This window comes from Pseudomonas sp. ICMP 460 (genome assembly GCF_002723595.1).
Classification (GTDB): domain Bacteria; phylum Pseudomonadota; class Gammaproteobacteria; order Pseudomonadales; family Pseudomonadaceae; genus Aquipseudomonas; species Aquipseudomonas kitaguniensis.
Genome location: NZ_LKBR01000005.1, coordinates 57,158 through 112,215 on the forward strand (window position 1 = coordinate 57,158; position 55,058 = coordinate 112,215).

Genomic DNA, 55,058 nt, shown 5'->3' on the forward strand with positions numbered 1-55,058 from the left:
TTGCGCGCCCCGTCGATTGGTAAAGGTTGAAACTTAGATCGCTTTGAGCGTGCCTTTTGGCAGCGTGGCAGCGATGGCGCCCTTCTGGAACTTCATTTCTACGGTGTCGGAGACTTCCAGAACCACGAAAGCATCGGCAACCTTGGTGATCTTGCCGGCGATGCCGCCAGTGGTCACAACTTCGTCGCCTTTCTGCAAGCTGCCCAGCAGGTTCTTCTGCTCTTTGGCGCGCTTGGCCTGTGGACGCCAGATCATCAGGTAGAAGATGACCAGGAAGCCGACCAGGAAAATCCACTCAAAACCGCCGCCCATAGGGCCAGCAGCGGCAGGCGCAGCGGCATCAGCCATGGCGTTAGAGATAAAAAAGCTCATTTAGCACTCCAGTTGCAAATAGTGAATCTTAGGGTCGGAAAACTCAGGCCAAGGGCGGCACAGGCAGCCCGCGCTTGGCATAGAAGGTATCGACGAAGGCGGCCAATGTACCCTGTTGAATAGCCTCGCGCAAACCAGCCATCAGGACTTGGTAGTGACGCAAATTGTGGATGGTATTCAACATGCTACCCAGCATTTCGCCGCACTTGTCCAGATGGTGCAGATAAGCACGCGAGAAGTTCTGGCAGGTGTAGCAGTCGCAGGTTGGATCCAGCGACGAATCATCATGGCGATGGAACGCGTTACGGATCTTCAGCACGCCGGTATCGATGAACAGATGCCCATTGCGGGCATTACGGGTTGGCATCACGCAATCGAACATGTCCACACCGCGGCGAACACCCTCTACGAGATCTTCCGGTTTGCCAACGCCCATTAGGTAACGAGGTTTTTCAGCAGGCATCAGGCCCGGCAGGTAATCGAGCACCTTGATCATCTCGTGCTTGGGCTCGCCCACCGACAAACCGCCGATGGCCAGGCCGTCAAAGCCGATCTTGTCGAGGCCTTCCAGCGAGCGCTTGCGCAAGCTTTCATGCATGCCGCCCTGCACGATGCCGAACAACGCCGCGGTGTTCTCGCCATGCGCGTTCTTCGAGCGTTGTGCCCAACGCAGCGACAGCTCCATGGAAACGCGCGCCACGTCTTCGTCCGCCGGGTACGGCGTGCATTCGTCAAAAATCATCACGATGTCGGAGCCCAGGTCGCGCTGCACCTGCATCGATTCCTCCGGGCCCATGAACACTTTGGAACCGTCGACCGGCGAGGCGAAGGTCACGCCCTCCTCCTTGATCTTGCGCATCGCGCCCAGGCTGAACACCTGGAAGCCACCGGAGTCGGTGAGGATCGGGCCTTGCCACTTCATGAAGTCATGCAAGTCGCCATGCTTCTTGATCACTTCCGTGCCGGGGCGCAGCCACAGGTGGAAGGTGTTGCCGAGGATGATCTCGGCGCCGGTGGCGATAATGTCACGCGGCAGCATGCCTTTTACCGTGCCATAGGTGCCCACCGGCATGAACGCCGGGGTCTCGACGGTGCCGCGCGGGAACGTGAGGCGACCACGACGAGCCTTGCCATCCGTGGCCAACAATTCAAACGACATACGACTCATAGTTGTTCCTCATGGCCCGTCTCTACAGGAGCAGTCGGCGCAGGGTTACGGGTGATGAACATCGCATCACCGTAGCTGAAAAAACGGTACCCATTGTCGATGGCGGCCTGGTAGGCGGCCATCGTTTCCGGGTAACCGGCAAATGCCGACACCAGCATCAACAGCGTGGATTCCGGCAAATGGAAATTGGTGACCAGGCAATCGACCACATGAAACGGCCGGCCAGGGAAAATAAAAATATCGGTGTCGCCGCTGAACGGCTTGAGCACGCCATCGCGCGCCGCACTCTCCAGCGAACGTACGCTGGTGGTGCCCACCGCCACCACCCGCCCGCCGCGCGCCTTGCACGCAGCCACGGCATCCACCACTTCCTGGCTGACCTCCAGCCATTCGCTGTGCATGTGATGGTCTTCGATGTTATCCACACGCACCGGCTGAAACGTGCCGGCCCCCACGTGCAGGGTCACATAGGCAGACTCGACGCTTTTGGCGGCAATCGCATCCAGCAGCGGCTGGTCGAAATGCAGGCCGGCAGTCGGCGCAGCCACCGCACCCAAGCGCTGCGAGTACACCGTTTGATAACGCTCGCGGTCCGAGTCTTCGTCGGGGCGGTCTATATAAGGAGGCAACGGCATATGGCCGACACGCTCCAGCAGCGGCAACACTTCTTCGGCAAACTTGAGTTCGAACAAGGCGTCATGGCGCGCGACCATCTCGGCTTCGCCACCGCCGTCAATCAGGATGCTCGAACCCGGTTTGGGCGACTTGCTGGAGCGCACATGGGCCAGCACGCGATGGCTGTCGAGCACCCGCTCCACCAGAATTTCCAGCTTGCCACCGGACGCCTTCTGGCCAAACAGCCGCGCCGGAATCACCCGGGTATTGTTGAAAACCATCAAATCGCCTGGGCGCAAATGCTCAAGCAAATCAGTGAATTGACGGTGTGCAAGGGCACCACTGACCCCGTCCAGGGTCAGCAGTCGACTGGCGCGACGCTCGGCCAAAGGGTGGCGAGCGATCAGCGAATCAGGGAGCTCAAAGGTAAAGTCAGCAACGCGCATGATGGGGTTCGTCTAGCAGGGGCGGGAAGTCTAGCGGAAATAGTGAAAATAGACCATGAAACGTGATTGACCAACGGTAATCTCATCTCTATACTTCGCCGCCATTGAGCCCTGATGGCGGAATTGGTAGACGCGGCGGATTCAAAATCCGTTTTCGAAAGAAGTGGGAGTTCGATTCTCCCTCGGGGCACCACCTTAAAGAAAGACCTTGAAATTCAAGGTCTTTTTTTTCGCCTGTAGAAAAGTCACCGGCCAGCGACACCGCTACGCGCTGTCGTGATGACAGCGGGTTAACCCAATAACGCCCGGTAGACAAAAGGCCTCTCAGAGGCCTTTTTCTTCATTCGAACCCGCTATTTTTTCCTGCACACCTCGACGTCTTCTTGAGTGTTTAACGTGGTGTCGATGCCAAGCCGATACCAGCAGTAATCAATGATCCAACGCCGCTCCTCCTGCGTAAGCTGTTCGACTTGCCGGATTTCGCCATCGTTGGCGTGGATGTTGTAAAACTTCATCTGAAACGCTGGATGCTTCTTGATGAACAGGATGGTTTCAACGTCTGCGTCCTCCAGCGCTTCGTAGTACCCAACGTAGAGCACGGCCACCAAAGCCAACACAATCAGGGCAATCAGCTTCTTCATTCTTGCGGTGCCGGAGGGGGAAGTAAGTGTGTTTGGGTTCTGAGGTTCCTGACCAACTCCCTGCCTGCCTGGCATTGGGCATCGGGTCGAGTCGGTTAAACCCGCGACTGGTTTTGCCACAACTGACGCCTTGTCATGATCATCCATGAAACCGACCTTATCAGAAGTCGAGAAGCGCAGTCCCACCTGGACTGGACTCTGGCAGCTAGCCAGCAGCATGGATCCCTTCCGGTTCAACAAAGTCAGCGTTCGGCTATGAGCATCTTTGCGCCGCGCATTTAAAACGTCTACTACTGGCGAACTCGGTGAGTGATTACTAGAATTTAATGCTCTGGAACTGCTCGCGTGTATCGCTTGGCTGGGTGCACGACTCACAGCAAGTTCCATGAAGACTATGGAGCGCCCATCCAAAAATCGACGATATTTGTTGAATATAAACGGAGCAACGACCATGGAATACGACGAAAAACTGATTGAAGACGCCGTGCTTGCGCTGTTGGCCACCTTCAGTTTCGACCACGGCCATGCTTGGAAAGGGTTCGACTTCGAGGTCATGAATCGATTGCATGAATAGGGATTCATCAGTAATCCGGTGAACAGGAACAAATCGATTTGGCTGACGGAGGAAGGTATTGAGCGAGGCAGGCAGATAGCCGACCGGTTGTTTGGGGTGAAAGGTAAATCGGAGCATCTACCCGGCTCGGATAGCTGACTGATGCAGCAAGCGCGTGCATGTGCTCTCCAGACGCCTTGCCGGCTTTGACTTAGGGTGCGCACGAATCTCCCTGATGCGCTGATTACCCTTCTAGAATTACCTCAAAGATACTTAGCGAGTCACCAATCAACATCCCGGCCAGGTACACCATCAACACAGCAACGCCAACGTCCAAACATCGCCAGACCACGGCGGAGCGAAACAGCCCGGTCAAGCGCTGACAGCCCAGCGTAAGTACCACGAACCATATCAACGAAGCCGTCATTGCACCGGTCGCGAACAAGGCTTGTTGGCCGGCAGGTTTGGCTGCGCCGATGGAGCCAATCAGTACAACGGTATCGAGCCAGGCGTAGGGGTTGGCGAAACCAAGCACCATTGCTGTGCGCAGCAGCCCGCGTTGCGAGTTGCCGCCTTGAGTGTCCGGCATGGATTGGTTGCGGATGCTGGCCAATAAGCGATGGGCACCGAACCACAGCAGATAGGCTGCGCCTGAGAGTAACAAGAGCGCCATCACCTGTGGCCGACTGCCCAACAGCGAACCTAACCCGGTGACGCCGAAAGCGATCAGCACAATGTCGGCCAGCACGCAGATAGCGACCACGCCCCAGACAGGGCCACGGCTGACACCCTGGCGGATGACCAAGGTGTCTTTTGGGCCTGGGGCGGCAAAAAGCCCAAGGCCAAGTATCAACCCCTCGATAAAGTATGGCGTCACGGCTACCTTTCAAATCTGGCGTAAAGGAATGCAACAAACGCCAGATCCCAAGGGGTAGCGCGAGGTGTAGTGTGCATAACTCACTTAACGCAGCGGCGAGCAGTGTGTCTTTTTTGGCGTACAACGGTGGGGCATGACTATCAGAACGCGGGACACCCTAAGGGCACTGATCACCCGACGCGGCAGGGAACTGGGCAAATCCATGACCACCTTGGCCAAGGAAGCCTGCATTTCCAGAACCTATCTCTACGGTTTGGCGCGCGGTGCCTCTCAAGACCCTTCGGTGCGCACGCTGATTAAACTGGCCAAGGCGCTGCAGGTTTCACCGCTGCTGCTGTTCCGTTACTTCGCCGACCTGGCGGGCGCGCCGGTCGATGCCCACGCAATGGCTGGCACCAACCGCGCGATTGGCCTGCAGGACCCGAGTGACATTGCCGTGTTCAACGCAGATGTCACCACACCCGACCAAGCCGTGGTGCTGCCGGGTGAAATCTTTCAGAAAACCTGGGAAATCCAGAACCTCGGCGCCCGCCCCTGGCGCGCGCGCAAGCTGGTGCGGGTGGACGGCGAATACGTCATCGCTCGGCGCGCCGCTGCGGGGGCGGCGCTGGAAGTGGTGATGGACACACACTTGCGCAGCCTGAATAACGAAATTCCCATCGCCGAAACACTGTCCGGTCAACCGGTGCATATCACCGTGGAATTCGCCGCGCCCAAGGAAACCTGTACCGTCACGTCCATCTGGCGGATAGAGGATGAACACGGGCAACCCTGCTATGGGCCTGCCTTCATCCTGCATGTGATCGTCAACGTCATGGCACGCTGAACCCGTTACGTGTCGCGCTGACTGCCCCATCGTCAATGGCTTGCACATTAAAATCAACGGCGCGGTCAGCACTTACCCAAGCAACCTTTACCGGGCAGGCGGCTGAGCCTTGAGCAAGTCGAACGTCGGCCGCCCTTGCCGAATGGCCGTTAGCGCCAGTTCACTAAGCCCACCAACGTCACACTGTTCGCTGCACAAGGTCTTTTTTTTCATGCACAGAACAGTGATCATCGCGCTCCGCCCCGAACGCTGAGGAACCGAGACCATGGAATTGACGCTGGAAGCTGTTGCGCTCTTTGCACTCAAACTGGTGCACGAGACAGTCGGCGGCAGCCCAATTTTAAGGGACGACCTGGTCATGGACGGGTACGAGCGCGAAGTGTTTGGGTTGTTGGTGCGCCAGCGCGAGTTGGCGGTTATTCAATGCAAAATTGATGAATGTGTGGCGCAGGCGCTGGCGGCACTCGGCGGTGCCGACACGGTACTAGGGCGCGAATTGCAGCGGCTGGCGACGGACGTGCAAAACGTCGATCAACTCGATGACCTGCCCGCGCCGCTCAGCGTGCTCATGGACTACTTGAAAGCTATCCAGTGAACCGGTGAAACGTCATGGCGCGCTGAACCTAGCGCCGCCCTTCCACCGCCATGCGCACCGCCAAGCCCATCAACACGGTGCCCATCAGCCAGCGCTGCACCACCTGCCAACCCGGCCGGGTGACGAAGAACACCGCGATAGAACCCGCCATGACCGCAATCATCGAATTGACGCTAACGCTGATAAAAATCTGCGTAAAGCCCAATACCAAAGATTGCGTCAACACACTGCCGTGGCCGTTCGGGTCGATGAACTGCGGCAACAACGACACATACATCACCGCCACTTTGGGGTTCAGCAGGTTGGTTACCAAACCCATCATGAACAGCTTGCGCGGGCTGTCCGGCGGCAGCTGCTGAACCTGAAAAGGCGAACGGCCACCCGGCTTGACCGCCTGCCAGGCCAGATAAACCAAATACACCGCGCCGCCAAGCCGCAGCGCGTCGTACGCTAACGGAACCGCCATCACCAACGCAGTAATACCCAATGCCGCGCACAGCATGTACACCACAAAACCCAGCGCCACGCCGCCCAGCGAAATCAAACCGGCCGTGCGCCCCTGGCAAATCGACCGCGAAATGAGGTAAATCATATTCGGCCCCGGCGTCAGCACCATACCGAGTGAAATAAGCCCATAGGCAAGCAAGCTGGACATATCGGGCATTGTTTGGCTCCTGGATTTTTGTTGCGTCGGCGTGAAACCCTTGGCCAACGTTGCAGTGTTGGGCGTCATGGTAGGGCGTTCAAAAAGAGCGCGTTAGACACAGATCCGCGAGTAAAACGTCATACACACGCGCAGGCGTTCACCGCACCACTCACCCAAGGACAGGCACATGATCGACTTCAACAACAAAGGCTTCTTCAAGCTCAAACAAAACAACGAATACGCCGAACGCGTCACCGCCCTGCTGCTCGACGGCGAAGAGGTGATAGACGCCTACAAAGCCATGCGCGACGGCGTGGTGTTCACCACCAAACGCATCATCGCCGTGAACGTGCAAGGGATCACCGGCAGCAAAAGAGACTTCACCTCGCTGCCGTACAAAAACATCGTCGCGTACTCAGTGGAAACCTCCGGAACGTTTGACCTGGATTCGGAACTGGAGATTTACTTCTCGTCGCTGGGCAAAGTGAAATTCGAATTCACCGGCAAAACCTCGATTGTCGAAATCTCACGGATCATTTCCAAACACCTGCTGAGCTGATCAACAGACAAAAAAAGACCTTGGCATGCCAAGGTCTTTTTTATTGCCTACCCGGTTTAAGCGGGCGTACCCCACTCAAACTGTGGGCGCTGGCTTGCCTGCGATGACGCCAGCCCGAACACCCTCAAACTACCCGCCTACACAGCAACTGCCTCACCCTCCTCCGTTGCCCCATTCGGCAACATCCCGTTCGCCAAATCATCCACCACCGCCTTGGCCATCTCCCCCAAATAATGCGCCGCCCAAGCATAACGGTCCGCGCTTGTGTCCATGGCCGCGTCCAAGGCGAGCATTTTTGAACAGTGAAGCAGCTCGGAAGCATGCTCAAGAGCATCACGAATGGGTACGCCTGCATTGACGCGGAATAGACGGTGAAGGTTGGGCTGCCTGCCGCAAGTGGAGAAGGTGATGACGCCGAGGGTTTTGTTGAGGGGTGGGTTGATCATTGGGCACCTCCGGCATGTGCGGGGATACGGGTTGCGGAGTTGCTAGGGTAAGTCCTTTCAGAAAAGCTCATTGGTGTAACTCCCGTTTTTCGATGAGAGCTGCACCATTCGTTTCCAGGCGAATGGTGGCAGCTGTGCGCAGGCTGGAAACCGGGGCAAAAGGGCAAACCCGGCAGACTCGAAAGTCTCCCACGCACAGCCGCCATAACACGCATATGCTGGCACAAAAATAGCACCAGCAGTCGTGATAAATGGTGGCGCCTGTGCGCCCTTTATTCCGCGGGTTTCCAGGCCCGGTCGCTGGGTTGGCAGCGACCGGCGAAAGTTAGCCCAAACAACATTCAGAATGAAGCTTCGGTGTGTGACGGAACGTTGCCAATCATGACCGGTGTGAAAAAACAGGTAACTAACCGAGTGCCTGGCCCTTTGTGCCTGTGGTTCGGATGCTTAGAGAAAGCCAAAATATACCCGCTTCAGTCTTAGCCGATTCGCCTCCACGCCACTATTTCAATATCATGCACACCGTTAATCAAACAGCGCCAGGCTGCTCCCTGGTCATTCATGAAAGTATGAAATGCGGATAATTATTGCAGCGTTGCTGATGTTCAGTGCCAATGCCTATGCGGGTTGCCTCAGCATCAATGACATGGACCAGCGCAACTACTGCCAAGCCAAGGAGACCGGAAGCGGCTGTAACTCAATAAACAACATGGATCTGCGTAACGCCTGCCTTGCGGAAACCAACAACGCCAGTTGCGGCAGCATCAATGACATGGACCAGCGTAACTATTGCGACGCCAAGAAGAAGGGCAGCGGCTGTAACTCAATAAACAACATGGACTTGCGTAACACCTGCCTGGCAGAAACGAGTAGCGACGGCAGTTGCGGCAGCATCAATAATATGGATCAACGTAACTACTGCATCGCCAAAAAACCGGCAGTGGCTGTAACTCCATAAATGATATGAACCTGCGAAACGCGTGCGAATCGGAAACCAGCCATTAATCGGTAGCATAACTTCTGAAGTATTGTTTTAAGCATTATGCAGAAAAGGCGTACGGATCTATCTACGTGAGCACGCTGCGCTTCCATTCCTCATGAATCTGGCTAGTCCACCGCGCCCGATACCCCCGGACAAACCCAGCCAAATCAGTAAATCCCGGAGCGCGGCCGGGTATGCAACACACGCATCGTACGCCGCACTAAAAGTGCGAACACCTCATACGTCATAGCCCATCCTCAGCTTTTGGGCTTGTTGCGCCAGTGCGTCCATTGCCTCTTGGCTTTCCTCATCGCGCCGCTGTTTGAACGCGATCAAATCCGAAAACCGAATTCGCCGATGCCGGCCGTTTTTTGTAAACGAAAGTGCGCCCTCCTCCAGCATCTTGGCCAAGTGCGGGCGTGAAACGTTAAGCCGGTCGGCGGCCTGCTGCGAGTTCAGTTCGCGCTGGCCTTGCACGGCAGCTTCGACGTCCTCTCCCAGCACAAGGGTCGTTTTGGGAAGGTGATTGATGGTCATGAGGCGGCTCCGGCGTTACGCAATTCAGTTGACGCCCAAGCTAAACGAAACAAACACACTAAAATCCCAATATTCGAAATAAGTCCGCCAGATCAGGCATCCGTCGACTTTTCCCACGCCCACCATCGAACAAAGCCGACATCGGCGTCTGATTCCCCCTCGTAGGCTCACTCCTTCGCACAAGGAAGTGAGCCCGTCATGTCAGAACGCTCTTACCCCATCACCGAAGAAGAACAACTCAAACGGCGCATCCTGACCCCGCAGCCGAAGCGGGCGGCCTATTCGCCGCCGATAGCGGTATTCGACGCGCCACCGATGCCAGCGCCAACACTGGCCAAGCCTTGTGGCTGCACGTTCACCAAACCCTGCCAACTGCCCGACGGCATCATTCGCTACAACGATCCCACCGGTCATGTGCCGCTGGAGCTGATCAAGGACTACGGCCATTTCAGCCTGTTGGGTGGGCGCGAGGTGGACAGCCAGGGCGCGGTTGCGCTGCGCAGGATCAGCGGCAGCGCACTGCCCGTTGGTTTGGGGCAGTTGGCGTTGCGCTCGGTGGTATTGGAGTCGGCTGCCAGCACCGTTGGCACTATGGCCGGTGGCTTATTGGCGGGTTTGGTGGCGCTGGCGTGGCCATCCGAGCTGGGCGACAGCGCACTCTACAGCGAGGAGCAATTGCGCTCGATGCAGCGGGCGCGGTCGCAGATGCGTTTGCATGTCGAGCAGCGCGAAGACGGCACGCTCAAAGGGTATGGGTTTTACACAGGCAATAATGCCGATTGGCAGATGATCGACGTGGTGCAGTTCCAAAACCGTGGCGATCAGTTTGTGGCGGATTTGGGTAAGGACGTTGAGCTGATATGGACGCCCGCGGTTGATCCAGGCGATACGTTGGGTATTCCGGCACTGGAGGCCGCGCCACAAGCACCGGTGATATGGATTTATCCGCCGACCGAGAAAGCTGCGCAGATTCTGGTAAACCCGATTTATCCACCGCAGTACCGGGACTTTATTCTGGTGTTCCCGGCGGAGTCGGGTGTTCGGCCGCTGTATGTAGTGGTGAGTGTTCGGGCTGGGGACCACAAGTACCACAAAGCTCCAAATATCGGGCAGATAACCGGCTTTGAAAACCTGACGAAAGTGAAGCCCATGACTCCGAGGCAGGGTGGCGCCGGGCTGAGAGAGCGCTGGATAGATGAAAAGGGGCGGACAATCTATGAATGGGACTCGCAACACGGCGAGCTGGAAGCATACCTAGCTAGCGATGGCAGCCACCTTGGCGCGTTCAGCCATACAACCGGTGAGCAGCTGAAACCGGCGAAGAAAAAACGGAACATCAAAAAATACTTGTGAGGGTACATGGGACTTAAAGTCAGACTGGAATGGTTCGACAGGACCACGCAATTGATACTAGGAGCCGAGTCCTCAGCGGACCAAGGAGACGACTATTCCGCCGTTACAACGCTGGGGCTATCAATAGAGGAGGATGTCAATAACGGCATATTCGAACTCCGCCAGGATTGGTTATCGAATGTACAACCGCTCTTCTCTCATGAAATTGCGCTTTCAGAAAGCGACTACTTCGTCGCATTCGATTACGAAGATGCACACGAGTAACCCAACCCAAGAGCATTCAATTTCATGCGCAGACTTTCACTCACAGACAAAAAACTCCGCAACATCCCCAGGCACCTCAGAGCCCTGAGCCGCTGGGCCAACAGCTTCGAAGGCTACTTCTACGAAGAGCTACCGTCAAAACCCGACTACGTAAACGAAAGAATTCCCGTCATCGAAAATCTTGTTGAGGGCAAACAAACCACGCCGGAAATTCTGGCGCACTGTGCTCAACAGTTAATCAATGTCTCAGGCCACCTGCTTGCCGCACGACAAGAGCAAGCGCTTGATTGCTGGGTTGTCGCCTGCGTAATGGTTCCGGATATGTTCTCAAGCCGAGTCTGTGTCTACACCGACAAAGCCCGCCACCTCGGTCACACCCAACCTTTCAACTACGACCACTTTCGCCAAACCCGAATCACTGGCCGGAGCCTCGCCCATGAATGGCACCTGACTCTCCCACCTGGGCTTCACGAAGTAGGTTTTCACTTTACCCACGAGGATGAAGACGGAGATATTTTCGAGTCAGAGCGTTGGTACTTCGGCGAAGTCACCGCAACGGATCAAGACCCAGGCGGTGAACGCTGGAAATACCAAACGTTTAAATCGTTCCAAGCACAGAACCCGCATTTGTTCGGTGCATTTGCACCACTGCGTTAACAGCCCGGTTTGAACCCCGGCAACCCATTAGCTTTCCGCCATTCCTTAACCGTGCGGGTAATTCCTTGCGCCGAAGTATCAGCACCCGGCTCTGGGTGGTAGATCAGATCCGCACCACTAGGGTGCCCAATAATGTTCCTGAAGTGGAATAAAAGCGCATCAGCGCGGGCCTCGCTCGGCGAAACATCCGCCTTAAACAGCGCTTCCAGGAACCTTATAAATTCGTGTTCTGTGTAGTCCGAGAGGCTATTTTTGATGAGCGGATCGATCATGCGCGCCCCTTACATCTGATGACAATTTGGCCGCAGGCTACGATAGACCGGCACGCACTTAATGCAGGGTGCTTCCTGATCCTGAGTCAGATGTTTCCTCAAAATTCCGGCACCCTTTTTATGCAGATTATTTCCCTGCCTATCCCACCGATTTCTCTTCAAACACCAACCGCGCACACAACCCACCCGTCGCCAGATTCTGCAACGTCAACCGCGTGCCGATCTTCCCTACAATCATCTCCACAATCGCCAGGCCCAACCCCGCGCCATTCGCGTTCCCCCGGCTGTAAAACCGCTCAAACAACCGCCCCAATTCCGCCTCATCAATCCCCGGCCCTTGGTCTTCCACGCTCAAACAATTAGCACCAATCACCACGCGCACCTCGCTGCCGGCCGGTGAGAAGTTAAGCGCGTTGGTCACCAGGTTTTGCAGCGCAATCGCCAATGCCACCGGTTCGGTTTGCACCCAGCATTCTTCTTGCCCTTCGAGCACCAGTTCCACGCCTTTTTCCATGGCCAGCGGTGTCAGTTCAGCGAGTTCTTCGCGCACCAGTTCGGTGAGTTGCACGCGTTTGCACACGGGGTTGCTGAGGTGCGGTTCGATGCGCGCCATGGTCAGTAATTGGCTGCCGATGCGGGTGGCGCGGTCGACGCCGTTGACGAGGAAGTCCAGTGCTTCGCGCCGCTGTTCTTCGGTGGCGGCGCTTTGCGCGTTTTGCGCGTGGATGCGCAGTATCGCCAGTGGCGTGCGCAGTTCGTGGGCGGCGTCGGCGATGAAGCGGCGTTCGCGGTCGAGCAGCTCATCCACTTGCACCAACAGCCGGTTCAGCGCGGTTTGCATGGGTTCCAGGTCGGTTGGCAGAGGCTTTAAGTGCAGCGGTTGCAGGGTGTCGGTGTTGCGCCCGCGAATGGATAGCACCATGGCGCGCAGCGGTTTGAGGCCCCAGCCGATGGCCAGCCAGATCAACAGGGTCAGCAGTGGCACGCCGATCAGCGTGGGCCACAGGGTGTGGCGCACGATGCGTTCGATCAGGTCCTGGCGAATGTCATCGCGCTCGCCCACCCAAATCAGCAGGCCCTGTTGCGGGTCGGCGAGGAGGAAGGCGCACCAGTCGTTGCCGTTGTCGATCAGGTCGTGGGAGCCGAGGGTGGTGGGCGGCGCAGCCAGCACTGGCGCCTCGGCAGAGCGCACCAACAATTCACCATCAGTGCGCCATACCTGGAAGGTCAGGCGGGTTTCGTAGGGGTGGGCGACGCCCTCTTCGCCGACGCGGCTCATGGCGTGGTCGAAGGCTTGGTAGAGGCGGTTCCAGTCGGCCTCGCCGGGGTCGCGTTGGCGCAGCACGCCTTGCAACAGGCGGGCGCTTTGGGCGAGTTGGGCGTCGTAGACTTCTTCGATTTCGTGGTGGCTGTCACGCAGTACCAGCCAACTGATCAGGGCGTCACCGAGCAGTATCAGCACCAGCACCGGGATGAGAATACGCGCGCGAACCGAGGTCATGGTTTGAGCGCCAGCACGTAGCCGACACCGCGCACGGTGCGGATCAGCTCGGTGGAGAGTTTTTTGCGCAGGTTGTGGATAAGTACTTCGAGGGTGTTGCTCTCCACGCGGTCTTGCCAGCCGTACAGCGCGCGGGACAAGCGCTCGCGGGTCACGACTTTGCCGGGGCGCACCATCAGTTGGTGCAGCAGTTGGTATTCCATCGGGGTGACGATGATGTCTTCATCTTGGTAGCGCACGTGTTGGGTGGCCGGGTCGAGGCTGACGCCGGCGTGTTCCAGCAGCGGTTGCGCGCGGCCCTGGCTGCGGCGCAACAGGGCACGCACGCGGGCTTTGAGCTCTTCGACGTCGAAGGGTTTGATCAGGTAGTCGTCGGCGCCCGCGTCGAGCCCGGCGATGCGTTCGGCGGTGCCGTCGCGTGCGGTCAGAATCAGCACCGGCAAGTCGTGCTGTTCGGCGCGCAGTTGCTGCAACAGGTCGAGGCCATCGAGGCGCGGCAGGCCGAGGTCGAGCAGCAGCAAATCAAAGCTTTCGGTGCGCAGGGCATGCAAGGCGCTGAGGCCATCCTGCAGCCAGTCGAGGGTGTAGCCTTCGGCGCCTAATGCCACGCGAATGCCTTGGCCGAGGGCGCGATCATCTTCGACGAGGAGTAGGCGCATAACGGAATCTCTGTAGGAATCGGCGGCATCATGCCGGGTTCTGGCGCGGGCTATTCCGGGAAAGATGTTACGGCTCATTGCCAACTAAGGTTGCGCTAAGGTTGGTTTTGCACTGTGCAATCTCCCACATCTGCTGAGAGCTTTTCCATGCGCAAAATTCTCTTGTTGTCCCTGATTATCGCCAGCCCCTTGGCCGTCGCCGGCCCGCAGTGCACCACCGCCGAGCGCTCGCAATGGCAAGACCAAAAGGTGTTTCAGGACAAGCTCAAGGCCGAAGGCTATGAGATCAGCAAATTCAAGGTCACCGACGGCAATTGCTATGAGATCTACGGCTTTGACAAGGACAAGCGCAAAGTCGAAATCTACCACGACCCGGTCACCGGCAAAGCCGTGAAGACTGAGATCAAGGGCTGATGCCAGGCGATTCCCTGCGCCTGTGGGACCCTTTGGTGAGGCTGTTTCATGTGTCTATCGCCGGGGTCTTTGTCGCCAATTTCTTCTTTAACGAAGCAGGCGACGACTGGCACGTTTGGCTGGGCTACTACGCCATGGCCTGGCTGCTGGTGCGCAGCGTGTGGGGGTTCGTTGGGCCGCGCAGTGCGCGTTGGTCAGATTTCTGGCCAACGCCTGCACGGCTCGCCGCCCATGCGCGTAGTTTGGTCAACGGGCGACCGCTGCATCGGCTCGGCCATTCGCCGATTGGCGCACTGGTGATGCTGTTGATGTTGCTGGCATTGCTGACCATCGGCACCAGCGGTTTCCTGATGCAGGAAGTCGACGCCTTGTGGGGCGCCGATTGGCCGCTGCAGGTGCACGAGACCGCCGCCAATGTGTTGCTCGGTTTGGTCTGCGTGCATGTACTGGCAGCGGTGTTCGAAAGCGTCCAGGTGCGGGACAACCTGCCGTTATCCATGCTCACCGGTCGCAGGAAGCGCCTGCCGGATGAACGTGCGCAGTAATCCTCTTTCCGACAGGTTCTTTATGCGCTCCGCTTTACTGATCTGCAGCCTGCTGGGCGTATTCATTGCCGCCTGGCTGAGCCATCCGCCCCACGTACTGGCACCCTTTGCCCAGGCGAGCCCGAACACCTCGAAGGTGGCGGCAGCGCCGCAATACACCAGCCGTTTTGTGTCTTCAGAGCTCACCGACTTTGTGCATGCCTCGTCCGTCACCGCGCTGCCCGGCGGCGATTTGATGGCGGTGTGGTTTGCAGGCTCGCGCGAAGGCGCCGCCGATGTGCAGGTGCGCACCGCGCGGTTTGATGCAAGCAGTGCCGAATGGGGCGCCGAACAGGTGCTGGCCACGCGCGAAAGTACCCGCGACGGCACCCAGCGCTACATTCGCAAACTCGGTAACCCGGTGATTGCGCTGGGGCCGGATAAACGCCTGTGGCTGTTTTATGTGTCGGTGTCGGTCGGTGGCTGGGCCACCAGCGCGATCAACGTGATGGTCTCCGAGGACCTCGGCGCGAACTGGACGGCGCCGAGGCAATTGGTGACGTCACCGTTCTTTAATATCAGCACGTTGGTGCGCGCCGCGCCGGTGTTCCATGCTGACGGCTCGATCGGCTTGCCGGTGTACCACGAGTTGATGGGCAAGTTTGCCGAGTACCTGTACTTGAGCCCCGACGGTGCGGTGATCGACAAATTCCGCATCAGCCGCGGTAAAAACTCGCTGCAACCGACCATCGTGCCGCTGGACGGCCAACGCGCGGTGGCGATGTTGCGCTACGCCGGCGAGACCCATCACCGCGTGCTTGCCAGCCGCACCGAAGATGCCGGGCAAACCTGGAGCGAGCCCTACCCGCTGGAACCGGCCAACCCCAACTCATCGCTGGCCGCGGTGGCCACCCAGGATGACGGTTTGCTGGTGGCCCTCAACGACCTGCAAGACGGCCGTTTCAAGCTCAGCCTTTATGGCACCGACGCCCGGTTCAGCCAGTGGCGCACGGTGGTGGAGCTGGACCAATCGCCCGACCCGCTAGGCCAGCCGTTTTCGCCCGAGGCCTACAAGGAAATTATCGGCGAAGGTTTTCGCGCCTCCAGTGGCGCCAAACGCTTGCCGCTGGAGCAGCGTTTTCTGAGCAACCTGGACTACCGCGTATGCAAACCGCGTGGCTGCGATTTCGAGTACGAGTACCCGTACTTCAGCCGCAGCCCGGACGGCATGTATCACTTGGTGTACTCGTGGAATAACACCTTTATCAAACATGTCAGCTTCAACGAAGCCTGGCTGGAGGAGCGCTTGTGATGACGGCCTTCTGGCAAGCCCATTTGAGTTTTGTACTGCTCGGGTTTGTGCTCTTAAGCCTGTTTCGATTTACCGCACCGTGGCGGCCGTGGTTGTTGCCGATGTTGGTGGTGGTGAGTTTTATCCCGGTCAATGAGCTGCCCGTGGCGGCGTTTGTGCGCAGCTTTACCGATGACCTGGCCATCAGCACGTTGGTGTTGCTGGCGTGGGTGACGCTGTGCAGGTTAGGCGTGGTGCAGCCGCTTGGGCGCACACATCAAGTGCAAATGTTGCTGCTGTTTGGCGTGCTAAGCCTTGTGCTGTACCCGGCCACGATGGGGCTGACGTATGTCGACCCTTACCGTTGGGGCTTCAACCCAAGGCCAATGATTGTGCTGGTGGGCGCAGTGGCGTTGCTGATGCTGTGGCTGCGTAACGCGCTGGCGGTGTGGATGTTGGCCATCGGCACATTGGCGTTCGCGCTGCGGCTCAAGGCCTCGGAAAACTACTGGGACTACCTGGTCGATCCGCTGCTAGTGGTTTACTGCGTCATCGCCGGCCTAATGCAATTCAACCTGTGGCAGCGGGCTTGCTCGCGATGGCGGTCTACCCGCAAAAAAATGCACTACTGACCCACCGCAATCACAGGTGTCTCGTGGGATTTATGAAATTGAACAGAGGTTAATAATGGGTGCGTTGCAATCGCGTCGCCTGCGCTACGGCGTCGGGGCCATCGGGCTGGTGTTTGTGTTACTCGCGGCGTTGCGGCTGGTGTTTGTGCTGGCTTTTTCCGGCCTCGACTTAAACACCCCGGCACTCCTGGAAACCGTGGGCATCGGCCTGCGTTTCGACCTGCGACTGGCGGTGTTGATCCTGCTGCCGCTGGCCGTACTCGCGTGGCTGCCGCGCTGGAACCTGACCACCCTGCCCGCGCTGCGTTGGCTGGCACGCGGCTATTTGGTGCTGGCATTGGCCGTGGTCGGCCTGGTGTACATCATCGACTTCGGCCATTACGCCTACCTCGGCGTGCGCCTCAACGCGACGGTGTTGCGCTACCTGCAAGACGCGCAGATTTCTCAACAGATGGTCTGGGAAACCTACCCGGTGCTGTGGATAACCGCCTGTTGGCTGGCGGCGGTGGCGCTGTGGGTGTGGGCGTTGGTGTGCCTGGAGCGCTTGACCCTAGACCGTGAACCCACCGCGAGCAGCAAATGGGCGCTGGCCTCGGTGGCCGTGGTGGGCGTGGTCGCCGTGCTGCTGGCGTTGCTCGGTCGCGTCGCTAACCTGAACCTGGAAAACCCGGTGCCGCTGCGCTGGAGCGATGCGTTCTTTTCCGGCAATAACCAAGTCGCCGCGGTGGGCCTGAACCCGGTGCTGTTTTTGTATGACACGTTCAAGGTCGGCCAATCGCAGTTCGATGAAACCCAGGTGCGCGCACACTACCCGCAAGTGGCGCACTACTTGGGCGTCGACCAGCCCGACCCTCAGCAACTCAACTTTACCCGTGAACAAGGTGTGCAGCCTTATCGTCTGCCGGGTGATCGCCCGCCCAATGTGATCTTCGTGATGCTTGAATCGCTCGGCACCAGCGCCGTCGGCGCCTACGGCAACCCGCTGAACCCTACGCCGAACCTGGACCAACTGGCGACGCAAAGCTGGTTCTTCAAACACTTTTATGTGCCCGTCACCGGCACCGCCAAAACCGTATGGGCCAGCCTAACCGGCGTGCCCGATGTGACGCGTCACGAGACCGCCACGCGCAACCCGCTGATCACGCGGCAACACACGCTGGTGAACGCGTTCGAGGGCTACCAGAAGTTGTACATGATCAACGGCAACGCCGGCTGGGCGAATATCAACGCCTTGATCCGCCAGAGCATCGACGGCGTGCAACTGTTTGAGGAAAGCTACTGGCGCTCGCCGCGGGTCGATGTGTGGGGCATTTCTGACCTGGACCTGTTCAAGGAAGGTGATCAACTGCTGCGCGCCGTGCCCAAAAACCAGCCGTTCTTCGCGTACCTGCAAACCTCCGGCAACCATCGCCCGTTCACTATCCCCAAGCAAAACGATGGTTTTGAGGTGCGCAACGTGACCCTGGAACAAGCGCAGGAAGCTGGCTCGCGCAGCGTCGAGCAATACAACGCGGTGCGCCTGCTGGACTTCAACATCGGCCGTTTAATGGAAATCGCCAAGGCCGGCGGCTATTACGACAACACTATTTTTGTGTTTTTCGGCGACCACAACACGCGCATCAGCCAGATCCCGCACATGCTGCCCGCCTTTGAACAACTGGGCCTGGAAAGCAACAACGTGCCGCTGCTGATCCATGCCCCTGGCCTGCAACCTCGGGTGATTGAAGAAGCCGTGGGCCTGGCGGACTTGCTGCCAACGGTAGCGGGCATGGCCGGCGTGCCGTTTCGCAATGGCGCGATGGGCCGCGACATTCAGCAACCGGCGCCGGAAGGCGAGCGCATGGTGCCGTTGGTGTTGCACGAAGGCACGTTCCCGATAATCGGCGGCGTGACCCAAGACTTTTTGCTGCAGATGCAGCACGACGGCAGTTCGCCGACCCTGCATGACCTGGCCTCGCAAACGCCGCGCGAGGATGTGGCCGAGCAGCATCCACAGGAATTTCAGCGCCTGCAGGGGCTGACGCGCGGGCTGCATGAGAGTGCGCGGTTGATGCTGTTCAAGAATGTGCGCGAATGATTATTTGGGCTGGAAGGTTTCGAGGTACGCCAGGATGTTTTCGATCTTTTCCGGGTCGCTGATGCCCCAGAAGATCATGCGCGTGCCGCTGACCACTTTTTTCGGCGCCTCGATATAGGCGGCGAGCTTGTCGCGCGTCCAGACCACGCCGGAGTTTTTCATCGCGTCGGAGTATTGATAGTCGGGCGCGGTGCCGGCGGGTCGGCCGATAATGCCGTTGAGCTCGGGGCCAAAGCCGCCGCGCGCGCCTTCGCCAACGCTGTGGCAACCGCCGCAGGTCTTGGTAAACAACTTGCCGCCCGCCTCGGCATCGCCTGCCGCGATAGCCGTGGCGCAGTTGAGGCTGATGTTGAAGATGACGGCGAGGCTCAGTAAAGCGTATTTCATGGGGGACTCCACAGCGGGTGTTACTGACGATTATGCCTGTTTGTCAGGGCTGCATGCGCCGTGACGATGCACTAACCAAACCCTCTAAATGACCACCCATCGCCTGGAACACATCCAATCGAACCTAACCCCGCACGCCCCACTCCACCTAACTGAACCCTGATGGTGGAGAAGGATCATGGCTCAGCCATCGATTTTAGTGTTGGAAGACGACGAGATCATTCGCTCGTTAATGGTAAATGTGCTGGAAGAGTTGGGTGCGCAGGTCACGTCTTTTCCCTCGGCGGATGAAGGCATGATCTATCTGGAGCGCGGCGATGACCCGGTTGACCTGATTGTCAGTGATATTCAGATGCCGGGGCTGCTCAACGGCTATGATTTGAGCAGAGTAGTGGCGCATCGCTGGCCATCGATGCCGGTGGTGCTGACCTCGGGCAATGCCAAGCTCGCGGCGCAACTGGGCAGTTCCGTGCGTTTTTTGCCCAAGCCGTGGAGTACCGAACACCTGGTTGAGTGCGTACAAACAGCCCTGACCCAACAGGGCGCGTGGCTGCATTGATGTCGTCGCGACATCACTTAAACCGAACGTGTGGACCTGCTTTGTGGTCATTAAGTACGCCAGGTGCGACTTTTCTGATTCGCAGGTCAGCCTTTTCGCCTAATGCGTACAGTCGGCGGCAATCAGTTGTGTAGAATCGGCGCCTGTTTACTCGCGTCATTCATGGCCGAAAGGCCCACAGTTCGAGCTTATTGAATGCATCCACAGGCCCTTGAGGTTGCTGCGCCGTCATTGCTGGAAGCGTTGCGCTCAGGCACGGGCCTGCTGCATGTCGCGCTGGAAAAACGCCTGCCGTTTTTTTCCGAGCAATTGGATGCCGATTGGTACCAGCGCCTGCTCCAGGCGTATTACGGTTTTTATCGGCCGATGGAAGCGGCGCTGTTTGACGGTGGCTTGATCCCGGATGGATTTGACAGCGCTTTACGTGTGAAAACCCCCACATTGGTCAACGACCTGCACGCCCTTGGCCTGAGTGACATGGCTGTCGGCGCCCTGCCGCGTTGCTGCGAACTGCCGACCCTGGCCACTCCCGCCGCCTGCCTTGGCGCCCTGTATGTGCTGGAAGGCGCGACATTGGGTGGCCAGGTGCTGCGCCGCGAAATGGCCCGACGCCTGGACCTCGACGCGAACAACGGCGGCGCATTTCTCAACGTGTACGGCGCCGAGACCGGTCGACGCTGGAAAGACTTTCTCGATTACCTGGGCCGCCAGCCACTGAGCACGGCCGCCAAGCAGCACGCGGTGATGGCGGCGTGTGCAACGTTTAGTTGCTTTGAGCAATGGCTCGCCAGCCAGGAGGTACTGCTATGAAACCCGACGATTTTGAACAACTGCTTGCCAACTGTGCCGACGAACCCATTCGCTTCCCGGGGGCGATTCAGCCTCACGGTGTGTTGCTGACGTTGTCGGAGCCCGACCTGAACATCATCCAGGTCAGTGCCAATGTGGGCAGCTTGTTCAACCACGCGCCAGAGGCGCTGTTGGGCCAGCCGCTGCACACGTTGATTGGCGCAGAACAGGCCGAGGCCGTGCGCGCCATGGCTGAAGACAACACGTTTTCCGACGCGCCGCCGCTGTATGTCACGCTCAACGGTGCGCCATTCGAAGGCCTGCTGCATCGCCATCAACACGTGCTGGTGCTGGAGTTCGAACCCAGGCTCGAAAATTTCAAGCCGCGCGCGCTGAATGGCCGTATCAGTGACTTGGGCAAAATGCTGCAACGTTTGCAGTCGGCGAAAACCCTGCAAGCACTCTACGAAATCAGCGTGAATGAAATTCAGGCCATCACCGGTTACGACCGCGTGCTGATCTATCGCTTTGAAGATGAAGGCCATGGCCAGGTAATTGCCGAAGCCTCGGCGCCGTCGATGGAGCTGTTCAACGGGCTGTTTTTTCCCGCGTCCGACATCCCCGAGCAGGCCCGCGAGCTGTATCGCACCAACTGGCTGCGCATTATCCCGAATGCCGCTTACGAGCCGGTGCCGCTGTTGCCCACGTTGCGCCCGGACACCGGCCAGCCGCTGGATCTAAGCTTCGCGACGCTGCGCAGTGTGTCGCCGATTCACTGCCAGTACATGCAGAACATGGGCGTGCTGTCGTCCATGAGCATCTCGTTGATGAAGGGCGACAAACTCTGGGGCTTGATCAGTTGCGGCAACCGCGAGCCGTTGCTGGTGCCCAATGACCTGCGCACCGTGTGCCAAACCATCGGCCAGGTGCTGTCGTTGCAGATCAGCGCCATGGAGGCACTGGACATCAGCCGTCAGCGCGAAGAAAAAGTCGAGGCGCTGGCGCTGCTTGACCAGGCGATGAAAGCCTCTGAGCAAGGCGTGTTCGAGAGCCTGGCCCAGCAGCCGCAAAGGTTGATGGAGCTGACCCATTCGAGCGGCGTGGCGATCATCGAAGACAAGCAACTGCACGTTTACGGCGATTGCCCACCGCCGGCGCAGATTCGCGCGCTGCACACGTGGCTGCAAGCGCGCGGCACACCAGTGTTTGCAAGCCACAACCTGGTCTCGGTGTACCCGCCCGCGCTCGACTATCAGCAGGTGGCCAGTGGCGTATTGGCGATGAGTTTGCCCAAGCCGGTGGACAACGGCGTGCTGTGGTTTCGCCCGGAAGTGAAAGAGAACATCAACTGGAGCGGTAACCCGGACAAACCGCTGGACCTGGACAATTCCGACGCCGGTATGCGCCTGCGCCCACGGACCTCGTTTGAAATCTGGAAAGTGGAAATGGCCGGCATCTCCACCCGGTGGAGCCATGGCGACCTGTTTGCCGCCAACGACCTGCGCCGCTCGGCGCTCGAAAACGACTTGGCGCGCCAGGTACTGCGCGAGCAGCAAGCGGTGCGTGCGCGTGATGAGCTGGTGGCGGTGGTGTCCCACGACCTGCGTAACCCGATGACGGTTATTTCGATGCTCTGCGGCATGATGCAAAAGACCTTCAGCTCTGAAGGCCCGCACACTTCGCGGCGTATTTCGTCGGCCATCGACACCATGCAACAGGCTGCCGGGCGCATGAATGTGCTGCTGGAAGACTTGCTCGACACCTCAAAAATCGAGGCCGGGCGTTATGTGGTCAAGCCGGTGGCACTCGACGTCAGCCATATGTTTGAAGAGGCCTATTCGTTGCTCGCGCCGCTGGCGATGGAGAAAGGCATCGAACTGTCGTTCAACACAGCACCCGGCCTGCACATCAATGCCGACCCGGAGCGTTTGTTCCAGGTGCTGTCGAACCTGGTCGGCAATGCAATCAAATTTACCCCGCGCCTGGGCAGCATCGACATCAACGCCGTAAGCGACGGCGACGATGTGTTGTTTTCGGTGCGCGACTCCGGCGAAGGCATCGCGCCTGAGCAATTGCCGCATGTGTTTGAACGCTACTGGACACAGACCGAAAACAACCCCAACGGCAGCGGCTTGGGGCTCTACATCACCCAAGGCATCATCCAGGCGCACGGCGGCATGATCGTTGCTGAAAGTGAGCTGGGCAAAGGCAGTGAATTCCGCTTTACCGTGCCCAAGGCGGTTGACGGGTTGTTTACCTGATAGATGCTGGGCGCCTATGGCGAGCGGGCTCCTGTGACAAGCGGGCTGTTGTGGCGAGCGGGCTTGCTCGCGTTGGGCTGCGTAGCGGCCCCAAAACCAAACAACTCGGTTTATCCGGGAGACCGCGGTGGATTTATGGGGCCGCTGCGCAGCCCAACGCGAGCAAGCCCGCTCGCCACAACAGCCCGCTCGCCACACAAGCCCGCTTGCCACAGAGGCCGCTCGCCACAGGGCCCGCTTGCCACAGAAGCCCGGTTGCCACGGGAGTGTTGCGCAGCTTTTAGAGCCAGGCTGCATCCCACAGTGGGTAGTCCCCGATGTGCTCAACTAATCCGGCACGAAGCGGGTTGGCAATCACATAACGTGCGATTTTTCTAAGGTCGTCTTCTGCGCGTACTGCGCGGTCGTGGTAACCACGTTGCCAGAATGGCCCCGTGCTGCCGCGCGCACGGTTTATGCACAGCGTACTGCGTGATTTGATACGGCACATAACGTCGGCTAAATCCGTCTCTTGCAACTCCAGCAACCAGTGAAAATGATCCGGCATGATCACCCATGCAAGCGAGTTGACCCGCCCTGATTCATCAGCCTGCTTAAGCTCTTCGACCAATAACCGGCCCAGGTAAAAATCGCTGAATAACGGCCTTCGCTCATGCACTACGGCGGTGATCAGGTAAGCGCGGCCGGGCTCGGAATAACGGCCGCGGCGCAGTAGATGAGAGTTTGGTTGAAGATGCATTCCTTTGCCCTGTCGAAAAATAAACACTTGCACAGGCTAGCAACGGATATCAGCAGCCGACGGCTGGATAGGCGAGCGGATGTGTGTTTGTGGCGAGCGGGCTTGCCACAGGGCCCGCTTGCCACAGGTTAGACCGGCAACACGACTACCGCCGTCAGGCCGCCGCCTTGGCGATCTGCCAGGGTCAGCGTGCCGCCGTGCTCCAGCACAATCGCGCGGGCGGTAGACAGGCCAAGCCCTACGCCGCCGGTGCTTTTGTTGCGTGAGCCTTCCAGACGATAGAACGGCATGAATACCTGTTCTCGATGCTCGGCAGGAATGCCAGGCCCGCGGTCCAGCACGTGTATCACTACCTCGCCGGGTCGCTGCAGCAGTTCTATTTCCGGCGTCCGGCCGTAGTGGACGGCGTTGTCCACCAAGTTGGTCATTACGCGTTTAAGGCCCAGGGGCCGACCGAAATACACCAGCCGGGGGGGCCCGCGAAAGCTGATGTCGATGGCCTGGTCGCGGTAGTCGTCGATCAGGGTTTGCAGCAGTTCGGCCAAATCCAGCTGGGTGGCTTGCTCCAGGCGCGCGTCGTCGCGGAAGAATGCCAAGGCGGTGTTGATCATCGCCTGCATTTCATCCACGTCGCGAAACAGTTTCTGTTGCTGGTCGACGTCTTCGATGAATTCGCCGCGTAAACGCAGGCGCGTGAGGGGCGCGCGCAGGTCGTGGGAAATGGCTGCGAGCATTTGCGTGCGGTCCTGGATGAAGTGCTGTAGCTGAGCCTGCATGCTGTTGAAAGCGAGGATAGCCTGGCGAATTTCGTGAGGGCCGACCGGCTCGATCGGCGGCGCGCGAAAGTCGGCGCCGAAGCGCCGTGCGCCCTGAGTGAAGTGCTGCAGCGGTCGCGCCAAGTGTCGCGTGGCCACCAGCGTCACCAAGGCGGTCGAGATCAATACCAGCAACACCACGATGACGCTGCGTTGGCCGTCCGTCAGGCCCCACGTACGCGCCGTTGCGCTGAACATCAGCCAGGAATGGTCGAGCAGTTGCACCAACAGCACGTAGTGGCCCTCGTCGCCCGGCCAATCCGACGGTTCATAGGCTTCCATCAGTCGGGGCGGCCCCAGGAGCAGTTGCTTGAAGGTCTCGTCGCCTGAATGGAAACCCGGGTCTCGCAACGCGGGCAGATTAAAGCCCTCGCGCGCGGTGGCCCACGCCACGCTGAACTGTGCATCGCCAACCGCCTGCGCGAGATGCGGTCGCTGTGCCGGCGCGGACGCTTCGACCACCCGCACGACCACCGCGATTTTTTCCAGCAGCCCGGTTTCAGTCAACGGTGGCCGCGCCCAAACGCCGGCCAATTGCACAAACACTGCGTTGAACGCGAGTGCGGTGAACATCGCAATCAGAATGGTCAGCGCGATCCAGCGAGCTACCGTGTCGCCGGGCAGGCGCCTCATGAACGTGTCACGCTGGCGGTGAATTGGTAGCCGCCGTTACGCACCGTGCGAATCATTGCCGGGCGCTTGGTATCAAACTCCAGCTTGCGCCGCAGGCGGCTCACCTGCACATCGATGCTGCGGTCGAACGCGTCGTGGCTGTGGCCGCGCGCCAGGTTCAGCAATTGTTCGCGGGTCAGCACGCGTTGCGGGTGCTCGGTAAACACCAACAGCAAATCAAACTCACCGGAGGACAGCGGGATCATCACTTCGTCGGGCGAGCGTAATTCACGCCGCGTGAGGTCCAGTTGCCAGCCGGCAAATCGAATCAACGGGCGGGATGCCTCACCCATCGGTGGCCGACTTTCACCCGCCCGGCGCAACACGGCACGCACGCGGGCCAGCAATTCGCGGGCATCGAAAGGTTTGCTCAGGTAATCGTCGGCGCCCATTTCCAGGCCCACCACGCGGTCACTCAGTTCGCCCATGGCCGTCAGCATGATGACGGGTGTGGCGTGCTGCTGGCGCAAGCGCTGGCACAACAGCAAGCCGTTGTCCCCGGGCAACATCAGGTCGAGGATTATCAAGTCGGCCGGCTGGCGCTCAATGGCCGCCCACAGCTCAACGCCACTGGCCGCAGTCTCGACCGCATAGCCGTGTTGCAGGAAAAATTTCTTCAGCAGTGCGAGGACTTCGAGGTCATCGTCCACGATTAAAAGGTTGCTCACCGGCGGGCATCACTTGGCTGGGTCGAGGTGCCATCTAAAACCATTCGACGCGGCCCGTCATATATTTCAACCGTGCAACAAAGCGTCAACCGCGCAATAAACCAGACATCTTTGCGCAAGGCATGGCTGCCAGTATCGGCCTCCCTTTTGCGGAGACTGTGCCCATGCGTTCGTTGACGTACCCCCAACATCTGACTCGCCAGGCAGTGCTGCTGTTGAGTGTTGCTTACCTGACGGGCTGTGCAACCCCGGCCGATGTGGCGCCCACCACGCGCTGCGCGCCAGTGACCGGCCCTGTGTATGACCCGGCGGAGCCGGTCAACCGTGGAGTTTTCGCGTTTAACCAAGCGGTAGATAACTACGCCTTGGCGCCCGTGGCGCGTGGTTACCGCCAACTGCCGGACTTTTTCCAGCAGGGTGTGCATAACTTTTCGAGTAACTTCAGCGAGCCGAAGGTGTTTATCAATGATGTGCTGCAAGGTAACGCTCGCCGCTCGGTCAATACCCTCGGGCGGTTTGCAGTGAATACCACGGTGGGCGTGCTGGGGTTGATTGATGTTTCCGACCGCCTTGGCATCCCGCGCCACAGCGCCGACTTCGGCCAAACGTTCGGCGTATGGGGCATGGGCAACGGCCCAATCGTCGAGTTGCCGCTGCTGGGCACCGGCAACAGCCGCGATGCCGCCGGCAAGGTCTTGAGCTTCCTGGTGGCCCCACTGGGCGACAGCGACGCCGTGCAAACCCTAGGCACCGTCAGCCTGGTGGGCGGCACGCTGGACACGCGAGCATCACTGTTGCCACTGACCGACAGCCTGCAGAAGCTGCCGGATTATTACAGCGCATTGCGTAATGTGGTGGCAGAAAATCGGGCAGCCTTTGTTGAACAGGGCAAGGAAGGCGCAACCACACCACGGGAGAACACCTGCGGGGCGGGCGCGGGGGATGATTTTTGAACCGCGGTTGTTTTTGACACCATGCGTGGCAGTCAAAAAGTGCCAGGCATGGTGTCTACACAGATTAAATTGGAATTAACCCGGTTTTTTTATCGCCAAACAAATGAAGACGTAGCGCCCCCGCTTTCGATTCAGGCAATAGCGCATAGCCATTCGACTAAAGCATCCCCCTCAATCTATCCAATCCGATGTACAGTAAAGTTAGCCCCGGAGTCTCGGCGTCAATAATGACTGGCCTGCGCGCCAGCCAACGCAGGAAACCGTGCAAAATGGACGATGCTCCGGGCAACAGGAATGATTTTTCCGAACTGAACGCCGACATGTTGCATGCCGTCATGGAACTGGTCAGCGATGGCATATGGGACTGGAACGCCAACAGCGGTTTCGTTTATCGCAACCCCGGCTGGTACGACATGCTTGGCTACGCCCGTCATTCCCTGGAGAACAGCGTGTTCACCTGGGAAAGCGTGATCCACCCCGATGACTATCTTCAGGTCATGGCGGAGTTTGATGAATACATCCATCGTCGCGCCACGCATTACCAAGTCGAATACCGTTGCCTCAAGGAAGACGGCACGTATATGTGGGTGGAGGACCATGGCTACGTGATTTCGCGTAACGCCGACGGTTCAGTCGCGCGCATGGTCGGCGCACAACGCGATATTCAGGCGCGTAAACACTCCTTCGACATGCTGCAAAAGCGTAATCACTCCCTGGAGACGCTGGTGTCTGAACGCACCCGTGAATTGTCGCGGGTCAACCAGCAGTTGCAACTGCAAGTGGACGAAAACCGCTCGCTGGCCGAGCGCGATACCCTGACGCGCATCGCCAACCGTTATCGCCTGGAAAATGTGCTGTTGGAAGAGTGCGAGCGTGCCGAGCGCTTCCGCTTGCCGCTCGCGCTGGTGGCCATGGACATTGATGACTTCAAGCCGATCAACGACCAGCATGGTCACGGCGTCGGCGACCAAACCCTGGTGCACGTGGTGGAAGCGCTGGAAGCCTGTGTGCGCCCAGGTGACTTGCTGGCTCGCTGGGGCGGGGATGAATTTGTGGTGGTCATGCCCAAAAGTACCTTGGGCAGTGCCAGGCAACTGGCGCAAAGGATTCGTCGCAAAATCATCGAAGTTCCCGCCGTGGGCAACCACACATTAACCCTGAGCCAGGGTGTCGTAGAGCGGCTTTCGGGAGAGTCACCCGCGGCCCTGCTGGAGCGCGCCGATCAAGCGCTGTATCGGTCCAAGGCGGCGGGCAAGGACAGCGTGTCGGAGTAACGCCGCGACAGGGGCAGTGTGCCGCCTTGACCTGATCCCCCTCCCCGCTGAAAATGCGCGACGCTTTTTTGTCCCGTTTACTGAAGTAGTGAAATTTCAATGTCCGAATCCGCAGAAGCATCCGTGATCGCCTTGCAATCCAAAGCTGAATACGAAAACGCCATCAATCTTTCACAGCATGTGCCGGCCGCCAAGATCATCAGCGAGATGGTCCTGGACGCATTTCACACCTCGAAAGAAAGCGACCAGATCCGCGAGCTGCGCGTGGCTATCCGCCAGGCACAGGACGCCTTCGACGACGACAAGGCCTATGACCTGATGGGCCAGCTCAAGCAACTGAAGGACGCCGAGGCCGCCGACAACATTGCGCTGGAAGACCTCAGCAGCAAATTCTCGATCAGCCGCATCCTGTCGAGCTTCAAGGACGACCCACAGTTTCAGGAGTTGGTCTACGGCCTGGCCCTCAAGGTGCTGAACCAGTCTCACCAGGCCATCAGCAACCCAAGTACCGGCAAGAGCAAAGCTGCACGGCCGAAGAAAGACGCTGAAGTGTTTGTGATCAGCAAAGATGACGTCAGCGTCACCCTGGCGCTGCGCACCCCGCGCACCAAGCTTAATGTTGACCGTGAAGCGCTGGAGTTCCTGGGCTTCACATTTGTGGGTGAAGGCAGTGAGGCGGAGCTGGAAAACGCAACCTTCGTCGACAACAGTGGCGTGGAGCAGCCGGTCACGCGCAAAAGCATCGTGACCGCACTGCAACAGCAAAGCGCGTTTGACGGTTACAGCATCGCCGCACAGTAAGTGCCAGGCGCTACACGCTGCGCAGGGTCAACAGCGCCTGTTCGACTTGCGCGAGGGTGATATGCCGGCCCACCGAGGCGCGCACAAAATGGCTCGCGCCGAGGTCCTTCAACAGCAACGGCGTATGGGCGGCAGTGCCCGCCCACAGGTTGAGCCCCAACTCGCGGGCTTGGCCGACAAATGCCTTGGCCGGCAGGTTGTGCGGCACGAACGAGACAATCCCGGTTTGCTCAAACTGCTCACACAGCAGGGTTAACTGCGGCAGGCGTCGTAATTCTTGCACGAGCAACGCGTAGGGCTCCGTGCTCACTTTCGCGCCTGCCTGCGCGTACTCTTGCAACGCTGTGTGCAAGCCGACCAGGGCCGAAAAGCTCTTCTCAGCGATCTCCAGCACCCGCGCACCGGCCACGTATAGCTGCCCATTTGAGCCTCTATGGCCGTAAAGCGCCGGATCGCATTCAGGGTGCCCGCCGACATCAAGCCCGCACCGGCGGTGTTCAAATGCACGATATTCATTTCACGCTTCCTTGTTCCACAAAAGAGTCGAGCTTTTCATCACGCCCACTGCCACCGCGAACAACAGCAACACGCTCCCGGCCAACAGCCACGGCGAAGGCAGTGATGGCTGGGACACCAACATGAACGCCAGCGACGGCGTGATCATGACCCCAATGTTCACGCCCGCCGAGTAGTAGCCAAGGTTGCGGTCGACGGTATGCCGGCTGGAAATACTGCTGACATAGTGGGTGATGCCGGGGAACACGATCATCTCGCCCAGGCTCCAAAGCACCGTGGCCACGAGTAACAGCGCGCCGATGTGGCTGAACCCCATGAGGAAGAAACCCACACCCGCCAGCAGGAAACCGGCCACCAGCGAGCGGCTGCTCGACAGGTGCGACATGCGTTGGTTGATCGGCACTTCGAACAGAATCACCAACAGTGCATTGATGAAGAAAATGATGCCGACGTAATAGGCTGGCAACTCGGTGTAATTGATGATGTAGGCCGAAAGAAACGTCGGCGGCAGCGCGTAGGCGATGTGCACCGGCAACGCTGCCAGCAAAATCACCCACAACCGCGAACGCTCGTGCGGTGCGCTTTCCGGCAAACCGTTGCCTTTGCCCACCACGGCCGCTTGCGGCGTAACCGGCACCGCGCGCCCAAACCGCAGGCAAGCGCCGAACGCAACCAACGACAACGCCGCGTTGAGATAAAACACCGCGTCGGCGTTGCTCAAGAAAATCAGGCTGCCCAGCAACGGCCCAATCGCCATGCCGATGTTGATGGCCAGGCGGTTACAGGAGAACGCCACTTTGCGCGTCTCATTGCTGCTGTGGGTGACGGTTTCGGAGAACGTCGCGGGCGTGAAGGCCTCGTAACAAGCGCCCCAGACAAACGACAACACAAACAGCGCCGCCGTGTTATCCACCGAAGGGATGACCATCAGCAGCAACGCGTTGAGCAGCAACGACCCGAGGATGACCCGGTTGGCGGTAAAGCGCTTGATCACCGCGCCGATGATCAAATCCACAAACAAAGCACCCGCGCCGTACACGCCCACCAGCAAACCGGCGGTGCCCGCTGATACGGCGTGCTGATGAATCAGGTACGCCGCATAAAAAGGGAACGCCATGGTGCCCATGCGAAACACCAGGGTAATCAGGAACAGTGCCTGCAAGCGTGCATTGAGCCCGCGTAACGCGCGATAGGTGCCCATCAGCGGATCACATACACGTTATCTTTGTTCTGACGAATCTGTTCGTAATCCTGGTCAATAGCGCGCTGGTTTTCCGCTACCAGGAACACCCGCAGCGGGCTGCTGAGCAGGTCCACGGTTTTTTTCATCGACTTGCCGGCCTTGTATTTGAAGCTCAGCTTATGCACCGAGGGCAACGCCTCGATCAGGTGAATGGCCGCTTCGTTGAAGCCCGTCACCTCGCCTTGCAACGTGGTGTCGGTGTTGATCACGCAGGCTTCCTTGAGCTTGTGGTAGCGCTTGCCGGCATAGCCCGCCTTGAACGCCTCGCCGTCGCAATACGCCAGGTAAGTCAGTTGCGCCTGGTTGCCGCCCAGGCTGATGTCATGGAAGGCAGGTTCCATGTTGCCGTTCAAGCGTGCGCCGACTTCCACCAGCGCCGGGCCGGCTTCGGTGAGGATCACTTCCGAATGGGCCGGGCCGTTATTGATGCCCAGCGCCTTGAGCACCTTGACGATGTAACCCACTAAAACGTTGGCCTCTGCGCTGTCAGGCGCAATCAGCACGTCGCGGTCGTAGATGTTTTTGCCACCGCTGATTTCACGTTTCACATAACGCCAGATACCGCAGACGTAGGTTTGCCCGTCACGGCTGACGGTATCGACGATGTACTCCGGGCCTTTAAGGTAGGACTGGCAGAGAATTTCGGTATTGGCCAGGCCGAAAATATCGAGGTTGGACACCACTTCTTCGCAGGCACGCTTAACGTCGTCGACGTTGTGGCAGATCGACACGCCGTCGGTCGAGGCTGAGCTGAGCGGCTTGATCACGCAGGGAAACACCTGGCCGTCCTGCACCCAGGCCAACAACTCGGCAGGCTCGGCGGACTTGATCTGCCGCGCGGTCAACAGGCCGGCGGCGGCGACTTTGCCGATCATCTCGAACTTGTCGCGGCGTGCCCGCGAACCGGCACTGCCGTTCGACGATGGCAATTGCAATTGCTCGCCCAAATAGTCGGCGAACGGCACGCCAGGTTCCTGGCCGGCGACCACTGCGATCACGTTGAACTCGCGCAGGCCGCGCACCACGTCTTCGGGGTTGCCGTCGAATATCAGGTTGTGTTCAAACTTTGAGAGGTTCGGCCCAAGCATGCTCGGCATCAGTTGCGGCGTGCTCTGCACGTGGATCAGGCCGATGCCCGCTTCATGGAAGAACTGCGGCAGAAAGTTACCGCTTGAGTAGACATCAACCAACGCGACGTACTGTTTCATGAGGATGTCCTTTTCAGTAGTGAGTGGCGGTTGCGGACGGTTGCGGCGACGCCACGTCATCCAGCGCCAGAAAAATGTTCTGCGGAAATTCAGCCACGCGGTGCAACAGGTGCAAGTACCAGTGGGTGCCGTAGACCGCTGATACTCGGGTCTTGACCTGGCCCTGGTCCTTGATCGCCTTGATCAGCTCGGGGCGCACACCGTGAAGCATCTCCAGCTCGCCTCGGCTGGCGACCTGGCTGGTGAGGATTTCTTGCACCAGCAACGGGTCTTGCGTGGCAAAGGCGTAGTTCGTGCTGGCGCCGTTGATGCGGTCCAGCAAGCCCAGGTAACGCTCATTCAGTTGCTCGCCACGCGGCAACGCAATGGCCGCCGGCTCAGCATAGACACCTTTGACCAAGCGGACTTTGCAGCCGGTGGCGAGGATCGCCGCAAGGTCATCGGGCGTGCGCATGTTCCAGTGAGGAATAGCCGGGTGCAGGTGATGCACCAAGTGGTAGTTGTCGTCATGGCGACCGAAAAAGAAGTTTTCCAACGCGTTGCCCTTGCGATTACGCGTTAGCAGCAGCTTCTCGGTCTCAGCGGCCGGCAACGGGTAATGCTCGGCCAACTCAATGATCCAGCCCACGGCCACGGCGGTGGTGAACAGCGGCACCAGCCAAAACAGCAGCAGTTGCGCGACCACGCCGAACCATGCGGCAACCGCAACGATTACCGCCCAATAAGCCCACAGCATGATGCGTTCGTTGCGCAGCTTTTTGTCTGCCCCTTGGGCTTTCACGCGGTCCTTGATGATGTAGTTGATGTACTGCACGGTCCGGTAGCCGGACGAGGCCATCACGACGTTCTTGAGAAAGAACTCACGTTCACTCTGCTTGACGTAGTACAGCCCGCATTTGAGGTGGAAGTTGTAGTCCGGGTCTTTTTCCGGATGGCCCAGGTGCACATGGTGATTCTTGATGTGCGAGGTGCTGTAGGACTGGTGCAGGTGAAAGATCAGATAGCCCGACAGGAACGTACCGGAAACCCAATTGATCGCGCGGTTATTGGCCAACATTTTGTGCGCGGACTCGTGCAGCACATTTGCCAGGGCACGCTTTGTGGTGCCAATCAGAAACAGCGAAACCGGGTAAAACCAATAGCTGATACCCAACGACAGGTAAATCGCGAAGGCAATGATTGCGTAGTCCTTACCCAACGCGATGGCCCAGTGGTAGTTATCTTTTTTGCACAGATGCTTGAGCATCCCGAAGGTTTCACGGGAAATGCCCGCCGCGTATTCGCCAGCAGGTTCGTTATTCTTATCGACCAGCATAATCACTCCATAATTAAGCGGCACGCTGTAACACCGTGCTCATTGCTGGGCGCAGGTATTTTTTGCGGTGTTGCAGCTATTGTTATTTTTTGCCTGAGCTAGACTCATTGGCTGCAAAAAAACTAAAGCACCGCTCGATGGCGAACAAGCTGCCCTTTTAGACAGGTAGGCCCGAATGACGCGCATACGCGAGCGCTCGCCGGTGAAAAAACACCGGCGAGCGTGAGGTTTATGCAGGGATGCGTGGGGATCAGGCCTGTTCGCTGATATAACCGAGGTGCAGCGCCTTGCGGATTGCCGACTTGCCGTTGGTGACATCCAGCTTGCTGCAGACGTTCTTCATGTGGAATTTGACGGTGCGCGGGCTCATGGCGGCCAACAGTGCTATTTCGTTGTAGGTTTTGCCCAGGCTGGTCCAGGTCAATACCTCGGTTTCTCGCGGCGTCAGTACGCTGTCGTGCGCCGGCGCGGCGGGTACGGGTGCTGGTGCGCAGCGTTCCAGGGCTTCGTCGTAGACCGAGACCAGCAGCATCTGCAGCTCACTTTTGTTGGCCAGCACCGTGTCGCGAAATTGTTGCTCTTCGCCGAAGCTGCACAAGTTGAGGATCGAGTAAAAACCCCGGTTGCCATGCACGATAAAGCTCGCGCCTTCGCCTACCGGCGCACACGGGCCGGGCACCGGGACGGCTTCAGCGGCAGGCGTGAGGAGGTTTTCATCACTCCAGAAAAACGGTTTTACGCGGCCCTTGGACAAGGACAGCAATTGGCCACGCTGGTAAAAACCATCCGCCGAGTCGGCCCTGTCCAGCACATCGGGGTAATTGGTGATGATTTCCGCTTCGTCCAGCGTCGGCCCACATTGGTAAACCTCGAAGTGCCCCAACCCACGCCGGGTCAGCTCGGCATCGAGCAATTGGCGTACATCGGCGGGCTGTATGGACAGGGTGTTACTGGCTTGACCATCGCGTCGCATGATTGTCGTCCCTGATGATTGACAACGATGAGGCTAACGCTCTGACAGCAATGCTTCAATCCCGAAGCCTCTGATCAGAGTCGACTCACATCGTAGGAAATATCTCTAACACTAAGGCACGAATGGAACATGCCGTAACAGCCGTGTCCAGTGCTTAGTGGGGCAAGCCAACCACAGGCAGCCAGTGACGATTTACACCGGCCTTTCGGGTCAGGTCACCTGCGCCGCAAAAACCTCACGAAAGCGTTGCATCTCGTGTTTATTGCCCACGGTTACACGCACCCACTGCGGCCAGTCTTTCCACACGCGCCCGATCAGTACGTTGTGTGCGGCCAGCCGTTCAATTACCTGCTCCGCTGGTTGCTTTACGTCGATCATGAAGCAATTGCTCTGCGACGCCGTGCAGGTAAACCCCCGGCCCTGCAGCCAGGCCACGGTTTCATCACGCAGTTGGGTGTTGAGCGCCTTGCGATGCGGTAGCAGTTTGATGTCTTCCAGGCTTGCGCGGGCGCCGAGCAACGTGGAAGCCGCCGGCACATTCTCGCCGCCGAACACCGCCAGCCGTTCCAGCAGCGCCGGGTGGCCGATCGCGAGGCCAAGACGCGCGCCGGCCATGCCGTAGATTTTCGAGAACGTGCGCAGCACCAACACGTCGTCGTGGTCCTTGACCCAACTGACGCAACTGGCCGCCTCAGAGAAGTCGATGTAGGCCTCGTCCACCACTAACACGCTGCCTTTGGGTTTGTTCGCCAAGGCCTGTCGAAGCGCCTCGGGCGGCGTCAGCGTGCCAGTCGGGTTGTTGGGGTTGCACACATACAGCATGCCCGCCTGGGGGTCGGCTGCGAGCATCGCCGGCAGGTCATGCGCGTGCGCAGCGTCCAGGCTCACCTCGTGCACCGGCGCCTGCCACGATTCGGCAGCCTGGCGCGGCACTTCGTAGGACGGCGTGGCCATCACCAGGCCGCGGCTTGGGCCGGTGAACGCCAAAACCGCGTAACGCAGGGCTGCCATGGAGCCGGCAAACACCGCCACCTGTTCTTCGGCAATGCCTTGCTGCTGGGCAAACAGCGCGGCCAACGCGTACATGTGCCTGTAGGGATAACGCGCGGAAATGCCAACCCCGCGCTGCATCGCCTCGCGGGCGGCGGCTGAGGGGCCGTAGGGGCTTTCGTTGTAATTGAGCCGCACCGTGTCGGCCTTGGTCGGCGAAGGGCTGGCGACCGCCCAATCCAGGCGCCCGAGTACCGGCAGGGCCGCACCGAGGGCGAGAAGGGAGCGACGGCTGACGCTGACCATGGGGACTACTCCTTGTAGGCGGGTGATGGGTTCGCAGTGCTCGTACACAGGAATATGACGAGGAAAGCGCCGGCTGATTTAACCGGGCACCCGCGAATCAGCCCTCCAGGTAGTCGCCAATCGGATACTCGGCACACAGCGCTTGCACCTCGGCACGCAACTGCTCGCGCACCGCCGGTTGCAGTTGGTAATCCAGCTCGCCCAGCGGCGTGACGTTGTCGAGTACTCGACACACCAGCGCAACAACTTGCCGGCAGCCCTCACGGTCGACCAAGCGTTGGGCCATGGCGCCGGTGCCGATACATAACCCGCTGGTCACCCAGGACGAGCGCGCATCGCCCGGTACGCGATGCTTGTTGACGACGATGCCGCAAGACTCCAGCGCCGACTCCGCAATGTAGCCGGTCACGCCGCCCTGCAACGTGACCAGCACCGCAGGGTTTTCACTGCAGCCACCGACGACATGGTAGCCGTGGGCCTGAAACGCATCGGTGACTTCATCGGCAAGTGTGCGAAAACGCCCCATGCAGGCGTCGAATTGCGCGGTTTTTGCGTAACCGAAGGCGGCGGCTTTTGCCGCGATCAGGTTGACCGCCGGTGCGCACTGCGTGCGCGGCGACGCGGCGTGATCGAGCACGCGGCTGAAGGTCGAGCGCAAGCCGGGCACCTTGGTGTTGGCATCTCGACCACACAGAATCAAGCCGCCACGCGGGCCGCCGAGTTGCGTGTGGGTGCATGTGACGGTGACGTGTGCAGCGTTGATCGGGCTCGGATGGCGCCCGGTCACCACCAGCCCGGCGATGTCGGAAATATCAGCCAACAAAATCGCACCCGCCTCATCGGCAATCGCGCGAAACCGCTCGAAATCCAGCCCTCGCGAGTAAGCCGAGGCGCTGCACAGGATGATGCGCGGGCGGTGCGCCAGGGCCAGGCTGCGCACCTGCGCGTAGTCGATCAGGCCTTCGCGGGTGATGCCGTAGCGAACGGCCTTGTAACACGCCGCGCTGATGAACACCGCCGGGCTGCCGAGGGCAACATCGCCGGCATCGTCATTGGCCATGTCCAGTAAGGTATCGCCAGGCTCAAGCAGTGCCGAGAGCACCTGCGAAATCGCGTTGCACGCCGATTCCGACTGCACGCCAGCGTAGTGGGCGTCGAACAGCTCGCGCGCTCTGCGAATGGCCAGCGCTTCGACCTGTTCGACGTTCTCGCAGCCGCTGCCCCGGCGTTTGCCCGGCCTGCCTTCGGCCGTCACATTGACCAGCGCCGAGGCGCAGGCCACCAGGGTTCGCGGCGTTACGGCGCAGGATGAGGCAACCAGAGAGAGGGTGCGGTGTTGCCGGGTGACTTCGGCATCGAGGAGGCTTGCAAGCTCGAAATCTTCTGCTTGCAGCGCCGTCAGGCCGCGACGCAGCAGGTCGGCCTGGGTTTTCAGTTGTACGGTATTGACTGCCATCAGTGCAGGTCCCTTGCTGGGCGTTACGGGCCGATTCGTCCTGAACCGAGCGGTTAATTAAACAGGAAATTAAACATTTTCCAAATTAAATGTGTTTTTTTGCATGCCCTGGGCTCCGCCAAAGCGCCGTGGGTGCGCAGCCGGGGCTTTATTGTTGGGGTTAACGCATGCAACACTTGCGCCGCCGCAACGCCAGATGCGCCTCGGGAACGGTCACTCCAGCGTGTGATTGGCTGCAAAAATGGACAGTTATGACTAAAAGGGAGTGGTGAGCACTTGATACACCGACGGGAAAAAACCGAGCACTTGAAGAGCAACATCAAGTATTTGATCAAGAGTCGTGGCGAAACGCAGCTGTCGTTATGCAGTGCCGCCGGCCTGACCAGAACCACCATCTACAACATCCTTGAAGGCAAGGTCGTCAACGTCCAGCAGTCGACCATCCGCAAGATCTCCGACTTCTTCGGCGTGTCTTACGACGAAATCGAGACCCTCGATTTTGAAGCCAAGGAAATCATCGAAAGCAGTGTTTCGCCGCAGGGCAACATGAACCCGGCGGCGGTGCCGATTCTCAAGCAAAGCCTGGTGATTCGAAACCTGGACAAGCGTATTGGCGAACTGGCCACGCTGTACCCGCTGACGTACTACTTCGGCACCTCCCACAACCTGATCGGTGTGCGACTTGAGCATGCGATTTCCGGCAGCTATGAACCGGGCGATTTACTGATCGTGCAAAAAGGCGCGTCGAGCCTTGGCAAAGACAAGCTGGTGTACGACCGGGCCAGCAAAAAAATGTTCATCACCTTTGACGCCTGCGCCAGCTCAGAGCGCGTGTGTGTGGTCGGCGACATCATTGAGGAGCGCTTCAATGACAACGCATGAAGACGCTGTTGAAAACAGCAAATACAAGTTGCTGGGGTTTGAGAATGACAAGCGCCTGGCGGTGATCATGGTGATCGCCACCGGCAAGGTCATCAAGAAAAAGATCAGTGAAGTGATCAACAGCGAAATAATGGATAACCTCAACAAAATGGAAGTTAAGAACATGTACAAGAAGTTTTATTCACAGGGGGAGACACTCACGGCCTACGACCTGAACGACCGCAATGAAAGCTCGTGGATGATTTACATCATCCTGAACTTGCTGCTGTTCACTTTTTATATTTTTACCAGTATTGCCGCGACCAAACCGCTTTACCTGGAGTCGCTGGGCATCATCGTTACGCCGGGCACGTTTCTTTACCCGCTGACGTTTTTGATTGTGGATTTGCTCAACGAGCAGTTCGGCTTGCGCCTCGCCAGAAGGGCCATTCTGTTCGCGTTTGCGAGTAACGCGATGATCATCATCTTGCTCTATGGCTCTACGTTTTTGCCGGGGCTGCCGGGCTGGAAGCTTGATGGCCCGTACAATGACGTGATCATTCAAGTGTCTTCGGTATTGGTCGCCTCTTCGGTGTCGTTCCTGGTGTCCGAGAATATAAACTCGTACTTGCTGTGCAAGATCAAAGAACTGACCAACTCCAAATACTTGTACCTGCGCATCTTCCTCAGTACGTTCTTTGCGGTGATTATCGACAGCTTCCTGTTTTGCTTCATCGCCTTCTACGGCGCCATGCAGACCAGTGACATCCTGAGCATGATCTACGTGCAAATCGCGATCAAAGTCGGCTTTGCGTTTTTCAACATCTTGCCCGCCTACGGTGCGCGTGCGTTGTTCAAACGCTGGATCACCGGTAGCGCTACCGCGGCCTGATTCAACAAGACGCCGACGGGGCACCCCATCGGCGTCAGTGCCTTAGCTCAGCTGCAACTTCTGCTTCAGGCTCTGCATGACGGCCGGCTTGTTCTGCAGGTAGTCATTCAGGCCACGCGCACGAAGGTTGCACGCGTCGCAATTGCCACAGCCGGTGCCGATAATCCCGTTGTAGCAGGTCAGGGTCTGCTCACGCACCAGCTCAAGCTGGTGGTGATAATCGGCCAATGCCCACGTCTCGGCCTTGTTCAGCCACATCAACGGGGTTTCCAGGCGTACGTTGTATTCCATGCCGAGTTCAAGCGCCTTGTTCAGCGCTTTGACGAACTCATCGCGGCAATCGGGATAACCCGAGAAGTCTGTTTCGCAGACGCCGGTAATCACGGTTTCGGCCTTTACCTGGTACGCGTAGATCGCAGCCAGGGTCAGGAACAGGATATTGCGCCCTGGCACAAAAGTGCTCGGCAGGCTGTCGCCTGAGCTGCTCACGGTCGGCACCGGGATGTTGTCGCGGGTCAGGCTGCTGATGGCCAACTCGTTGAGCAACGACACGTCCATGACTTTGTGAACGGTGGCGCCCAGTTGTTTTGCCAGCTTTTGTGCGACTTCGATTTCTGCGACATGGCGCTGGCCATAATCGAAGGTAATGCAGTGCACTTCGTCATACAGCGGCAGCGCCTGGATCAGACAGGTCGTCGAGTCTTGCCCGCCACTGAATACCATAACGGCTTTTTTGGTCATTGCTTTGCTTCCTGCAGGTGTAAAAGGTGGGAATAGTTTAAAGGGCACGCCATAAAAAACCCCGCGCTTCTTGCGAAGGCGGGGCCTTTTATTGCTCGCACACTCAGTGGGCGTAGGTCAGCAACAGCTCTTTCGGCGCCTGGAAATCCAGAGACATCATCACGCTGAGCGCGGTGATGGTGAATATCGAGAACACGAACAGCTTGCGCGCCCACACGGTGTCATCCACCGCTTTGTAGCCGGTCCAGGCCATGTACAACCAGTACATGCCCATGGCGGCGGCAACGGCGAGGTAGCTCATGCCGGCGTAGCCACTGAAGGTCAACATCAAGGTCGCCACGAGGAAGGCCAGGATGTAGAGCAAAATGTGTTTCTTGGCGACTTGAATGCCTCGTTTAACCGGCAGAACCGGAATCGAAGCAGCCAGGTAGTCATTAAAACGGAAGATCGCGATGGCATAGGAATGCGGCATCTGCCACAGGCTGAACATCACCAGTAGCACCAGCGCGGCCATGTCGAAGCTATTGGTTACAGCCACATAACCAATCACCGGCGGCATCGCCCCCGACAGACTGCCCACCAGCGTGCCGTGAACCGACTTGCGCTTGAGGTACAGGCTGTAAAGGCCAACGTAGATAACAAAGCCGATCACGGCAAACAGCGCCGCCAGCGGGTTAGCTACCTTGTACAACAGCACCACACCGGCAACACCCAGGACGGTCGCGAACAGCAGTGCCAGTTTCAGGGAGATAAGGCCCTGCACCAGCACGCGATTCTTGGTGCGCTCCATCTTGACGTCGATGTCACGGTCGATGCAGTTGTTGAACACACAACCGGAAGCTACCACCAGGGACGTACCGATCATTGCTGCCAGGAAGATGGCCAGATCGACATGTCCCTTGGAGGCCAGGAAGAAGCCGCCTGCCACAGAAAGCACGTTACCGAAAATGATCCCCGGTTTGGTGATTTGGATAAAGTGCTTAAGCGACATCGGGTCTTACCTCACTTCGCCATCATGTAGGTGTGGATGCTGAACATGATCCACAGCGACAGGCCAACCAACAGAACGATCACCAGGCCTGCGAACACGAACGCAATCACGTTCTCACGCTGGGCTGCCGAGCGGTCCAGGTGCAGGAAGTACACCAGGTGAACCAACACTTGAATCACCGCGAACGCCAGGACGATCATCAAGGTGATCGACTTCGGCAAGGTTGGGTACATCACCAGGCCGAATGGGATCAGGGTCAGGATTACCGACAGGATGAAGCCGATAGCGTAAGACTTTACGCTGCCGTGGCCTGCATCGTGGCTGTCATGGGAGTTTGCATTAGCCATTACAGAGTCCCCATCAGGTAGACGACGGTGAATACGCAGATCCAGACCACGTCCAGGAAGTGCCAGAACAGGCTCAGGCAGCTCAGACGCGTCTTGTTGGTGCTGGTCAGGCCGTGTTTATTGACCTGATACATCATCACTGCCATCCACAGCAGGCCAGCGGATACGTGCAGACCGTGGGTGCCTACCAGCGTGAAGAACGCGGACAGGAAGCCGGAACGGTGCGGGCCGTAGCCTTCGGAGATCAGCAGGTGGAACTCGTTGACCTCCATGCCGATGAAGCCCAGGCCGAACAGGAAGGTCAGACCCAACCAGGTCAGTACGCCCTTCTTGTTGCCCTTGTAGAAGGCCAACATGGCGAAGCCGTAAGTGATCGAGCTGAACAACAGCAAGGCGGTCTCGCCGAGCACGTAGGGCAGTTCGAAGATGTCGTGGCCCGACGGGCCACCGGCAGTATTGTTTACGAGTACCGCGTACACCGCGAAGATCGACGCAAACAAAATGCAGTCGGTCATCAGGTAGAGCCAAAAACCGAATACGGTCGTTGGCCCGGCGTCGTGGTGATGGTCATCGTGCCCATGGTCATCGACATGGGCGTGTCCAGCATTGGTCACTAAGTTCGACATGGTTTAAGCCTGTTCCAACGAGGTTTCTACACGGTTGGCCGGGATTTTCTTCTCGGCTACCAGGCGAGCGTGTTGCTCGGCTTCGATGCGTTCGATCGTTTCGACCGGCACCATGTAGCCTTGATCGTCACGCGCTGCGTGAACGATGAAGTAACCGATGGTGCCTACCAGGCCCACGATTGCCAGCCACCAGATGTGCCAGATCATCGCGAAACCGAACACCGTCAACAGCGCACCCATCACCACGCCAGTGGCGGTGTTGTTTGGCATGTGGATCGGCTCGTAATGCTTCGGTTGCTGGTACGCAGTACCGTCTTCCTTGGCTTCGGTGAACGCATCGATCGTGTTCGCAGTAGGGATCACAGCGAAGTTGTAGAACGGCGGTGGCGACGAGGTCGACCATTCCAGGGTGTGGCCATTCCATGGGTCGCCCGACTCGCACATATTCTGCTTGCGATCACGCACGCTGACGTACAGTTGAATCAGCTGGCAGGCGATACCCGCAGCGATCATCAGTGCACCGAACATGGCAACGTACAGGTACGGTACCCACTCAGGGTTGGTAGTGGCGTTCAGACGACGGGTCATGCCCATGAAGCCCAGTGCATAGAGCGGCATGAACGCGACGAAGAAGCCCGAGATCCACAGCCAGAATGCAGCCTTGCCCCAGCCTTCGTGCAGCTTGAAGCCGAACGCTTTCGGGAAGTAGAAGCTGAAACCAGCGATGTAACCGAATACCGCACCGCCGATGATCACGTTGTGGAAGTGAGCGATCACGAACAGGCTGTTGTGCAACACGAAGTCAGCACCCGGAATGGCCAGCAGTACGCCGGTCATGCCGCCGATAGCGAAGGTCACCATAAAGCCCAGGGTCCACAGAACCTGGCTGGTGATACGCAAACGGCCGTGGTAGATGGTGAATAGCCAGTTGAATAGCTTCACCCCCGTCGGGATCGAAATCAGCATCGTCGCCAGGCCGAAGAAGGCGTTGACGCTTGCCCCCGAGCCCATAGTGAAGAAGTGGTGCAGCCAAACCATGAAGCCCAGTACCGAGATCGCGCCGGAAGCGTAGACCATCGAGTGGTGACCAAACAGGCGCTTGCCGGTAAAGGTCGAGATCACTTCAGAGAAGATACCGAACGCTGGCAGGATCAGGATGTACACCTCAGGGTGACCCCATGCCCAGAACAGGTTCACGTACATCATTGGATTGCCACCAAGTTCATTGGTGAAAATGTGGAAATCCAGGTAACGGTCAAGCGACAGCAGCGCCATGGTAGCGGCCAGGATCGGGAACGAAGCCACGATCAGGACGTTGGCCCAGGTGCAGGTCCAGGTGAAGATCGGCATGTCCATCAGTTTCATGCCAGGGGCGCGCATCTTCAAGACGGTGGCCAGGAAGTTGACCCCCGTCAGTGTCGTCCCGAGTCCTGATAACTGTAGCGCCCAGATGTAGTAGTCCACACCCACGCCAGGGCTGTACTGAATGCCCGACAACGGCGGGTAAGCCACCCAGCCGGTCTTGGCGAATTCGCCGACGCCCAGCGACAGGTTGATCAGTACAACGCCCGATACCAGCAGCCAGAAGCTCAGGGAGTTCAGGAACGGGTAGGCAACGTCACGTGCACCAATCTGCAGCGGCAAGGCAAGGTTCATCAGGCCGGTGAAGAAAGGCATCGCCATGAAGATGATCATGATCACACCGTGAGCGGTGAAGATCTGGTCATAGTGTTCAGGCGGCAGGTAACCAGGCGAACCCTCGGTGGCCATGGCCAACTGGGTACGCATCATGATGGCGTCGGCAAAACCACGCAGCAGCATGACCATGGCCACGATGACGTACATGACACCGATTTTCTTGTGGTCAACCGAAGTCAGCCACTCGGTCCACAGGTAGGTCCACTTCTTGAAGTAAGTGATACCTGCAAACAGTGCCAGACCACCCAGCGCGATCATGGCGATGGTCACCATCACGATCGGCTCGTGGAAAGGGACCGCATCCCAACTTAATTTACCAAACATCGTTTACTCCTCTGCCCCAGCAGTTGAATGCGAGCCTGTGTCAGAACCTTCAACCGCAGCCACTTCTTTCTTCTCGTGCTTGACCGGCTTGCCTGGTTTCATACCTTCGTACTTGTCGACGATTTTCTGAAACAGGTCCGGCGTGAACGCGGAGTACAGCGCAACAGGGTTGTTTTGGCTTGGTTTGGCAAGGGCTTCGTATTCAGCTTGATCAAGCTGTTTAGGTGCGGCCTTGACTTCGGCTACCCAGGCGTCGAAATCTTCCTGGCTCGTCGAGATCGCTTTGAATTTCATGCCGGTGAAGCCAGCGCCGCTGTAGTTAGCGGAGATGCCTTCCATTTCAGCTTTCTGGTTGGCGATCAGGTGCAGGCGGGTCTGCATGCCTGCCATCGCGTAGATCTGGCCGCCCAGCGCAGGGATGAAGAACGAGTTCATCACGGCGTCGGAGGTGATCCGGAAGTTAAGCGGAGTGTGCTCCGGGAACCGGATCTGGTTCACAGTGGCGATACCCAGGTCCGGGTAGATGAACAGCCACTTCCAGTCCAGCGCGACGACTTGGATGTTGATCGGCTTGACGTCCGATTCCAGCTCGCGGTACGGGTCCAGTGCGTGGGTGGACTTGTAGGTCACATAACCCAGGGCAATGATGATGAGGATCGGTACCAGCCACACAGCGACTTCGATCTTGGTGGAGTGCGACCACTTCGGCGCGTAGGTAGCGCTGGTGTTCGACGCACGGTATTTCCAGGCGAAGGCGAAGGTCATAATGATCACAGGGACCACGACCAGCAGCATCAGCAGGGTGGCGGTGATGATCAGGTTTCGTTCATCCAGACCGACCTGTCCTTTTGGGTCGAGCAAGGTCCACTTGCAGCCTCCCAGCATTAACATCATGCCAAGCAGCGGCAAAAAGCCTAGTAATCGGGGGTACCTGTTTTTACTCATCTCACGACCTCTAAAGCAGCTTGCGCAATGCAGTTGGGTTTTGATCGCCAACACTTCACCCTGCCAAGGGTTGGCATTTCTCTTCGATTGAATAAGAGCCTGCCCGGCACGCCATGACGAAGCGTTTCACGGACCTGCGGTGAGTTCTTATTCGATTTCGTGGCTAAAGGCCTTGTTACAGACCAATTCCATTTGGTGCGGACAGTTGAAAGGCTGCCGGAAACTGGGGTCGCACAGAGCGATCCGTCTGCCCCTCGACCACTCCAGTGCTCAAATACTGAACAGCACTGGACTTCCACTGCGGGCGATTGTAGTTAGCTAGCGATGTATAAACCATGTCTTATAAAGAAATAATTTTTATCGATTCCAGCAACAATCCTTCACCAATCCTGCAAAGATTCAGGATCTTATCGTGTTCGATTCTCAACAAAAACCACAAAAATTGCCGTGTTATTGCGCAGACCACACCCTCCCCTGCACCGTGTAGGGGCACGCAAACACGAAGAAAGTCCCCATAAAACAAGGCATTCGGACATCACCGAATGGCTCGGGCCGGGTTGCATTTGTGGCAGCGTTCAAACGATGAACTGACAGCACAATTTACCCGCCGGGCGCAAATTTATGCGGCGTTTCTACGCCTCAGCAGCCTACCGCGACAGGCTCCGTGTGACAACATGTCGCATGCTGCGCGCCGCAGACATTACCGCTCGTCACAACCCTTTCACACATCCCTGAGCACAAAAAACGCCCCGCCCTTCCTTATAAGGAGGGTCGAGGCGTTTGGGTGAATCGGTTCAGGCCCGGCGTTGGCGATTGCGGTAAATGCACAGTGGCACCAGGATCACCGTCAGCACGAACGCCACCAGCGCCCATTGCGCCAGCGACAGGCCGAGCACCGGCGGGTATGGGGTGCTGCAAAAGCCGTCAACCTGAAAGCCCAGCGGGAACACTTTGGCCAGCGGCAGCTCATCAACGATAGGCTGCAGCACGTCGACGCCGCAGCTCACTTCGGGGAAGAACTGCGTGTACACATGGTGGCCGGCCACCGCCACGCCACCCAAGGCGCTGACCACCACCAGCCCTTCAAACAGGCTGACCGCGCCTTTGCTGCGCATCGCGGCGCCGATGAATGCAAACACCGCGATCAACAGCAACGCATAGCGTTGCAGGATACACAGCGGGCACGGCGCCTCGCCCAACACCACTTGCATGTACAGCGCGCCGCCGATAAGCGCCAGGCAGATGATGCCCAGCAACACTAGAAAGCGTCGCTCCCTGCCTAAACGCAATTCGTCACTCATCCCCGTTTCCCTTTGCCTGATTATGGTTGTGCCTGATGGCCGCAAGTTTACACACAGAGTGTGGTTAAAACAGAGAGGGGTTAACGGGGGATTAATCGGCGCAAATAGCCAAGCCACTCTCTCAAGCAGAATGCAGTCAACTGTGGGAGCGGGCTTGCTCGCGATAGCGGTGTGTCAAATAAGTATTTCTCAACTGACACACCCAATCGCGAGCAAGCCCGCACCCACAAAAAGCACATTGTTGACCGTGTCACTCCAGCGCCGCCGCCGGGCCAAAAAACTCATAGCGACTTTGCTGCTCCGGCACACCCAACGCCTTCAGGTGCCGCTTGACCGCCGCCATGAAGCCTTTAGGGCCAAGGAAGTAAGCATCCAGATCACGCTGCTCGGGCAACCACGCCGCCAGCTGCGCCTGGCTCAACATGCCCACCCTGTGCGCCGCCGGGCGTGTGCCATCGTCTTCGGCATAGCAGTAAAAGCGTTTCAGTTGCGGGTGCATGGCCGCCAGGCCATCGACCCACTCGCGGAACGCATGCACCGAGCCGTTACGCGCGCAGTGGATAAAGTGCACCGGCCGCTCAGTCGCCAACGCCGCTTCGAGCATCGGCAATGTCGGCGTAATACCCACCCCGCCGCTGATCAGCACCAACGGTTTATCGCTGGCGACCAGGGTGAACTCACCCGACGGCGGGAACAGGTCGATAGTCGCGCCCACAGGCACTTGGTCATGCAGGTAGTTGGACACCCGCCCGCCGGGCTCGCGCTTGACGCTGATACGGTACACGCGCCCATCGCTCAGCGCCGACAGGGAATAATTGCGGCGCACTTCTTCGCCATCGAGCAACAGCTTCATGCCGAGGTACTGGCCCGGCGCGGCGGCCAGGATTGGCCCGTTATCCGCGGCGGCGAAATAGAAGGAGGTGATTTCAGCGCTCTCCTCCACGCGCTTGACCAGCACAAACGGCCGCGCACCGCGCCAGCCACCCGGCGCCTGGGCTTTTTGATCGTAGATGACGGCTTCGGCGCCTATCAGGATGTCGGCCAACTGGCCGTATGCCGCGCCCCAGGCACTCATGACCGCAGGCGTGGCGATCTCGCTGCCCAGCACTTCGCAGATGGCGCGCAGCAAGCAGGCGCCAACAATCGGGTAATGCTCCGGCAAAATCTGCAAGGCCACGTGTTTGTTGATGATCTTGGCAACGAGGTCGCCCAACGCGTCCAACTGGTCGATATGCCGCGCGTACATCAACACGCCGTTGGCCAGGGCGCGGGGTTGGTCGCCGCTGGCCTGATGGGCCTGGTTGAACAGCGGGCGAACCTGCGGATATTCGGCGAGCAGCATGCGGTAAAAATGCGTGATCAGCGCTTCGCCGCCGCTTTCCAACAACGGCACAGTGGATTGGATGATGGCACGGTCTTGGGCACTAAGCATGGCAGACTCCTGAGTCTTTTAACTGAATGCCTTTGCTTAGTCAGTATTTGTGCCAACCAATAAAACATTATTATTCAATAAGTTAAATGTAATGTAGTCAATATGACCTCTAGCACTTTATAGTCATATGGACTACAAGGAGTCATTATGACTGCACAATCGCTGCTCACTACCCTGCTGCCGCTGGTCGCAGACCTGTCTCGCGAGCTGCCCGAAGGCGAGCGTTACCGCCGCCTGCTGCACGCCCTGCGCGCCCTGCTGCCGTGCGACGCCGCCGCGTTGTTGCGGCTGGACGGCGACTGGCTGGTGCCCTTGGCAGTTGATGGTTTGAGCGCCGATACCCTCGGTCGGCGCTTCAAGGTCAGCGAACACCCGCGTTTCGCCGTGCTGCTGAGCAGCCCCGGCCCTACCCGGTTTGACAGCGACAGCGAACTGCCCGACCCCTACGACGGTTTGGTCGATGGCCTGCACGGCCACCTGCCAGTGCATGACTGCATGGGCTGCCCGCTGTTTATCGAGGATAAGCCGTGGGGCCTGTTGACCCTGGACGCGCTGGACACTGAGCGTTTCGAGCGCGTCGAGCTGGAAGCGCTGCAAGCCTTCGCCAGCCTCGCTGCGGCCACAGTCAACGTCGCCGAACATATCGAGCGCTTGGCATTGCGTGCCGAAGACGCGCACCAGCGCGCCGAAATCTACCGCCAGGCCAGCGGCCAACAGCACAAGGAAATGATCGGCCAGAGCAAGACTCACAAGCGCCTGGTCGAAGAAATCAAGCTGGTGGGCGGCAGCGACCTGACCGTGCTGATCACCGGCGAAACCGGGGTGGGCAAGGAACTGGTCGCCCAAGCCCTGCACGCCGCCTCCGCGCGTGCGGAAAAACCGCTGATCAGCCTCAACTGCGCCGCACTCCCCGAGACTTTGGTGGAAAGCGAGCTGTTCGGCCACGTGCGCGGCGCCTTTACCGGCGCGCTGAACGAGCGCCGGGGCAAGTTCGAGCTGGCGAATGGCGGCACGTTGTTTTTGGACGAAGTCGGCGAGTTGTCGCTGAGCGTGCAAGCCAAGCTGCTGCGCGTGCTGCAAAGTGGCCAGTTACAGCGCCTGGGCTCGGACAAAGAGCATCAGGTGGACGTGCGCCTGATCGCCGCCACTAACCGCGACCTCGCCGAAGAGGTGCGCAACGGCCGTTACCGTGCCGACTTCTACCACCGCCTGAGCGTGTACCCGCTGCACGTGCCGGCGCTGCGCGAGCGCGGACGCGATGTGCTGTTGCTGGCGGGTTTTTTCCTGGAGCAGAACCGCTCGCGCATGGGCTTGAGCGGCCTGCGCCTGACCAGCGACGCCCAATCGGCACTGCTGGCCTACAACTGGCCGGGCAATGTGCGCGAGCTGGAACATTTGATCGGGCGCAGCGCGCTCAAAGCGCTGGGTAACTGTCGCGAGCGCCCGAACATTCTGGGCTTGAGCGCGCAAGACCTGGACTTGCCCTGCGTCAGTGCGCCGCCGATGCCCGAGGCGCAGGCCGATGCTGCCGCCGCCGTCACCGTCACCGGCGACCTGCGCCAGGCCACCGAACACTATCAACGCCAGGTCATCAGCACCTGCCTGCAACGCCACCAACACAACTGGGCCAGCGCCGCCCGCGAACTCGGCCTCGACCGCGCCAACCTGGGCCGCCTGGCCAAACGGCTGGGCCTCAAATAACCCTCCGCCATTAGAAAGATGATCGAAGAAGCTCTGCATACCTTGCGCAAGCTGACGCGGAGCGTCACGGGATGCATGCCCACGCAGAGCGTGGGAACGATCAGACAGAAGGGCATCGCAGGCTAGCCAGCCCTCACGCATTAAATGGCCTTGGCCTGAAGCGTCGGGCTCGCAGGCCTGGGTTTGCGAAACACCAACACATTCCCCAGCATCACCAGCACCAACCCCGCCAAGGCTGGCGCGGTCCACTGGTAACCCTCGGCAAACGCCGACACATTCAGCGCCACCACCGGGAACAGCACCGTGCAATACGCCGCGCGCTCCGGGCCCATGCGGCCGACCAAGGTGAGGTAAGCGGTAAAACCAATCACCGACCCCGGGATCACCAAATACCAAAGCGCACCGACGTAGCGCGCACTCCAGTCCATGTCGAAGGGTATACCGCGCACCCCACAATAGGTCGCCAACATCGCCGCCCCGTACGCCATGCCCCACGCGTTGGTGGTCAACGGCCTGAGCCCGGCCTTCTGCTGCAAGCTGGAGAGCATATTGCCCGCCGAAAAACACATCGTCCCCAACAACGCCAAGCCCAGCCCCAGCAAGGTCTGCGGGCTGGCGGTGTGCCCTGCCAGCTCGGGCCAGAACAGCAAGCCCAAGCCCATCAACCCCAGGCCGCCGCCCATCAACACATTGCGCGCGACCCGCTGGCCAAAAAACACCCGCGCATTGAGGGCGTTCCACAGGGTGGCCGTGGAAAACACCACCGCCACCAAACCGCTGGGAATCCATTGGCTGGCGGTCAGAAAGCACATGAAGTTGACGCAAAACAGGCATAAGCCTTGCGCCAGGCAGATCAAGTGCCCGCGCCGGTTCATCACCTGCAACTTGCGGCTAAGCAGCAATACGACAAACAACACCAATGCCGCCAGGCCGAAGCGATAGACGATCGACACGGGAATCGCCACGACGCCCAGTTGCCATTTAAGCGCGATCCAGGTGGTGCCCCAGATCAGCACGGTGAGTAAATACAGGGAAAGGTTCATGGCAGGCTCCGGTGGTTGAGCCACAGTGTTGCTCGGCAACCCGCCGGCGCTCTTGCATATTCTTGCGCTTTTGTTGCGCTACGCGCTCACAGCCCGCGCGCTGCGGAGTACGATGCAAGGCGTCAACGAGTACACACCATGCCTGATCTGGAATCGCTGCACGTGTTTCAAGCGCTTAACCGCTCGCCCAACGCACGCCTTGAAGCCTGCGCCGAGCTCGGTGACGGCGTGTCTGCGGCGGTGTGGAGCAACCATCACGATGCACAGGATTACCAGGCGCCCAGCCACCATACGTTGTCGTGCTATATCGGCGGCGGCACCGGCACCTTTCGCCGCGACCAGCCGGGCACCAAAGGCGGCCCCGACAAACTGTGCATTTTGCCCGCCGAGCACCAGTCAGCCTGGGTGATCAACGGTGAGATTCGCCTGGCCCATGTGTATTTCAGCGCCGAGCAATTTGCCCTCGGTTGCGTCACCCTGCTCGACCGTGAGCCGCGTGAATTGCAATTGCGCGAAAGCACCTTTCTTGAAGACGCACACCAGGCCCGGCGCTTTCACCAGTTGATCGCCCTCAACTGGCACGAGCCCGCCGAGCGCTTGCTGACCAGCAGCCTGGCGCATGAAATGCTCAGCCACACATTGCTCAGCCAAGTCGGCGCGCGTGACGGGCTGCGCTTGAAAGGCGGGTTGGCGGCGCACCAACGGCGGCTGTTGGTGGACTACATCGACCACCACCTGCAAGACCCGATCAGCCTGAGCCAATTGGCCGCGATGTGTACGCTGTCGGAATACCACTTTGCGCGGATGTTCCGCCAAAGCTTCGGCCTGCCGCCGCATCAATACCTGTTGGCGCGGCGCCTGGCCCGCGCGCAAAGCCTGCTGCGCAGCGGCGCCCTGGCGCTGGGTGAAATTGCCTGGTTGTGCGGTTTCGCCAGCGCCAGCCACTTCAGCCAACGTTTTCGCCAGGCCATGGGCGCCACGCCTGGCGAATACCGCCAGGCGTTCTGCGCCGCCTGAACCTTCACGCCATCAACCCCAACGTCTTCGCCTTGGCCACCGCTTGTGTACGGCGCTCCACGCCGAGCTTGCTGTGGATGCGCCGTGCGTGGGTCTTGACGGTGTGCAGGGAGATAAACAGCCGATTGGCGATTTCCAGGTTGGAGTTGCCGAGGGCGATCAATTGCAGCACTTCCAGCTCACGCTGGCTCAGCGGGTTTTGCAGCGCAGCGCTGGGTGCCGCCTGCGCCTCCAGGCCCAGCTCACTCAATAGCCCTGGCGAGCGCAAACGCAGCTCGCGAATCGCCTGCTGCACCTGGCAACGTCCGGCCAATGCCAACCCGGCTTGCAGGGCGCGACGGGCCAGGGCCGCATCGCCGAGTTGCCAGGCCACCTCGCCCAATACCAGGTGCAATTCGGTCTCCAGGCACAGCATGCCGCGCTGTTGCGTGGTGGTGAGCAAGGCATTCAAGCGCGCCACAGGTTGATCGGCGCAGCCCAGTTTTACTTCGGCCAGCACCAGCAAATATTCGAGCCGCGGGATCAGTTCCAGCGTGGCCGGCGGCGCCTGTCGGGCCTGTGGCCCACGAAAGTGACGCAGCACTCGCCGCACCGCTGCCACGGTCAATTCGGCACGGCCCTGTTGCAGCCAAAAATGCCCGCTGACCAATAGCAGCACCGCGCGATACACCGTGTCCGGCACCTGCCGTTGTTGCATCAGGCGCTCGGCCTCACGCAGTTGGACAAAGGCCTGGGCGTAATCGCCGTGGTTCGCGGCGAGCAGCGCCAGGCCGAGAAACCCGTACAGCACGCGCTTGTCCTGGCTGTGCAGGCACAGCTTCAACCCGGCCTCGAAACACTCGGTGGCCAGGCTGTCGTGCCCTTGGCGCAGCGCCAAATGCCCGCGCCGCAAAGCGATTCGGCCTTCCAATGGCTGCGCCTTGAGCCGCTGCCGAGCCAGCATCGCCTGTACGTTTTCCAGCAGGCTCTGCGCCCGATACGGCACGCCGCGCTGCTCCAGCAATTGCGCGTGGTCCAGCTCCAGCAACGCCTCCAGCACCAGCGAGCCGTGCGCGCGGGCCAGGCACAGGGCTTCGCGGTTCAAGCCTTGCGCCACGTCCAACTCACCGCGCAACAAGGCTTGTTGGGTCAGGCCCGAAAGGCACATCAGGCGCGAGGTCCAGGCGCTGTCGGGCAAGGCTTGCAACGCCTCCAGAAAATGCTCGCGGGAGCGCTCGGCATCGCCGCCCAAATGCAGCAACCAGCCCCATTGCGCTTGCCAGCAGGCCAACAGATAGCGCTGTTGCGCCGCAGTCGGTTGCGGCGCGAACCGCGCGAGCTGGTCTATGCACGCTGCCGCCTGGTCGAACCGCCCGGCAAACAACAATGCGGCCGTCAACAGCCCCACAAGTTGCGCTGAGCCAAGCATCAGCTCATCGCCATGTTGCTCATGCAGGCGCAACAGCAGCACCACGTTTTGCTCGCGGAACAGGTCTTCAAAACTGAAATGCTGTAGCAGGCTGACAGCCACTTCATAGGCTTCGGCCAACAGCGCCTGTTCGAAGGCGGCTTGCCAGTCTTGTTGGCGGGTGAACCATTGGCAGGCACGCCGGTGCCAGGCGCGCTTGGCCGGCCAGGGCGCATCGCGGATCAATTGCGCCACGGGCGGGAACACCTGCAGCCAATCGGCGCTGTCGTCCCAGGGTTGGATAAACGCACCCAGCGCCTGCAAATCGCGCAGGTACTGATCGCCGTCGCCCGAACCGAACAGGTGCTCGCACAAGCCCGCATTGAATCGCGGCAAATGCGCCAACACCCGCCAGGCTTCGTCCAGTTCCATCGGCAAGGTGCGCAGCAGCTCGTGTTGCAGATAGTCGAGCAGGGTTTTTTCGGGGTGCCCGTCACCGAGCAAGGCGATGCGCACGCCGGCGCACCAACCGGCGCTGAACCGCATCACGCTGTCGACGCTGTGGCCGTGTCCATGGCAATGGCCGAGCAGTTGCTGGACCTCCGCAGGGCTGAAGAGCAAGTCAGTGCATTCCACTAGCTCGTCGTCGAGCAACAGCCGGGGCCAGTTGCACAGCGGGCGCCGCCGCGCACCCAGCCACCAGGTCAGCGCGGGGCTGCTGGCGCTGAGCAAGCGGTCGAGCAAAGCGTCCAGCGCGGGCGCGGGCAGGCGACAGAAATCATCGAAAAATAGCCATGCAGGGTTTTTCCAACGGCTGAGGTCGAGCAGCAAGGTCGCTTCGTCGACAAACGCCAGGCCGAGGTTTTGTGCGAGCCGCGAGCAGAAATCGACAGGGCTGAGCACGCTGCCGTTGAGTGGCAGCCAATACACCTGGCAGCCCGTCGGGGCCTGCAATGCACACTCGGCGAGCAGCGCGCTTTTGCCACTGCCGCCCGGCGCGCAGAGCAATTTCACACGTGCCTGCGCCGCGAGCAAAGGCCCGGCAAGGCGCGGGCGCAGCAGATGGTGGGCAGACAGCCGTGGCATGAATCCAGGACGGTCCAGGCAGCGTGTCATGGCGGTCATTGCTGCATCCTGCTTTTTTATTGTTATGCAACCTGCCGCCTACCCTAGTCCTGTGGGCGGCGGTTGTTGAAGAAGTATTCAGCGGGTTGATTGGGGAGCATCAATTGTGGCGAGCGGGCTTGCTCGCGTTGGGTTGCGCAGCGGCCCCTGTAAGACCGCTGCGGTGAGTCTGGTGTACCGAGTCGTCAGGTTTTGGGGCTGCTGCGCAACCCAACGCGAGCAAGCCCGCTCGCCACACACACAAATTACTCCTCCAAGGATCAGCGAACGCCCTCTGCGCGCAACGCTGCCGGGGTGTAGTCGGCCGCCTTGGCCGCGAAGCCGAACACGAAGCTGCTCTTCTCTTCGTTCTTCATGCCGAGTGCGAGGTAGCGGCCGGCGATGATGTCGTACAGGGTTTCCACGGTGTAGGCCGGCACTTGGTGGTCATAGTAGAACTGTGCATGGCCCTCGGCGATGCGCCACAGTTGGCCGCGGCCGTCGTAGTGGTCCACCAGCGCGACCTGCCAACTGTCTTCGTCGATGTACATGTGGCGCTTGGCGTAGATGTGTCGCTCGCTCGGCTTGACGGTGCCGACCACTTCCCACACCCGGTGCAGCTCATAGCGGGTCAGGTCCTGGTTGATATGCCCAGCCTTGATGATGTCGTCGTACTTGAGGCGCGGCGAATCCAGCTTGTAGCTGTTGTAGGGAATGTACATCTCCTTCTTGCCGACCAGCTTCCAGTCGTAACGGTCGGGCGCACCGGAAAACATGTCGAAGTTATCCGTGGTGCGCAGGCCATCGGAGGCCGTGCCAGGGCCGTCATACGAGACTTGCGGCGCGCGGCGCACGCGGCGCTGGCCGGCGTTGTAGATCCACGCCAGGCGCGGCTCCTTCACTTGGTCGAGCGTTTCGTGCACCAGCAGCACGTTGCCCGCCAGGCGCGCCGGGGCGGTGACCGACTGTTTGAAAAAACTCAGCACGTTGGCCGCCTTGGCCGGGTCGATGTCGGCGATGGCTTGCGGCACCGCGACTTCTTCCTCGAAGCGAATCGAGGTGTAGCTGCCGTTGGTTTGCGGGGTGGCCTGGGTGATGATGCGCCGCAGGTTGCCGCCGTGGTAACGGGTGATGTGGTTCCACAGCACCTCCACGCCGCTCTTCGGAATCGGGAACGCGTAGTAGCGGTTGCCGGTGAAATTTTCCAGGCCGTTGCCGTCGTTGATCGCGTGCACGTTCAGCGCACTGCGCTTGATCGACTCATAAATATCCGGCGGCAGGTTGACCGTGCGATGGCTTGGGTACACCGGGATCTTGTAGGTCTCGGGGTAGCGCTTGAACATCGCCACTTGGCCGTCGGAGAGTTTGTCTTTGTACGTGTTTACCGTGGCGGCGGTGATCACGAACAGCGGCTTTTCGTTGGCAAACGGGTCAGCGAGGAAGCCTTTGCTGTCGACCGCACCCGCGTTTTTAGGGATGCCGCCGGTCCAGGCCGGAATCGAGCCATCGGCATTGCCGGCTTTTTCGGAACCCATCGGCGTGAGGCTGGTGCCGAGCCTGGCAGCTTCTTCGGGCGGGACCGCCGCCAGCACGCTGGTCGCCAGCAAACTCAGGGCCATCACTGCAATTATCTTGTGCATAGGTACTTATCCTTGCTTTAACCCGATCAGAAGTTCACACCGACGCTGAGGGCGATAAAGTCGCGGTCGGTGAGGGTGTTGTAGTCGCCGCCAAAAAAGTCGGTGTAGCTCAGGCTGGCGGTGTAGGTGTTGCGGTAGTCCGCGTCCACGCCGAGGCTGACCGCCTTGGCACCTTC

58 protein-coding genes, 1 tRNA gene and 1 pseudogene (1 of these 60 cut by a window edge) are annotated in these 55,058 nt (G+C 59.2%); 25 read left to right on the forward strand and 35 right to left on the reverse strand.

The annotated features are described in order from the left end of the window. Window positions 1-33 precede the first annotated feature (33 nt). From yajC to queA, 3 genes are read right to left on the reverse strand one after another with little or no spacing between them, the layout of a single operon-like run. Entirely contained in the window at window positions 34-372 is a 339-nt protein-coding gene (gene yajC / locus AO240_RS05625; protein ID WP_003238439.1) for a preprotein translocase subunit YajC, read from the reverse strand. 43 nt (window positions 373-415) lie between these two features. Continuing rightward, on the reverse strand, window positions 416-1,531 hold the full coding sequence (tgt, locus tag AO240_RS05630; protein WP_161936717.1) for a tRNA guanosine(34) transglycosylase Tgt: 1,116 nt from the start codon (window positions 1,529-1,531) through the stop codon (window positions 416-418). Window positions 1,532-1,536: 5 nt separating this feature from the next. Next, window positions 1,537-2,601, reverse strand: a complete 1,065-nt coding sequence (queA, locus tag AO240_RS05635) for a tRNA preQ1(34) S-adenosylmethionine ribosyltransferase-isomerase QueA (protein WP_099235491.1) — start codon at window positions 2,599-2,601, stop codon at window positions 1,537-1,539. A gap of 108 nt (window positions 2,602-2,709) precedes the next feature. On the opposite strand from queA, the gene AO240_RS05640 reads away from it, so the two are divergent. Further along, a tRNA-Leu gene (locus tag AO240_RS05640) sits at window positions 2,710-2,794 on the forward strand. Between the two features lie 160 nt (window positions 2,795-2,954). On the opposite strand, the gene AO240_RS05645 is transcribed toward AO240_RS05640, so the two are convergent. Further along, window positions 2,955-3,242, reverse strand: coding sequence for a hypothetical protein (locus AO240_RS05645; RefSeq protein WP_099235492.1), 288 nt, complete (start codon window positions 3,240-3,242; stop codon window positions 2,955-2,957). A gap of 451 nt (window positions 3,243-3,693) precedes the next feature. On the opposite strand from AO240_RS05645, the gene AO240_RS28840 reads away from it, so the two are divergent. Both AO240_RS28840 and AO240_RS29215 read left to right on the forward strand, forming a co-directional pair. Next, window positions 3,694-3,816: a hypothetical protein gene (locus tag AO240_RS28840; RefSeq protein WP_256585856.1), complete on the forward strand. Its 123-nt coding sequence runs from the start codon at window positions 3,694-3,696 to the stop codon at window positions 3,814-3,816. 6 nt (window positions 3,817-3,822) lie between these two features. Continuing rightward, a complete protein-coding gene (locus AO240_RS29215; protein ID WP_371918596.1) occupies window positions 3,823-3,954 on the forward strand; it encodes a DUF6429 family protein in 132 nt (43 codons plus the stop codon). An 85-nt stretch (window positions 3,955-4,039) separates the two neighbouring features. Here the strand turns inward: AO240_RS29215 and AO240_RS05655 are convergent, their stop codons facing one another. Further along, on the reverse strand, window positions 4,040-4,672 hold the full coding sequence (locus AO240_RS05655; protein ID WP_099235493.1) for a LysE/ArgO family amino acid transporter: 633 nt from the start codon (window positions 4,670-4,672) through the stop codon (window positions 4,040-4,042). 133 nt (window positions 4,673-4,805) lie between these two features. On the opposite strand from AO240_RS05655, the gene AO240_RS05660 reads away from it, so the two are divergent. Next, window positions 4,806-5,498, forward strand: coding sequence for an NBR1-Ig-like domain-containing protein (locus AO240_RS05660; RefSeq protein WP_099235494.1), 693 nt, complete (start codon window positions 4,806-4,808; stop codon window positions 5,496-5,498). A 265-nt stretch (window positions 5,499-5,763) separates the two neighbouring features. Further along, a complete protein-coding gene (locus tag AO240_RS05670; RefSeq protein WP_099235496.1) occupies window positions 5,764-6,093 on the forward strand; it encodes a hypothetical protein in 330 nt (109 codons plus the stop codon). A 28-nt stretch (window positions 6,094-6,121) separates the two neighbouring features. On the opposite strand, the gene AO240_RS05675 is transcribed toward AO240_RS05670, so the two are convergent. Beyond that, on the reverse strand, window positions 6,122-6,757 hold the full coding sequence (locus tag AO240_RS05675; protein WP_099235497.1) for a LysE family translocator: 636 nt from the start codon (window positions 6,755-6,757) through the stop codon (window positions 6,122-6,124). Between the two features lie 169 nt (window positions 6,758-6,926). On the opposite strand from AO240_RS05675, the gene AO240_RS05680 reads away from it, so the two are divergent. Next, a complete protein-coding gene (locus AO240_RS05680; RefSeq protein ID WP_099235498.1) occupies window positions 6,927-7,298 on the forward strand; it encodes a PH domain-containing protein in 372 nt (123 codons plus the stop codon). 137 nt (window positions 7,299-7,435) lie between these two features. Here the strand turns inward: AO240_RS05680 and AO240_RS05685 are convergent, their stop codons facing one another. Beyond that, entirely contained in the window at window positions 7,436-7,744 is a 309-nt protein-coding gene (locus AO240_RS05685; RefSeq protein ID WP_099235499.1) for a DUF3077 domain-containing protein, read from the reverse strand. 574 nt (window positions 7,745-8,318) lie between these two features. On the opposite strand from AO240_RS05685, the gene AO240_RS05690 reads away from it, so the two are divergent. Beyond that, on the forward strand, window positions 8,319-8,702 hold the full coding sequence (locus tag AO240_RS05690) for a hypothetical protein (protein ID WP_371918595.1): 384 nt from the start codon (window positions 8,319-8,321) through the stop codon (window positions 8,700-8,702). A gap of 115 nt (window positions 8,703-8,817) precedes the next feature. Here AO240_RS05690 and AO240_RS28845 read toward each other — a convergent pair. Both AO240_RS28845 and AO240_RS05700 read right to left on the reverse strand, forming a co-directional pair. Next, window positions 8,818-8,967 (reverse strand): annotated as a pseudogene (locus AO240_RS28845) (PIN domain-containing protein); the annotation flags it as partial. Further along, window positions 8,964-9,263: an excisionase family DNA-binding protein gene (locus AO240_RS05700; protein WP_099235500.1), complete on the reverse strand. Its 300-nt coding sequence runs from the start codon at window positions 9,261-9,263 to the stop codon at window positions 8,964-8,966. The pseudogene AO240_RS28845 and the gene AO240_RS05700, both read right to left, overlap by 4 nt. Before the next feature lie 198 nt (window positions 9,264-9,461). Here AO240_RS05700 and AO240_RS05705 point away from each other — a divergent pair, with 198 nt between their 5' ends. From AO240_RS05705 to AO240_RS05715, 3 genes are read left to right on the forward strand one after another with little or no spacing between them, the layout of a single operon-like run. Beyond that, window positions 9,462-10,616 (forward strand): S-type pyocin domain-containing protein, encoded by a 1,155-nt coding sequence (locus AO240_RS05705; protein WP_099235501.1) that lies wholly within the window; start codon window positions 9,462-9,464, stop codon window positions 10,614-10,616. Window positions 10,617-10,622: 6 nt separating this feature from the next. Next, window positions 10,623-10,880, forward strand: coding sequence for a colicin E3-like toxin immunity protein (locus AO240_RS05710; protein WP_099235502.1), 258 nt, complete (start codon window positions 10,623-10,625; stop codon window positions 10,878-10,880). Between the two features lie 24 nt (window positions 10,881-10,904). After that, a complete protein-coding gene (locus AO240_RS05715) occupies window positions 10,905-11,537 on the forward strand; it encodes a DUF3916 domain-containing protein (protein WP_099235503.1) in 633 nt (210 codons plus the stop codon). On the opposite strand, the gene AO240_RS05720 is transcribed toward AO240_RS05715, so the two are convergent. From AO240_RS05720 to AO240_RS05730, 3 genes are all read right to left on the reverse strand, one after another. After that, complete coding sequence (locus AO240_RS05720) at window positions 11,534-11,809, reverse strand: bacteriocin immunity protein (protein WP_099235504.1); 276 nt, start codon at window positions 11,807-11,809, stop codon at window positions 11,534-11,536. The genes AO240_RS05715 and AO240_RS05720 overlap by 4 nt on opposite strands. A gap of 139 nt (window positions 11,810-11,948) precedes the next feature. Then, window positions 11,949-13,310, reverse strand: coding sequence for a sensor histidine kinase (locus tag AO240_RS05725; RefSeq protein WP_099235505.1), 1,362 nt, complete (start codon window positions 13,308-13,310; stop codon window positions 11,949-11,951). Beyond that, entirely contained in the window at window positions 13,307-13,969 is a 663-nt protein-coding gene (locus tag AO240_RS05730; RefSeq protein ID WP_099235506.1) for a response regulator, read from the reverse strand. Before AO240_RS05730 ends, AO240_RS05725 begins: the two co-directional genes overlap by 4 nt. Before the next feature lie 147 nt (window positions 13,970-14,116). Between AO240_RS05730 and AO240_RS05735 the strand changes: the two genes are divergently transcribed. From AO240_RS05735 to AO240_RS05755, 5 genes are read left to right on the forward strand one after another with little or no spacing between them, the layout of a single operon-like run. Continuing rightward, on the forward strand, window positions 14,117-14,383 hold the full coding sequence (locus AO240_RS05735) for a PepSY domain-containing protein (protein ID WP_099235507.1): 267 nt from the start codon (window positions 14,117-14,119) through the stop codon (window positions 14,381-14,383). Further along, window positions 14,383-14,928: a cytochrome b/b6 domain-containing protein gene (locus AO240_RS05740; RefSeq protein ID WP_099235508.1), complete on the forward strand. Its 546-nt coding sequence runs from the start codon at window positions 14,383-14,385 to the stop codon at window positions 14,926-14,928. Before AO240_RS05735 ends, AO240_RS05740 begins: the two co-directional genes overlap by 1 nt. A gap of 22 nt (window positions 14,929-14,950) precedes the next feature. Continuing rightward, window positions 14,951-16,219: an exo-alpha-sialidase gene (locus AO240_RS05745; protein WP_099235509.1), complete on the forward strand. Its 1,269-nt coding sequence runs from the start codon at window positions 14,951-14,953 to the stop codon at window positions 16,217-16,219. Further along, the gene (locus AO240_RS05750) at window positions 16,219-16,830 is read left to right on the forward strand and encodes a hypothetical protein (RefSeq protein WP_099235510.1); all 612 of its coding nucleotides are present in this window, start codon (window positions 16,219-16,221) and stop codon (window positions 16,828-16,830) included. The genes AO240_RS05745 and AO240_RS05750 overlap by 1 nt, the downstream gene beginning before the upstream one ends. 55 nt (window positions 16,831-16,885) lie before the next feature. Then, window positions 16,886-18,907 (forward strand): LTA synthase family protein, encoded by a 2,022-nt coding sequence (locus AO240_RS05755; protein WP_099235511.1) that lies wholly within the window; start codon window positions 16,886-16,888, stop codon window positions 18,905-18,907. Here the strand turns inward: AO240_RS05755 and AO240_RS05760 are convergent, their stop codons facing one another. Further along, window positions 18,908-19,294 (reverse strand): cytochrome c family protein, encoded by a 387-nt coding sequence (locus tag AO240_RS05760; protein ID WP_099235512.1) that lies wholly within the window; start codon window positions 19,292-19,294, stop codon window positions 18,908-18,910. Window positions 19,295-19,472: 178 nt separating this feature from the next. Here AO240_RS05760 and AO240_RS05765 point away from each other — a divergent pair, with 178 nt between their 5' ends. From AO240_RS05765 to AO240_RS05775, 3 genes are all read left to right on the forward strand, one after another. Next, window positions 19,473-19,853, forward strand: coding sequence for a response regulator (locus AO240_RS05765; RefSeq protein ID WP_099235513.1), 381 nt, complete (start codon window positions 19,473-19,475; stop codon window positions 19,851-19,853). 195 nt (window positions 19,854-20,048) lie between these two features. Then, window positions 20,049-20,663, forward strand: a complete 615-nt coding sequence (locus AO240_RS05770) for a biliverdin-producing heme oxygenase (protein ID WP_099235514.1) — start codon at window positions 20,049-20,051, stop codon at window positions 20,661-20,663. Then, window positions 20,660-22,903, forward strand: coding sequence for an ATP-binding protein (locus AO240_RS05775; protein ID WP_099235515.1), 2,244 nt, complete (start codon window positions 20,660-20,662; stop codon window positions 22,901-22,903). The genes AO240_RS05770 and AO240_RS05775 overlap by 4 nt, the downstream gene beginning before the upstream one ends. Window positions 22,904-23,183: 280 nt before the next feature. On the opposite strand, the gene AO240_RS05780 is transcribed toward AO240_RS05775, so the two are convergent. From AO240_RS05780 to AO240_RS05790, 3 genes are all read right to left on the reverse strand, one after another. Then, window positions 23,184-23,642 (reverse strand): transposase, encoded by a 459-nt coding sequence (locus tag AO240_RS05780; protein WP_099235516.1) that lies wholly within the window; start codon window positions 23,640-23,642, stop codon window positions 23,184-23,186. 128 nt (window positions 23,643-23,770) lie between these two features. Further along, window positions 23,771-25,090 carry a cell wall metabolism sensor histidine kinase WalK gene (locus tag AO240_RS05785; protein ID WP_099235517.1) on the reverse strand — a complete coding sequence of 440 codons (1,320 nt, stop codon included), beginning with the start codon at window positions 25,088-25,090 and terminating at the stop codon, window positions 23,771-23,773. Further along, window positions 25,087-25,797 carry a response regulator gene (locus AO240_RS05790; RefSeq protein WP_099235518.1) on the reverse strand — a complete coding sequence of 237 codons (711 nt, stop codon included), beginning with the start codon at window positions 25,795-25,797 and terminating at the stop codon, window positions 25,087-25,089. The genes AO240_RS05785 and AO240_RS05790 overlap by 4 nt, the downstream gene beginning before the upstream one ends. 164 nt (window positions 25,798-25,961) lie before the next feature. Between AO240_RS05790 and AO240_RS05795 the strand changes: the two genes are divergently transcribed. The 3 genes from AO240_RS05795 to AO240_RS05805 all read left to right on the forward strand — a co-directional run bounded on the left by AO240_RS05795 (window position 25,962) and on the right by AO240_RS05805 (window position 28,825). Continuing rightward, a complete protein-coding gene (locus AO240_RS05795; RefSeq protein WP_099235519.1) occupies window positions 25,962-26,750 on the forward strand; it encodes a VacJ family lipoprotein in 789 nt (262 codons plus the stop codon). Window positions 26,751-27,019: 269 nt separating this feature from the next. Next, window positions 27,020-28,024, forward strand: coding sequence for a sensor domain-containing diguanylate cyclase (locus tag AO240_RS05800; RefSeq protein ID WP_256585858.1), 1,005 nt, complete (start codon window positions 27,020-27,022; stop codon window positions 28,022-28,024). 99 nt (window positions 28,025-28,123) lie between these two features. Beyond that, entirely contained in the window at window positions 28,124-28,825 is a 702-nt protein-coding gene (locus AO240_RS05805; protein WP_099235520.1) for a hypothetical protein, read from the forward strand. Between the two features lie 10 nt (window positions 28,826-28,835). On the opposite strand, the gene AO240_RS05810 is transcribed toward AO240_RS05805, so the two are convergent. The 7 genes from AO240_RS05810 to glyA all read right to left on the reverse strand — a co-directional run bounded on the left by AO240_RS05810 (window position 28,836) and on the right by glyA (window position 36,832). After that, window positions 28,836-29,219: a hypothetical protein gene (locus AO240_RS05810; RefSeq protein ID WP_177445782.1), complete on the reverse strand. Its 384-nt coding sequence runs from the start codon at window positions 29,217-29,219 to the stop codon at window positions 28,836-28,838. Window positions 29,220-29,342: 123 nt separating this feature from the next. Beyond that, a complete protein-coding gene (locus tag AO240_RS05815) occupies window positions 29,343-30,542 on the reverse strand; it encodes an MFS transporter (RefSeq protein WP_177445783.1) in 1,200 nt (399 codons plus the stop codon). After that, window positions 30,542-31,792, reverse strand: coding sequence for an ATP-grasp domain-containing protein (locus tag AO240_RS05820; RefSeq protein ID WP_099235522.1), 1,251 nt, complete (start codon window positions 31,790-31,792; stop codon window positions 30,542-30,544). The genes AO240_RS05815 and AO240_RS05820 overlap by 1 nt, the downstream gene beginning before the upstream one ends. A gap of 13 nt (window positions 31,793-31,805) precedes the next feature. Continuing rightward, on the reverse strand, window positions 31,806-33,107 hold the full coding sequence (locus tag AO240_RS05825; protein ID WP_099235523.1) for a fatty acid desaturase: 1,302 nt from the start codon (window positions 33,105-33,107) through the stop codon (window positions 31,806-31,808). A gap of 250 nt (window positions 33,108-33,357) precedes the next feature. After that, the gene (locus tag AO240_RS05830) at window positions 33,358-34,080 is read right to left on the reverse strand and encodes a LuxR family transcriptional regulator (protein WP_099235524.1); all 723 of its coding nucleotides are present in this window, start codon (window positions 34,078-34,080) and stop codon (window positions 33,358-33,360) included. 210 nt (window positions 34,081-34,290) lie between these two features. Next, window positions 34,291-35,376, reverse strand: a complete 1,086-nt coding sequence (locus AO240_RS05835) for a pyridoxal phosphate-dependent aminotransferase (RefSeq protein ID WP_099235525.1) — start codon at window positions 35,374-35,376, stop codon at window positions 34,291-34,293. Window positions 35,377-35,473: 97 nt separating this feature from the next. Next, a complete protein-coding gene (gene glyA / locus AO240_RS05840; RefSeq protein ID WP_099235526.1) occupies window positions 35,474-36,832 on the reverse strand; it encodes a serine hydroxymethyltransferase in 1,359 nt (452 codons plus the stop codon). 276 nt (window positions 36,833-37,108) lie between these two features. On the opposite strand from glyA, the gene AO240_RS05845 reads away from it, so the two are divergent. Further along, a complete protein-coding gene (locus AO240_RS05845; RefSeq protein WP_099235527.1) occupies window positions 37,109-37,714 on the forward strand; it encodes a helix-turn-helix transcriptional regulator in 606 nt (201 codons plus the stop codon). Next, window positions 37,701-38,585: a queuosine precursor transporter gene (locus AO240_RS05850; protein ID WP_099235528.1), complete on the forward strand. Its 885-nt coding sequence runs from the start codon at window positions 37,701-37,703 to the stop codon at window positions 38,583-38,585. The genes AO240_RS05845 and AO240_RS05850 overlap by 14 nt, the downstream gene beginning before the upstream one ends. A 42-nt stretch (window positions 38,586-38,627) precedes the next feature. Here AO240_RS05850 and queC read toward each other — a convergent pair whose 3' ends face one another. The 8 genes from queC to hmpA form a co-directional block, all read right to left on the reverse strand. Next, the gene (gene queC, locus AO240_RS05855) at window positions 38,628-39,326 is read right to left on the reverse strand and encodes a 7-cyano-7-deazaguanine synthase QueC (RefSeq protein WP_099235529.1); all 699 of its coding nucleotides are present in this window, start codon (window positions 39,324-39,326) and stop codon (window positions 38,628-38,630) included. A 103-nt stretch (window positions 39,327-39,429) separates the two neighbouring features. Beyond that, window positions 39,430-40,317 carry a heme o synthase gene (gene cyoE / locus AO240_RS05860; protein WP_099235530.1) on the reverse strand — a complete coding sequence of 296 codons (888 nt, stop codon included), beginning with the start codon at window positions 40,315-40,317 and terminating at the stop codon, window positions 39,430-39,432. Window positions 40,318-40,328: 11 nt separating this feature from the next. After that, window positions 40,329-40,664 (reverse strand): cytochrome o ubiquinol oxidase subunit IV, encoded by a 336-nt coding sequence (cyoD, locus tag AO240_RS05865; protein ID WP_099235531.1) that lies wholly within the window; start codon window positions 40,662-40,664, stop codon window positions 40,329-40,331. Further along, window positions 40,664-41,290 carry a cytochrome o ubiquinol oxidase subunit III gene (locus tag AO240_RS05870; protein ID WP_099235532.1) on the reverse strand — a complete coding sequence of 209 codons (627 nt, stop codon included), beginning with the start codon at window positions 41,288-41,290 and terminating at the stop codon, window positions 40,664-40,666. The genes cyoD and AO240_RS05870 overlap by 1 nt, the downstream gene beginning before the upstream one ends. 3 nt (window positions 41,291-41,293) lie before the next feature. Continuing rightward, on the reverse strand, window positions 41,294-43,312 hold the full coding sequence (cyoB, locus tag AO240_RS05875; RefSeq protein WP_099235533.1) for a cytochrome o ubiquinol oxidase subunit I: 2,019 nt from the start codon (window positions 43,310-43,312) through the stop codon (window positions 41,294-41,296). Window positions 43,313-43,315: 3 nt separating this feature from the next. Further along, the gene (cyoA, locus tag AO240_RS05880) at window positions 43,316-44,257 is read right to left on the reverse strand and encodes a ubiquinol oxidase subunit II (protein ID WP_099235534.1); all 942 of its coding nucleotides are present in this window, start codon (window positions 44,255-44,257) and stop codon (window positions 43,316-43,318) included. 794 nt (window positions 44,258-45,051) lie between these two features. Next, the gene (locus tag AO240_RS05890) at window positions 45,052-45,558 is read right to left on the reverse strand and encodes a disulfide bond formation protein B (protein ID WP_099235535.1); all 507 of its coding nucleotides are present in this window, start codon (window positions 45,556-45,558) and stop codon (window positions 45,052-45,054) included. Between the two features lie 250 nt (window positions 45,559-45,808). Beyond that, window positions 45,809-46,990 (reverse strand): NO-inducible flavohemoprotein, encoded by a 1,182-nt coding sequence (gene hmpA / locus AO240_RS05895; protein WP_099235536.1) that lies wholly within the window; start codon window positions 46,988-46,990, stop codon window positions 45,809-45,811. A 147-nt stretch (window positions 46,991-47,137) separates the two neighbouring features. On the opposite strand from hmpA, the gene norR reads away from it, so the two are divergent. Further along, window positions 47,138-48,691, forward strand: a complete 1,554-nt coding sequence (gene norR / locus AO240_RS05900) for a nitric oxide reductase transcriptional regulator NorR (protein WP_099235537.1) — start codon at window positions 47,138-47,140, stop codon at window positions 48,689-48,691. Window positions 48,692-48,831: 140 nt separating this feature from the next. Here the strand turns inward: norR and AO240_RS05905 are convergent, their stop codons facing one another. Beyond that, window positions 48,832-49,734 (reverse strand): DMT family transporter, encoded by a 903-nt coding sequence (locus AO240_RS05905; protein WP_099235538.1) that lies wholly within the window; start codon window positions 49,732-49,734, stop codon window positions 48,832-48,834. Between the two features lie 138 nt (window positions 49,735-49,872). On the opposite strand from AO240_RS05905, the gene AO240_RS05910 reads away from it, so the two are divergent. Further along, window positions 49,873-50,751 carry a helix-turn-helix domain-containing protein gene (locus AO240_RS05910; protein ID WP_099235539.1) on the forward strand — a complete coding sequence of 293 codons (879 nt, stop codon included), beginning with the start codon at window positions 49,873-49,875 and terminating at the stop codon, window positions 50,749-50,751. Between the two features lie 4 nt (window positions 50,752-50,755). On the opposite strand, the gene AO240_RS05915 is transcribed toward AO240_RS05910, so the two are convergent. From AO240_RS05915 to AO240_RS05925, 3 genes are all read right to left on the reverse strand, one after another. Then, window positions 50,756-53,263, reverse strand: coding sequence for a LuxR C-terminal-related transcriptional regulator (locus AO240_RS05915; protein ID WP_099235540.1), 2,508 nt, complete (start codon window positions 53,261-53,263; stop codon window positions 50,756-50,758). 260 nt (window positions 53,264-53,523) lie between these two features. Then, a complete protein-coding gene (locus AO240_RS05920; protein WP_099235541.1) occupies window positions 53,524-54,882 on the reverse strand; it encodes a DUF1329 domain-containing protein in 1,359 nt (452 codons plus the stop codon). A 26-nt stretch (window positions 54,883-54,908) separates the two neighbouring features. Then, window positions 54,909-55,058: the 3' end of a DUF1302 domain-containing protein gene (locus AO240_RS05925; RefSeq protein ID WP_099235542.1), read on the reverse strand. 1,641 nt of this gene lie beyond the right edge of the window; the window shows 150 of its 1,791 coding nt (coding positions 1,642-1,791); the start codon falls outside the window, past its right edge — the gene reads right to left on this strand; the stop codon is at window positions 54,909-54,911.

Excerpts from the sequence above, each read along its gene's own strand:
- AO240_RS05835 (WP_099235525.1), bottom strand. The coding sequence starts at position 35,376 with ATGGTCAGCGTCAGCCGTCGCTCCCTTCTCGCCCTCGGTGCGGCCCTG.
- tgt (WP_161936717.1), bottom strand. The coding sequence starts at position 1,531 with ATGTCGTTTGAATTGTTGGCCACGGATGGCAAGGCTCGTCGTGGTCGC.
- AO240_RS05745 (WP_099235509.1), top strand. The coding sequence starts at position 14,951 with ATGCGCTCCGCTTTACTGATCTGCAGCCTGCTGGGCGTATTCATTGCC.
- AO240_RS05820 (WP_099235522.1), bottom strand. The coding sequence starts at position 31,792 with ATGAAACAGTACGTCGCGTTGGTTGATGTCTACTCAAGCGGTAACTTT.
- AO240_RS05800 (WP_256585858.1), top strand. The coding sequence starts at position 27,020 with ATGGACGATGCTCCGGGCAACAGGAATGATTTTTCCGAACTGAACGCC.
- AO240_RS05905 (WP_099235538.1), bottom strand. The coding sequence starts at position 49,734 with ATGAACCTTTCCCTGTATTTACTCACCGTGCTGATCTGGGGCACCACC.
- AO240_RS05890 (WP_099235535.1), bottom strand. The coding sequence starts at position 45,558 with ATGAGTGACGAATTGCGTTTAGGCAGGGAGCGACGCTTTCTAGTGTTG.
- AO240_RS05720 (WP_099235504.1), bottom strand. The coding sequence starts at position 11,809 with ATGATCGATCCGCTCATCAAAAATAGCCTCTCGGACTACACAGAACAC.
- queA (WP_099235491.1), bottom strand. The coding sequence starts at position 2,601 with ATGCGCGTTGCTGACTTTACCTTTGAGCTCCCTGATTCGCTGATCGCT.
- AO240_RS05780 (WP_099235516.1), bottom strand. The coding sequence starts at position 23,642 with ATGCATCTTCAACCAAACTCTCATCTACTGCGCCGCGGCCGTTATTCC.
- AO240_RS05750 (WP_099235510.1), top strand. The coding sequence starts at position 16,219 with ATGACGGCCTTCTGGCAAGCCCATTTGAGTTTTGTACTGCTCGGGTTT.
- AO240_RS05680 (WP_099235498.1), top strand. The coding sequence starts at position 6,927 with ATGATCGACTTCAACAACAAAGGCTTCTTCAAGCTCAAACAAAACAAC.
- yajC (WP_003238439.1), bottom strand. The coding sequence starts at position 372 with ATGAGCTTTTTTATCTCTAACGCCATGGCTGATGCCGCTGCGCCTGCC.
- AO240_RS05815 (WP_177445783.1), bottom strand. The coding sequence starts at position 30,542 with ATGGGCACCTATCGCGCGTTACGCGGGCTCAATGCACGCTTGCAGGCA.
- queC (WP_099235529.1), bottom strand. The coding sequence starts at position 39,326 with ATGACCAAAAAAGCCGTTATGGTATTCAGTGGCGGGCAAGACTCGACG.
- AO240_RS05785 (WP_099235517.1), bottom strand. The coding sequence starts at position 25,090 with ATGAGGCGCCTGCCCGGCGACACGGTAGCTCGCTGGATCGCGCTGACC.
- AO240_RS05910 (WP_099235539.1), top strand. The coding sequence starts at position 49,873 with ATGCCTGATCTGGAATCGCTGCACGTGTTTCAAGCGCTTAACCGCTCG.
- AO240_RS05740 (WP_099235508.1), top strand. The coding sequence starts at position 14,383 with ATGCCAGGCGATTCCCTGCGCCTGTGGGACCCTTTGGTGAGGCTGTTT.
- AO240_RS05660 (WP_099235494.1), top strand. The coding sequence starts at position 4,806 with ATGACTATCAGAACGCGGGACACCCTAAGGGCACTGATCACCCGACGC.
- AO240_RS05770 (WP_099235514.1), top strand. The coding sequence starts at position 20,049 with ATGCATCCACAGGCCCTTGAGGTTGCTGCGCCGTCATTGCTGGAAGCG.
- AO240_RS05755 (WP_099235511.1), top strand. The coding sequence starts at position 16,886 with ATGGGTGCGTTGCAATCGCGTCGCCTGCGCTACGGCGTCGGGGCCATC.
- cyoE (WP_099235530.1), bottom strand. The coding sequence starts at position 40,317 with ATGTCGCTTAAGCACTTTATCCAAATCACCAAACCGGGGATCATTTTC.
- AO240_RS05685 (WP_099235499.1), bottom strand. The coding sequence starts at position 7,744 with ATGATCAACCCACCCCTCAACAAAACCCTCGGCGTCATCACCTTCTCC.
- norR (WP_099235537.1), top strand. The coding sequence starts at position 47,138 with ATGACTGCACAATCGCTGCTCACTACCCTGCTGCCGCTGGTCGCAGAC.
- AO240_RS05675 (WP_099235497.1), bottom strand. The coding sequence starts at position 6,757 with ATGCCCGATATGTCCAGCTTGCTTGCCTATGGGCTTATTTCACTCGGT.
- AO240_RS05730 (WP_099235506.1), bottom strand. The coding sequence starts at position 13,969 with ATGCGCCTACTCCTCGTCGAAGATGATCGCGCCCTCGGCCAAGGCATT.
- AO240_RS05830 (WP_099235524.1), bottom strand. The coding sequence starts at position 34,080 with ATGCGACGCGATGGTCAAGCCAGTAACACCCTGTCCATACAGCCCGCC.
- AO240_RS05850 (WP_099235528.1), top strand. The coding sequence starts at position 37,701 with ATGACAACGCATGAAGACGCTGTTGAAAACAGCAAATACAAGTTGCTG.
- AO240_RS05700 (WP_099235500.1), bottom strand. The coding sequence starts at position 9,263 with ATGACCATCAATCACCTTCCCAAAACGACCCTTGTGCTGGGAGAGGAC.
- AO240_RS05775 (WP_099235515.1), top strand. The coding sequence starts at position 20,660 with ATGAAACCCGACGATTTTGAACAACTGCTTGCCAACTGTGCCGACGAA.
- AO240_RS05645 (WP_099235492.1), bottom strand. The coding sequence starts at position 3,242 with ATGAAGAAGCTGATTGCCCTGATTGTGTTGGCTTTGGTGGCCGTGCTC.
- AO240_RS05920 (WP_099235541.1), bottom strand. The coding sequence starts at position 54,882 with ATGCACAAGATAATTGCAGTGATGGCCCTGAGTTTGCTGGCGACCAGC.
- hmpA (WP_099235536.1), bottom strand. The coding sequence starts at position 46,990 with ATGCTTAGTGCCCAAGACCGTGCCATCATCCAATCCACTGTGCCGTTG.
- AO240_RS05690 (WP_371918595.1), top strand. The coding sequence starts at position 8,319 with ATGCGGATAATTATTGCAGCGTTGCTGATGTTCAGTGCCAATGCCTAT.
- AO240_RS05670 (WP_099235496.1), top strand. The coding sequence starts at position 5,764 with ATGGAATTGACGCTGGAAGCTGTTGCGCTCTTTGCACTCAAACTGGTG.
- glyA (WP_099235526.1), bottom strand. The coding sequence starts at position 36,832 with ATGGCAGTCAATACCGTACAACTGAAAACCCAGGCCGACCTGCTGCGT.
- AO240_RS05915 (WP_099235540.1), bottom strand. The coding sequence starts at position 53,263 with ATGACCGCCATGACACGCTGCCTGGACCGTCCTGGATTCATGCCACGG.
- AO240_RS05805 (WP_099235520.1), top strand. The coding sequence starts at position 28,124 with ATGTCCGAATCCGCAGAAGCATCCGTGATCGCCTTGCAATCCAAAGCT.
- AO240_RS05760 (WP_099235512.1), bottom strand. The coding sequence starts at position 19,294 with ATGAAATACGCTTTACTGAGCCTCGCCGTCATCTTCAACATCAGCCTC.
- AO240_RS05765 (WP_099235513.1), top strand. The coding sequence starts at position 19,473 with ATGGCTCAGCCATCGATTTTAGTGTTGGAAGACGACGAGATCATTCGC.
- cyoB (WP_099235533.1), bottom strand. The coding sequence starts at position 43,312 with ATGTTTGGTAAATTAAGTTGGGATGCGGTCCCTTTCCACGAGCCGATC.
- cyoD (WP_099235531.1), bottom strand. The coding sequence starts at position 40,664 with ATGGCTAATGCAAACTCCCATGACAGCCACGATGCAGGCCACGGCAGC.
- AO240_RS05725 (WP_099235505.1), bottom strand. The coding sequence starts at position 13,310 with ATGACCTCGGTTCGCGCGCGTATTCTCATCCCGGTGCTGGTGCTGATA.
- AO240_RS05795 (WP_099235519.1), top strand. The coding sequence starts at position 25,962 with ATGCGTTCGTTGACGTACCCCCAACATCTGACTCGCCAGGCAGTGCTG.
- AO240_RS05870 (WP_099235532.1), bottom strand. The coding sequence starts at position 41,290 with ATGTCGAACTTAGTGACCAATGCTGGACACGCCCATGTCGATGACCAT.
- AO240_RS05710 (WP_099235502.1), top strand. The coding sequence starts at position 10,623 with ATGGGACTTAAAGTCAGACTGGAATGGTTCGACAGGACCACGCAATTG.
- AO240_RS05825 (WP_099235523.1), bottom strand. The coding sequence starts at position 33,107 with ATGCTGGTCGATAAGAATAACGAACCTGCTGGCGAATACGCGGCGGGC.
- AO240_RS28840 (WP_256585856.1), top strand. The coding sequence starts at position 3,694 with ATGGAATACGACGAAAAACTGATTGAAGACGCCGTGCTTGCGCTGTTG.
- AO240_RS05735 (WP_099235507.1), top strand. The coding sequence starts at position 14,117 with ATGCGCAAAATTCTCTTGTTGTCCCTGATTATCGCCAGCCCCTTGGCC.
- AO240_RS05715 (WP_099235503.1), top strand. The coding sequence starts at position 10,905 with ATGCGCAGACTTTCACTCACAGACAAAAAACTCCGCAACATCCCCAGG.
- cyoA (WP_099235534.1), bottom strand. The coding sequence starts at position 44,257 with ATGAGTAAAAACAGGTACCCCCGATTACTAGGCTTTTTGCCGCTGCTT.
- AO240_RS05705 (WP_099235501.1), top strand. The coding sequence starts at position 9,462 with ATGTCAGAACGCTCTTACCCCATCACCGAAGAAGAACAACTCAAACGG.